At 65.2% G+C, this 55,436-nt stretch carries 49 protein-coding genes; 16 read left to right on the top strand and 33 right to left on the bottom strand.

Annotated features, from left to right (window positions below; translation table 11 throughout):
• Nucleotides 1–171: 171 nt before the first annotated feature.
• Nucleotides 172–471: a hypothetical protein gene (locus AC5P8J_RS19390; RefSeq protein WP_197576056.1), complete on the bottom strand. Its 300-nt coding sequence runs from the start codon at nucleotides 469–471 to the stop codon at nucleotides 172–174.
• Nucleotides 472–693: 222 nt separating this feature from the next.
• Between AC5P8J_RS19390 and AC5P8J_RS19385 the strand changes: the two genes are divergently transcribed.
• Entirely contained in the window at nucleotides 694–3,813 is a 3,120-nt protein-coding gene (locus tag AC5P8J_RS19385; protein WP_495217067.1) for a discoidin domain-containing protein, read from the top strand.
• 59 nt (nucleotides 3,814–3,872) lie between these two features.
• Here AC5P8J_RS19385 and AC5P8J_RS19380 read toward each other — a convergent pair whose 3' ends face one another.
• The 9 genes from AC5P8J_RS19380 to AC5P8J_RS19340 all read right to left on the bottom strand — a co-directional run bounded on the left by AC5P8J_RS19380 (nucleotide 3,873) and on the right by AC5P8J_RS19340 (nucleotide 14,530).
• Nucleotides 3,873–4,850, bottom strand: a complete 978-nt coding sequence (locus tag AC5P8J_RS19380) for an ABC transporter substrate-binding protein (RefSeq protein WP_495213895.1) — start codon at nucleotides 4,848–4,850, stop codon at nucleotides 3,873–3,875.
• Between the two features lie 16 nt (nucleotides 4,851–4,866).
• Nucleotides 4,867–6,612 (bottom strand): amino acid ABC transporter permease/ATP-binding protein, encoded by a 1,746-nt coding sequence (locus tag AC5P8J_RS19375; protein ID WP_495217065.1) that lies wholly within the window; start codon nucleotides 6,610–6,612, stop codon nucleotides 4,867–4,869.
• Complete coding sequence (locus AC5P8J_RS19370; protein ID WP_021202883.1) at nucleotides 6,609–7,160, bottom strand: GNAT family N-acetyltransferase; 552 nt, start codon at nucleotides 7,158–7,160, stop codon at nucleotides 6,609–6,611. The genes AC5P8J_RS19375 and AC5P8J_RS19370 overlap by 4 nt, the downstream gene beginning before the upstream one ends.
• Nucleotides 7,157–8,377, bottom strand: coding sequence for a M20 aminoacylase family protein (locus tag AC5P8J_RS19365; RefSeq protein ID WP_180832271.1), 1,221 nt, complete (start codon nucleotides 8,375–8,377; stop codon nucleotides 7,157–7,159). The genes AC5P8J_RS19370 and AC5P8J_RS19365 overlap by 4 nt, the downstream gene beginning before the upstream one ends.
• A 4-nt stretch (nucleotides 8,378–8,381) precedes the next feature.
• Nucleotides 8,382–9,725: an LLM class flavin-dependent oxidoreductase gene (locus AC5P8J_RS19360; RefSeq protein ID WP_227854321.1), complete on the bottom strand. Its 1,344-nt coding sequence runs from the start codon at nucleotides 9,723–9,725 to the stop codon at nucleotides 8,382–8,384.
• 18 nt (nucleotides 9,726–9,743) lie between these two features.
• Nucleotides 9,744–10,721, bottom strand: coding sequence for an MsnO8 family LLM class oxidoreductase (locus AC5P8J_RS19355; RefSeq protein ID WP_495213892.1), 978 nt, complete (start codon nucleotides 10,719–10,721; stop codon nucleotides 9,744–9,746).
• Between the two features lie 14 nt (nucleotides 10,722–10,735).
• A complete protein-coding gene (locus AC5P8J_RS19350; protein WP_005409341.1) occupies nucleotides 10,736–11,098 on the bottom strand; it encodes a DUF3088 family protein in 363 nt (120 codons plus the stop codon).
• A gap of 157 nt (nucleotides 11,099–11,255) precedes the next feature.
• Nucleotides 11,256–11,837 (bottom strand): FMN reductase, encoded by a 582-nt coding sequence (msuE, locus tag AC5P8J_RS19345; RefSeq protein ID WP_024956916.1) that lies wholly within the window; start codon nucleotides 11,835–11,837, stop codon nucleotides 11,256–11,258.
• 116 nt (nucleotides 11,838–11,953) lie between these two features.
• Nucleotides 11,954–14,530 carry a TonB-dependent receptor plug domain-containing protein gene (locus tag AC5P8J_RS19340; RefSeq protein WP_494540116.1) on the bottom strand — a complete coding sequence of 859 codons (2,577 nt, stop codon included), beginning with the start codon at nucleotides 14,528–14,530 and terminating at the stop codon, nucleotides 11,954–11,956.
• A 337-nt stretch (nucleotides 14,531–14,867) separates the two neighbouring features.
• Here AC5P8J_RS19340 and ftrA point away from each other — a divergent pair, with 337 nt between their 5' ends.
• The 3 genes from ftrA to AC5P8J_RS19325 all read left to right on the top strand — a co-directional run bounded on the left by ftrA (nucleotide 14,868) and on the right by AC5P8J_RS19325 (nucleotide 16,973).
• The gene (gene ftrA, locus AC5P8J_RS19335) at nucleotides 14,868–15,869 is read left to right on the top strand and encodes a transcriptional regulator FtrA (RefSeq protein WP_495213889.1); all 1,002 of its coding nucleotides are present in this window, start codon (nucleotides 14,868–14,870) and stop codon (nucleotides 15,867–15,869) included.
• A 95-nt stretch (nucleotides 15,870–15,964) separates the two neighbouring features.
• On the top strand, nucleotides 15,965–16,408 hold the full coding sequence (locus AC5P8J_RS19330; RefSeq protein ID WP_495213888.1) for a BLUF domain-containing protein: 444 nt from the start codon (nucleotides 15,965–15,967) through the stop codon (nucleotides 16,406–16,408).
• A 97-nt stretch (nucleotides 16,409–16,505) separates the two neighbouring features.
• A complete protein-coding gene (locus AC5P8J_RS19325; RefSeq protein WP_180832281.1) occupies nucleotides 16,506–16,973 on the top strand; it encodes a chemotaxis protein CheW in 468 nt (155 codons plus the stop codon).
• Nucleotides 16,974–16,984: 11 nt separating this feature from the next.
• Here AC5P8J_RS19325 and AC5P8J_RS19320 read toward each other — a convergent pair whose 3' ends face one another.
• Together AC5P8J_RS19320 and AC5P8J_RS19315 are read right to left on the bottom strand one after the other, a co-directional pair.
• Nucleotides 16,985–17,485, bottom strand: a complete 501-nt coding sequence (locus AC5P8J_RS19320; RefSeq protein WP_111103098.1) for a hypothetical protein — start codon at nucleotides 17,483–17,485, stop codon at nucleotides 16,985–16,987.
• Nucleotides 17,486–17,577: 92 nt separating this feature from the next.
• Nucleotides 17,578–18,165, bottom strand: a complete 588-nt coding sequence (locus AC5P8J_RS19315; protein ID WP_164133597.1) for a TetR/AcrR family transcriptional regulator — start codon at nucleotides 18,163–18,165, stop codon at nucleotides 17,578–17,580.
• A 233-nt stretch (nucleotides 18,166–18,398) separates the two neighbouring features.
• On the opposite strand from AC5P8J_RS19315, the gene AC5P8J_RS19310 reads away from it, so the two are divergent.
• The 7 genes from AC5P8J_RS19310 to AC5P8J_RS19280 all read left to right on the top strand — a co-directional run bounded on the left by AC5P8J_RS19310 (nucleotide 18,399) and on the right by AC5P8J_RS19280 (nucleotide 22,290).
• Entirely contained in the window at nucleotides 18,399–18,854 is a 456-nt protein-coding gene (locus tag AC5P8J_RS19310) for an SRPBCC family protein (protein ID WP_111103105.1), read from the top strand.
• A gap of 11 nt (nucleotides 18,855–18,865) precedes the next feature.
• Entirely contained in the window at nucleotides 18,866–19,180 is a 315-nt protein-coding gene (locus AC5P8J_RS19305; RefSeq protein ID WP_049410880.1) for an ArsR/SmtB family transcription factor, read from the top strand.
• A 2-nt stretch (nucleotides 19,181–19,182) separates the two neighbouring features.
• Nucleotides 19,183–19,641 carry an SRPBCC family protein gene (locus AC5P8J_RS19300; protein ID WP_191862863.1) on the top strand — a complete coding sequence of 153 codons (459 nt, stop codon included), beginning with the start codon at nucleotides 19,183–19,185 and terminating at the stop codon, nucleotides 19,639–19,641.
• 134 nt (nucleotides 19,642–19,775) lie between these two features.
• Nucleotides 19,776–20,195, top strand: coding sequence for a helix-turn-helix domain-containing protein (locus AC5P8J_RS19295; protein WP_134732355.1), 420 nt, complete (start codon nucleotides 19,776–19,778; stop codon nucleotides 20,193–20,195).
• The gene (locus tag AC5P8J_RS19290; RefSeq protein ID WP_224329240.1) at nucleotides 20,192–21,058 is read left to right on the top strand and encodes an alpha/beta fold hydrolase; all 867 of its coding nucleotides are present in this window, start codon (nucleotides 20,192–20,194) and stop codon (nucleotides 21,056–21,058) included. Before AC5P8J_RS19295 ends, AC5P8J_RS19290 begins: the two co-directional genes overlap by 4 nt.
• Nucleotides 21,051–21,428 carry a DUF4180 domain-containing protein gene (locus AC5P8J_RS19285; RefSeq protein ID WP_054171546.1) on the top strand — a complete coding sequence of 126 codons (378 nt, stop codon included), beginning with the start codon at nucleotides 21,051–21,053 and terminating at the stop codon, nucleotides 21,426–21,428. The genes AC5P8J_RS19290 and AC5P8J_RS19285 overlap by 8 nt, the downstream gene beginning before the upstream one ends.
• A 97-nt stretch (nucleotides 21,429–21,525) precedes the next feature.
• Nucleotides 21,526–22,290: a COG4705 family protein gene (locus AC5P8J_RS19280; protein ID WP_126561141.1), complete on the top strand. Its 765-nt coding sequence runs from the start codon at nucleotides 21,526–21,528 to the stop codon at nucleotides 22,288–22,290.
• Here the strand turns inward: AC5P8J_RS19280 and AC5P8J_RS19275 are convergent.
• From AC5P8J_RS19275 to AC5P8J_RS19260, 4 genes are all read right to left on the bottom strand, one after another.
• The gene (locus AC5P8J_RS19275; RefSeq protein WP_495217062.1) at nucleotides 22,287–23,069 is read right to left on the bottom strand and encodes a 3-hydroxybutyrate dehydrogenase; all 783 of its coding nucleotides are present in this window, start codon (nucleotides 23,067–23,069) and stop codon (nucleotides 22,287–22,289) included. The genes AC5P8J_RS19280 and AC5P8J_RS19275 overlap by 4 nt on opposite strands.
• 85 nt (nucleotides 23,070–23,154) lie before the next feature.
• On the bottom strand, nucleotides 23,155–23,634 hold the full coding sequence (locus AC5P8J_RS19270) for a hypothetical protein (protein ID WP_224329239.1): 480 nt from the start codon (nucleotides 23,632–23,634) through the stop codon (nucleotides 23,155–23,157).
• A 79-nt stretch (nucleotides 23,635–23,713) separates the two neighbouring features.
• Nucleotides 23,714–24,445: a hypothetical protein gene (locus AC5P8J_RS19265; RefSeq protein ID WP_495217060.1), complete on the bottom strand. Its 732-nt coding sequence runs from the start codon at nucleotides 24,443–24,445 to the stop codon at nucleotides 23,714–23,716.
• A 98-nt stretch (nucleotides 24,446–24,543) separates the two neighbouring features.
• On the bottom strand, nucleotides 24,544–25,383 hold the full coding sequence (locus AC5P8J_RS19260) for a type 1 glutamine amidotransferase domain-containing protein (protein ID WP_495217058.1): 840 nt from the start codon (nucleotides 25,381–25,383) through the stop codon (nucleotides 24,544–24,546).
• Between the two features lie 97 nt (nucleotides 25,384–25,480).
• Here AC5P8J_RS19260 and AC5P8J_RS19255 point away from each other — a divergent pair, with 97 nt between their 5' ends.
• Nucleotides 25,481–26,398: a LysR family transcriptional regulator gene (locus AC5P8J_RS19255; RefSeq protein WP_495217057.1), complete on the top strand. Its 918-nt coding sequence runs from the start codon at nucleotides 25,481–25,483 to the stop codon at nucleotides 26,396–26,398.
• A gap of 544 nt (nucleotides 26,399–26,942) precedes the next feature.
• Nucleotides 26,943–27,299, top strand: a complete 357-nt coding sequence (locus AC5P8J_RS19250) for a hypothetical protein (protein WP_495217056.1) — start codon at nucleotides 26,943–26,945, stop codon at nucleotides 27,297–27,299.
• A 446-nt stretch (nucleotides 27,300–27,745) separates the two neighbouring features.
• On the opposite strand, the gene AC5P8J_RS19245 is transcribed toward AC5P8J_RS19250, so the two are convergent.
• The 16 genes from AC5P8J_RS19245 to ndk all read right to left on the bottom strand — a co-directional run bounded on the left by AC5P8J_RS19245 (nucleotide 27,746) and on the right by ndk (nucleotide 50,136).
• Entirely contained in the window at nucleotides 27,746–30,835 is a 3,090-nt protein-coding gene (locus tag AC5P8J_RS19245; protein ID WP_495217055.1) for a type I restriction endonuclease subunit R, read from the bottom strand.
• On the bottom strand, nucleotides 30,736–31,782 hold the full coding sequence (locus tag AC5P8J_RS19240; protein WP_495217054.1) for a restriction endonuclease subunit S: 1,047 nt from the start codon (nucleotides 31,780–31,782) through the stop codon (nucleotides 30,736–30,738). Before AC5P8J_RS19240 ends, AC5P8J_RS19245 begins: the two co-directional genes overlap by 100 nt.
• A 124-nt stretch (nucleotides 31,783–31,906) precedes the next feature.
• Nucleotides 31,907–33,433 (bottom strand): type I restriction-modification system subunit M, encoded by a 1,527-nt coding sequence (locus AC5P8J_RS19235; RefSeq protein WP_495217052.1) that lies wholly within the window; start codon nucleotides 33,431–33,433, stop codon nucleotides 31,907–31,909.
• Nucleotides 33,430–34,926, bottom strand: a complete 1,497-nt coding sequence (locus AC5P8J_RS19230; protein WP_495217051.1) for a type I restriction-modification system subunit M — start codon at nucleotides 34,924–34,926, stop codon at nucleotides 33,430–33,432. Before AC5P8J_RS19230 ends, AC5P8J_RS19235 begins: the two co-directional genes overlap by 4 nt.
• Nucleotides 34,927–35,389: 463 nt before the next feature.
• Entirely contained in the window at nucleotides 35,390–36,955 is a 1,566-nt protein-coding gene (gene guaA, locus AC5P8J_RS19225) for a glutamine-hydrolyzing GMP synthase (protein ID WP_197584633.1), read from the bottom strand.
• A 103-nt stretch (nucleotides 36,956–37,058) separates the two neighbouring features.
• Nucleotides 37,059–38,516 carry an IMP dehydrogenase gene (guaB, locus tag AC5P8J_RS19220; protein WP_005409308.1) on the bottom strand — a complete coding sequence of 486 codons (1,458 nt, stop codon included), beginning with the start codon at nucleotides 38,514–38,516 and terminating at the stop codon, nucleotides 37,059–37,061.
• Nucleotides 38,517–38,889: 373 nt separating this feature from the next.
• The gene (gene folD, locus AC5P8J_RS19215) at nucleotides 38,890–39,768 is read right to left on the bottom strand and encodes a bifunctional methylenetetrahydrofolate dehydrogenase/methenyltetrahydrofolate cyclohydrolase FolD (protein WP_164133639.1); all 879 of its coding nucleotides are present in this window, start codon (nucleotides 39,766–39,768) and stop codon (nucleotides 38,890–38,892) included.
• Nucleotides 39,769–40,059: 291 nt separating this feature from the next.
• On the bottom strand, nucleotides 40,060–41,889 hold the full coding sequence (locus tag AC5P8J_RS19210) for a monovalent cation:proton antiporter-2 (CPA2) family protein (protein ID WP_495217049.1): 1,830 nt from the start codon (nucleotides 41,887–41,889) through the stop codon (nucleotides 40,060–40,062).
• Nucleotides 41,890–42,194: 305 nt separating this feature from the next.
• On the bottom strand, nucleotides 42,195–43,331 hold the full coding sequence (gene moeB, locus AC5P8J_RS19205) for a molybdopterin-synthase adenylyltransferase MoeB (RefSeq protein ID WP_111099311.1): 1,137 nt from the start codon (nucleotides 43,329–43,331) through the stop codon (nucleotides 42,195–42,197).
• Between the two features lie 175 nt (nucleotides 43,332–43,506).
• Entirely contained in the window at nucleotides 43,507–44,904 is a 1,398-nt protein-coding gene (der, locus tag AC5P8J_RS19200; RefSeq protein ID WP_019661312.1) for a ribosome biogenesis GTPase Der, read from the bottom strand.
• Nucleotides 44,905–44,919: 15 nt separating this feature from the next.
• On the bottom strand, nucleotides 44,920–46,128 hold the full coding sequence (bamB, locus tag AC5P8J_RS19195) for an outer membrane protein assembly factor BamB (RefSeq protein ID WP_019661311.1): 1,209 nt from the start codon (nucleotides 46,126–46,128) through the stop codon (nucleotides 44,920–44,922).
• Nucleotides 46,128–46,766 carry a YfgM family protein gene (locus AC5P8J_RS19190; RefSeq protein ID WP_019661310.1) on the bottom strand — a complete coding sequence of 213 codons (639 nt, stop codon included), beginning with the start codon at nucleotides 46,764–46,766 and terminating at the stop codon, nucleotides 46,128–46,130. The genes bamB and AC5P8J_RS19190 overlap by 1 nt, the downstream gene beginning before the upstream one ends.
• Nucleotides 46,767–46,831: 65 nt before the next feature.
• A complete protein-coding gene (locus AC5P8J_RS19185; protein ID WP_494540123.1) occupies nucleotides 46,832–47,704 on the bottom strand; it encodes a RodZ domain-containing protein in 873 nt (290 codons plus the stop codon).
• A gap of 18 nt (nucleotides 47,705–47,722) precedes the next feature.
• Nucleotides 47,723–48,508, bottom strand: coding sequence for a type IV pilus biogenesis/stability protein PilW (gene pilW, locus AC5P8J_RS19180; protein WP_111103163.1), 786 nt, complete (start codon nucleotides 48,506–48,508; stop codon nucleotides 47,723–47,725).
• Nucleotides 48,495–49,700 carry a dual-specificity RNA methyltransferase RlmN gene (gene rlmN / locus AC5P8J_RS19175; protein ID WP_111103165.1) on the bottom strand — a complete coding sequence of 402 codons (1,206 nt, stop codon included), beginning with the start codon at nucleotides 49,698–49,700 and terminating at the stop codon, nucleotides 48,495–48,497. The genes pilW and rlmN overlap by 14 nt, the downstream gene beginning before the upstream one ends.
• A 10-nt stretch (nucleotides 49,701–49,710) precedes the next feature.
• A complete protein-coding gene (ndk, locus tag AC5P8J_RS19170; protein WP_005409295.1) occupies nucleotides 49,711–50,136 on the bottom strand; it encodes a nucleoside-diphosphate kinase in 426 nt (141 codons plus the stop codon).
• A 346-nt stretch (nucleotides 50,137–50,482) separates the two neighbouring features.
• Between ndk and AC5P8J_RS19165 the strand changes: the two genes are divergently transcribed.
• From AC5P8J_RS19165 to AC5P8J_RS19155, 3 genes are all read left to right on the top strand, one after another.
• Entirely contained in the window at nucleotides 50,483–51,136 is a 654-nt protein-coding gene (locus AC5P8J_RS19165; protein ID WP_019661306.1) for a TetR/AcrR family transcriptional regulator, read from the top strand.
• Between the two features lie 39 nt (nucleotides 51,137–51,175).
• Entirely contained in the window at nucleotides 51,176–53,548 is a 2,373-nt protein-coding gene (locus AC5P8J_RS19160; RefSeq protein ID WP_021202919.1) for a 3-hydroxyacyl-CoA dehydrogenase/enoyl-CoA hydratase family protein, read from the top strand.
• Between the two features lie 74 nt (nucleotides 53,549–53,622).
• Complete coding sequence (locus tag AC5P8J_RS19155) at nucleotides 53,623–54,831, top strand: acetyl-CoA C-acyltransferase (protein WP_021202920.1); 1,209 nt, start codon at nucleotides 53,623–53,625, stop codon at nucleotides 54,829–54,831.
• Between the two features lie 437 nt (nucleotides 54,832–55,268).
• Here AC5P8J_RS19155 and AC5P8J_RS19150 read toward each other — a convergent pair.
• The coding region (locus AC5P8J_RS19150; protein WP_495217068.1) for an IS3 family transposase at nucleotides 55,269–55,436 on the bottom strand (168 nt) is incomplete at its 5' end.

The raw sequence follows: 55,436 nt of genomic DNA, 5'->3' as shown, positions 1-55,436 counted from the left end.
ATCCTTTATCGACGTTAAGGTGCGGGATGGGGATCGCTCGGCTCGTCTGTCGGCTGCTATCCGCAGATATCATGTTGACGGTCCCTCCACCCTGGCTCCTACATACCGCGTAGGAGCCGGGAGGAACATACAAGCCATGCTGGGCTGCTTCTGAAACGTGTTCAGTGGAAGTCAAGCAGGCTCAGCTCTGGCGAAACTGCAGGTAGAGACGCTGGCAGCATCGCTGACATCAGAATGCACCGCTATCAACTCGGCTTCCGGGAGCGCCTTCTGGACCTGCGCGCATGTGTCACGCGCGACATCGTTTGCGGCCGTTCCCTCTCGCCAGAATCGCAACGCCAAGATGCCCGGCAAACCGCTGCCCAGCAATGCATCGTCACATCCCGACTCTGCAAGACATCGCTCAAATGCACTGAGATCTTCTCCGGTATCGGGCACCCGATACATCAGCGTGAAGCTGAATTCCACCATCAATCCATTTCAGACCTGAGGTCGCTATCAATCAGCGTATGACCTAGCCTGCAGGCGTCCAGAGCCACATGCGTCAGTCCCATCGATGAATCGTGACTCAAGCCCACGAAGGAGGCGACCGGGGATCATCCGCAACCTATTGCAGCGCGTCATGTAACCGATTACATACCTTGCTAGCGTAGCGCTCGCCCGATACCTGCCGAACCTGCGAGGCTGTACGTAATGACATTGCGCGCCGAACGCTCCAAGGTCTCCCGCTCAGCCATTCCGTGGCGAGCTGCCGCCACCCTGCTGTTGGCCGCCCTCGCCGCTGCCGCACAGGCACAGACCCTCCCCCCGCGCAGCCAATGGCAGGCCAGCAGTTCCTCGCAGCAGGTGCCGGCGATGGCGATCGGCCACCTGATCGACGGCGATCCGAAGACCGTCACCGGCGGCGCCTTCAGCCCCGGCCACTGGTTCCAGATCGACCTGGGCGCGCCCACCCAGCTGGCGGGCGCCCGCCTCACCTGGGATGTCTCCAACCCGGAAGGCTATTCACTGCAGACCTCAATGGATGGCATGCAGTGGCAGACCGCGTACACGATGGCCGATTCACTGGGCGATGTGGAAACGCTGTACTTCGCGCCGCGGCAGGCGCGCTATCTACGACTGGCCAGTCCGCAGCGCACCTCCGACTGGGGCGTGTCGATCTTCGAGCTGGAGCCGCTGGACAGCACGCTCAGCGCACGCATCGCCGATGTCGATGCAACACAGGCAGCCGCGCTCTGGCAAGGCGGCGGCACCGTTGCGGTTCCGGCCGGAAAAGGTGGATCCCATGCGCTCGAGATCACGCTGCCGCAGGCTCAATCCACGGCTGGCCTGGTGGTCGACTGGGCCGATGGCGCGCGCGGCGCTGCGCGACTGCAGGCGCAGGATGCACAGGGCCGCTGGCAGGACGTCGCACACGATGCACAGGCGGCCAATCATCGGCAAAGCTGGCTGGCTGCTGACACGGCACAACCCCTGCGTGCGTTCCGGCTGAGCGTGGACGGCCCCGCACCGCAGGTCGCGCGACTGCGCCTGCTCGGGCCAAAGGCGGTAATGACGCCGATGAAGCGATACCAGATCACCGCCAGCGGCGCTCAGCGCGCGTTGTTCCCGGCATCGCTGCAGATGCAGCAGACCTACTGGACCGCCGTCGGTGTGCACGCAGGACGACAGAAATCGATCTTCGACGAATACGGCAATCTGGAAGCCTTCAAGGGCGCGCCGCTGGTGCAGCCGATCTGGCGTGGCGCTGACGGGCGTGCCGCTGGCGCGGCAGGACAGCCGATACAGCACGCGTTGCGGGATGGCTGGAAACCGATGCCCTCCGCTACGTGGTCACCGCAGCCCGGCCTGGAGGTGCGCAGCGAGGTATTCGCCATCGAGCGCGACGGCCAGCCGGTAACGTTCTTGCGGCATCGCCTGCACAACACGGGCAGCGCCAGGATCGAAGGCACGCTCAGCCTGGTCGTGCGCCCGATGCAGATGAATCCGCCGTGGCAGAACGGCGGGCTGTCACCGATCCGCGATGTGGCGATCGATGGACAGGCCGTGCGCGTCAATGGACGCACGCTGCTGCAGTCGCTCACGCCGGTGGCTGCGTCCGGCGCGGCGCCGTTCGGCAAGGATGGCGCAACGGAAATCACCGCGACCCTCGCTGCCGGCCAGCTGCCCTCCACGCAACAGGCGCGCGACGACGAGGGTCTTGCCTCGGCTGCGTTGAACTACCGCGTATCACTGGCACCGGGGGCCAGCGATGCCATCGTGGTCGCGTTCCCGCTGGGTACTACCGCCGCCGATACCAAGGGCGCACTGCCCGAAGCGCCCGCGCTCGATCTAGCCACGCTGCCCCGCGAATCCAATGCGGCGTTCGATTCCCTGGCCGCGCAGGCCTCCGCGGACTGGCAGGCACGGCTGGGCCAGGTCGGCCTGCGCCTGCCCGATCCCTCACTGGTCGACATGCTGCGTGCGCAGGCCGCCTACATGCTGATCAACCAGACCGGCCCGGCGATGCAGCCCGGCCCGCGCAACTACAACCGCTCTTTCATCCGCGACGGCATGGCCACCTCGGCGGTGCTGCTGCGCATGGGCGAAGCACGCGTCGCGCGCGACTACCTGGCCTGGTACAGCGAACACGGGGTGCATGCCAACGGCCTGGTCTCGCCGATCCTCAACGACGATGGCAGCGTCAATACCGGCTTCGGCTCGGACATCGAGTACGACAGCCAGGGCCAGTACGTGACGCTGGTGGCCGATGTCGCGCGCCTCGATGGCGGACCCGAATCGGTACGTGCCTATCTGCCGAAAGTGAAGGCAGCGCTGCGCTTCCTGCAGGAACTGCGCGAACGCACGCTGGCGCCCGGCTACAAGGCCGACCAACCAGCGCCGGAGCGCTTCGCGGGCATTCTTGCGCCGTCGATCAGCCATGAGGGTTATCCGTCTCCCACCCACAGCTACTGGGACGACTATTGGGGCCTGAAGGGCTGGCACGACGGCGCGTGGCTGGCCGAATCGCTCGGCGACCACGAGACCGCAGCGTGGGCACGCGAACAGTACAAACTGCTTTACGACGCGCTGCATGCCTCGATCCGGGCGACGATGGCGTGGAAGGGCATCGACTTCATTCCCTCCTCGGCCGACCTGGGCGATGGCGATCCCACCGGCGTATCGATCGCACTGGACCCGACCGGCGCACAGAGCGTGCTGCCCGCCGAGGCGCTGCGGACCACCTTCGCGCGCTATCTGGACGATGTGCGCAAGCGCAGCCAGCCTGGTGCGTTGTACGCGTACACCCCGTACGAGATCCGCAACGTGCTGAGCTATGTGCACCTCGGCCAGCCACAGGTGGCCGATGAGCTGCTGCAGGGGCTTCTGCATGATCGGCGCCCGCTTGAGTGGCAGGTGCTGGCCGAAGTAGTGCATTCACGGCTGCGCTTCCCGCGCTACCTGGGCGACATGCCGCACACCTGGATCGGCGCCGAATACGGCCGCACGCTGTTCGGCATGCTGATGCGCGAAGACGATGATGCGTTGTCGCTGCTGCCAGGTACGCCACCTTCGTGGGTGGCGGGGGGTGGATTGGCGGTGGAACGCCTGCCGACCGCGTACGGCACGTTGCAGATGCAGGCGCGGCAGCGCGACGGCATGCTGACGGTCACGCTGGGCAAGGGGTTGCGCAGCGGGACGGCAGTGAAGGTCTGGTGGCCGGCGCGCACCATGCCGAAGACGGTGCGTGTGGATGGGAGTAGCGTTTCCGACTTCGACGCCGAGGGCGTGCGCTTGGCGAAACCGTTCCGGACACTGGAGGCGCGTTGGTAGAGCAGCCGAGCATCGCTCGGCTCTACAAAGACGGAAGTAGCGCCGGGCCACGCCCGGCGTCATTGCAGCGTCGGCAACCCCGGCGGATTGGTCTGCGACTGCGGCACCGCTTCCTCGGCCACATTCCATCGCTTCAGCGCCTGCGCATAGGTGCCGCTGCCGATCTGGGTGTTCAGCGCCTGCGTCACCGCGTCGGCCAGGCCGCTGCCCTTGCGCGTGGTCACCGAGATCGCTGCGGCATTCGGCCATCCCCCTGGGAACAGGCCCACACGCCGCACCTTGCCGTCGCGCGCCGAATAGGCGCCGGTAGCATTGGGCTCGAACGAGACATCGGCGCGGCCGGTGATCACCGCCAATCGGCCGACCACCGCGTCATCGAAGTACTGGTATTCCACGGGCTTCAATCCCGCCGCGATGTTCTGCTGGTCCCACTGGCGCAGGATCTGGTCCTGGTTGGTGCTGGCACCGACCACCACCTTCAGCCCGGCCACATCGGCGGGCTTTTCGATTTTCTGGATGGGCCCGTCGCTGCGCGTGTAGATGCCCAGCAGGTCGTAACGGTAGCTGGAGAAATCGAACTTCTTCTTGCGTTCCTCGGTGACCGTCACGTTCGACAGCACCGCATCGTACTTGCCTGACTCCAGCCCCAGCGGCCAGTCGGCCCAGGCCACCGGCACGATCACCAGCTTCAGGCCCAAAGCATCCGCGATCAGCCGCGCGATGTCCGGTTCGATGCCGACCACGTCCTTGCTGTCGGCGCCGTAGTCGGCCAGCGGTAGCTGCCCCGGGTGGGTCGCCACGGTGAATGCGCCCGGCGTGACGAAGCGGTAGCCCGCAGGAATCAAGGCCTGCGCCTTCGGGTCGAGCGTGCCCTTCAGCACGGCGGTGTTGGTGCCGGCCAGGCTGGCCGCGGCCACAGCGGCAGCCTCCGGGGCCTGGCGCGCGCGCGAGTAGACGATGCCGGCGATGCCGATGACCAGCACGCCCACGATCAACAGGGTGCTGCGCGAGGGGCGACGCGGTACTGCAGGGCTCATGATGTTCCTTCCGGGGTTACAGGGTCTTGGCCAGGAAATCGGCGGTGCGTTGCTGGCGCGGGCGCTCGAACAGGGCCTCGGGCGTGCCCTGCTCGATCACCCGCCCCTGGTCCATCATCACCACGTGGTCGGCCACGCGGCGGGCGAAGCTCAGCTCATGGGTGACGATCACCAGCGTGGTACCCGAACGGGCCAGTTCCTCGATCACGCTCAGCACCTCCGCCACCAGTTCCGGGTCCAGCGCCGACGTGGGTTCGTCAAACAGCAGCACCTTCGGCTGCAGCGCCAGCGCGCGGGCAATCGCGATGCGCTGCTGCTGGCCACCGGACAGCTGGCGCGGGAACGCACCGGCCTTGTCGGCCAGGCCGACCCGCTCCAGCAGCGTGCGCGCCTGCCGCTCGGCCTGCGCACGCGGCACGCCGCGCACCGCGATTGGCGCCTCGATGATGTTCTCCAATGCGGTCAGGTGCGGGAACAGGTTGAAGCCCTGGAACACCATGCCCACCTCGGCACGCCGACGGCGGATCTCGCGCTCGGGAAGTTCGTACAACGTGTCACCCTCGCGGCGGTAACCGATCAGCTGGCCGCCGACGGTCACGTAACCACTGTCCGCGCGTTCCAGGTGGTTGATCAACCGCAGCAGCGTGGATTTCCCGGCACCGGACGGGCCGATCAGCACCGTCACGCTGCCGGCGCGCAGGTCCAGGTTCACGTCTTCCAGCACCGGCTGATCGCCGAACACCTTGCCTACGCCGTGCAGCGACACCGCCGCGCCCTGGCCCGCTTCGACCTGGGTGGCGATGCGCGGGCGGTTGGCCACGCGCGGCGCAGCATCACTGGATGTCCGCACCGGTGACGACACCCGCGACACCGAGCGCTCGCGCTGCAGCTGGCCGCGCGCGAAGCGCTGTTCCACGCGCCGCTGCAGCAGCGACAACACGGTCAGGATCACCAGGTACCAGACCGTGGCCACCATCAGCAGCGGCACCACTTCCAGGTTGCGCCGATAGATCACCTGCACGGTGTAGAACAGCTCCGGCAGCGCCAGCACGTAGAGCACCGAGGTGCTCTTGGCCAGGCCGATCACATCGTTGAACGCGGCCGGCAGGATCGAGCGCATTGCCTGCGGCAGGATGATGCGGCGCACCTGGCGGCCCCGCGGCAGGCCAAGCGCGGCCGAGGCCTCGTACTGGCCGTGGTCGACCGAAAGAATGCCACCGCGGATCACCTCCGCCGAGAACGCCGCCTGGTTCAGGGTCAGGCCCAGCACCGCGGCGGTGAACACACCGATCAGCTGCGTGGTCGGGTACGAGAACAGGCTGATGCCGGTGAACGGCACGCCCAGTTCGATGGTGCTGTACAGGTAGCCCAGGTTGTTCAGCAACAACAACAGCACCAGCAACGGGATCGAACGGAACAACCACACATAGCCCCACGACACCGCCGACAGCAGCGGCGAACCAGAGACGCGTGCCAGCGCGAGCAGCGTACCCAGCGCGAAACCGAGGCCGGTGCCAAGCGCGGTCAGCAGCAGCGTGCGACCCAGGCCTTCCAACACCGGGCGTGCGAAGAACCACTCGGCGAAGGTGCCCCAACCCCAGCGCGGATTGCCCAGCACGGACTGCAGCCCGATCAGGATCAGCGCCAGTGCCAGCACCGTGCCGAAGACCTGCAGCGGATGCCGGGCCGGCACGATCTTCAGTGCCGGTCCGGGCGCCGGACGAGCGGCGATGCCCTCCAGCGCGGTCGACGGTGTGCTCATGCGTGGGCTCCGTGCAGCAGTGCCTGTGCAGCGGTAACGACAGGCGTCGTCGCCCGCAGGTGCTTTTCGAACGGCAGATGCGCAACGGTTTCCGGGTCGGCCTCCAGATCGAACAACGCGGTGTAGCCGTGGCTCAGGTACAGGCCAACAGCTTCCGGCTGGCGGAAGCCGGTCGTCAGGAACACCCTCCGGTACCCTTGCCGCGCCGCCTGCTCTTCCAGCTCCTGCAGCACGCGCCGCGCAATGCCCTGGCGACGCAGCCCGGGCAGTGTCCAGATGCGCTTGAATTCGGCGGTATCCGGATCGCGGTGCGGCATGAACGCACCGCCGGAAATCGCCACCCCGTCGCGCAGCAGCAGCACGAAGGCGCCCACCGGGGCCGCAAAGGCCTGCGCCGGGTAGCGCTGCAGCTCCTCGCGGGCGCTGCCGCCGATGCGGCGACGCACGTCGGCGTAGCGACTGTCGTACTCCTGCTCCAGGCCATCGAACAGGGGCCGCGCCAGCGGATCATCCACCGAGGTATAGAGGAAGCGTTCGTCGTGGCTCATGTCGCGTCCTTCACCAGGTAATCTTCGGCCAGTCGCGCCCACAGGCTGGCGGCGGGGGCAATGGCCGCGTCGTTGAACACATAGCGCGGGCTGTGCAGCGGTGCACTGTCACCGTTGCCGACGAACACGAAACTGCCCGGCCGCGCCTGCAGCAGGAAGGCGAAATCCTCGCTGGCCGTGCGCGGTGCGAAGTCGGGCACCACCTGTGCGGCGCCGAAGCCCTGCACGGCCACCTCGCGGATGTAGGCGGTCTGCTGCGGATGGTTGATCACACTGGGGAAGCCGCGCGGGAATTCGATCTCGGCGCGCGCACCGAACGCGGCGGCGGTCTGTTCGGCAATCTCGGTGACCCGGCGCCGCAGGGTATCGCGCACCTCCGGTAGATAGGCGCGCACGGTCAGCTTCAGCTCGACCACGTCCGGAATCACGTTGGCGGCCTGCCCGCCGTGGATCGAACCGACGGTCACCACCCCCATCTGCCGCGGATCGACATTGCGCGACACCACGCTCTGCAGCGCGGTGACGATGTGCGCCGCCGCCAGGATCGGGTCGACGCTGCCCTGCGGTTCGGCACCATGTCCGCCCTTGCCGATCACCTTCAGCCGCGCCCAGTCCACCGATGCCATCGCCGGACCATCGACGAAGCCGAAGTGGCCGACCGGTACGCCGGGCCAGTTGTGCAGCCCATAGATCGCATCCACCGGGAAGCGCTCGAACAGGCCGTCGGCAATCATCTTCGATGCACCCGAGCCGGTTTCCTCGGCTGGCTGGAACACCAACTGCAAGGTCCCGTCGATATTGCCGTGATGGGCCAGGTAATGCGCCGCAGACAGCAGGATGGCGGTGTGACCATCATGACCGCAGGCATGCATCAGGCCGTCGGTCTGGCTGGCGTAGGCCAGCCCCGAGTCTTCGTGGATCGGCAAGGCATCGATGTCCGCACGCAGCCCCAGCCGACGGCCGCCCTGCCCACGCTGCAACGTGCCGACCACGCCGGTGCCGCCGAGACCGGTGGTCACCTCATAGCCCCATTGCTGCAGCAACTCGGCCACACGGGCGCTGGTGCGGTGCTCCTCGAAGGCCAGCTCCGGGTGGCGGTGCAGGTCATGGCGGATCGCGATGGCGGCCTCGGCGCGTGCTGCAATTTCCGGCAGCACGCCGATGGACGCGGAATCCAGCCGGGCATGGCCCGGCGCTACCGAGTTCTCTCCGCTCATCGCCCTACCCCGCCTTCCGCGCCGGCTCGGCGTCGGTCGAATAGCGGCTGGCCTTGTACGGCAGGCCCAGATGCTCGCGCAGGGTCTGTCCTTCCAGCTCGCGCTGGTGGTAGCCGCGCGCCTGCAGGATCGGCAGCACCTGGGTCACGAAATCGTCCAGGCCTTCGCGCTGCGCGGCGAATCCAAGAATGAAACCGTCGCTGGCACCGGCGTCGAACCAGCGGATCAGCTCATCGGCCACGTGCTCCGGCGTGCCGATGAAGTTTGGTCGCGGGCTCACCGCTTCCAACGCCACCTGGCGCAGGCTCAGGCCCTTCTCACGCGCATCCTGCTTGATGCGGTCGGTGGTGGAACGGAACGAATTGCTGCCGATGTCACCCAGCTCCGGGAACGGTGCATCCGGGTCGTACTGGCTGAAGTCGTGGTGATCGAAGAAGCGCCCCAGGTACGCCAGTGCATCCTCCAGCGTGGCCAACGCGGCAATCGCCTGGTACTTGGCCTCGGCCTCCTCGGCAGTGCGGCCGACGATGGGGCCGATGCCCGGGAAGATCTTCACGTCATTGCCGCTGCGGCCGTGGGCGATCGCCGAGTTCTTCACCTTCTGGGTGAACGCGCGGGTTTCTTCCAGCGACGGCGAATGGGTGAACACCGCATCGGCGTACTTCCCGGCCAGCGCGATGCCATCATCGGAAGAACCCGCCTGGAAAATCACCGGCTGGCCCTGTGGCGAGCGCTGGATGTTGAGCGGGCCTTCCACCTGGAAGAAGCGGCCCTTGTGGTCGAGGCGGCGGAATTTCTCCGGTGCGAAGAAGGTGCCGCTGTCGCGCTCACGCACGAAGGCGTCGTCATCCCACGAATCCCACAGCCCCTGTACCACCTCCAGATATTCGTCGGCGATCTGGTAGCGCAGCGCATGCTCCGGGTGCGGCCGGCCATAGTTGCGACCCGAACCTTCCAACGGCGAGGTCACCACGTTCCAGCCAGCACGACCACCACTGAGCAGATCCAGCGAAGCGAACTGGCGGGCGACAGTGAACGGGTCGCTGTACGAGGTCGACAGCGTGCCCGCCAGGCCGATCTTCTTCGTTGCCGTGGCCAGCGCCGAGAGCAGCGAGATCGGCTCGAAGCGGTTGAGGAAGTGCGGGATGGACTTTTCGTTGATGTACAGGCCGTCGGCAACGAAGCCGAAGGCGATGCCGTTTTCCTCGGCAGTGCGCGCGATGTCGATGTAGAACTGCAGGTTGACGCTGGCATCGGCCGGGTTGGACGGATGCTTCCAGGCATGCATGTGGCTGCCGGGGCCCTGCAGCATGATGCCGAACGGAATGTGGCGCGGGGTGGTGCTCATGGGAATCGCTCCTGCAGGTCAGGCCACCGCCGCGCGCGGCGCGGGCGACAGCAGTTCAAGGGATGTCAGGCGTGCGTCGAGGTCGGCCACCGGCGCATCGAGGATGAACTCGCCCACGCCGAAACGCCGGTGCAACGCATCCAGTTCGCCGCGCACGTGCTGCGCATCACCGGACAGCACGCTGGGGCGCGTCTCCTCGATGCGGAAGTCGGCCACCCCCACCTGGTGCGCGTACTCGGCAGCTGCCTCGGCGCTGGGCAGGTTCACCGCCTGCCCGGGACCGAGGTGCAGCTTGTAGACGCGCAGCGCACCGATATGGCGCGAAGCGGCTTCCGCAGTCGGTGCGGCGAAGGCCACCGTGGCCAGCAGCGGCGGCTGCGAGGCGACGCTGCGGTAGGCGTCGAACGCGGCCTCGATGTGCTTCGGGTCACCGTCGAAGTGCGCGGCGTAGACGAAGCGCCAGCCCAGCTCGGCCGCCTGCCGTGCACTCTGCGGGCTGGCACCGAGCAGGAAGCGCTCCGGCGCCTGCTGCGGAATCGGCCGCGCCAGCACATCGGCTTCGGCGCCGGACAGATAGCCCTCAAGATCGCGCAGTTGCTGGTCGAAGTCGGCGAACCCCGGGCGCCCGGCCGCCAGCGCGGCAGTCGACGCTGGCAGGCCGCCCGGTGCCTTGCCCACGCCCAGATCCACGCGCCCTGGCGCCAACGCTGCCAGCAGGTTGAAGTTCTCCGCCACCTTGTACGGCGCGTAGTGGCGCAGCATCACCCCGCCGCTGCCGACACGGATGCGCCGGGTCTGCGCCAGCACCCACGCCGCAAGCACCTCCGGTGCGGGACTCGCCAACGTCGGCGCGGCGTGGTGCTCGGCAAACCAGTAGCGGTGATAGCCCAGCTGTTCGGCGCGCTGTGCCAGCTGCAGGCTGTTGCGCAGCGCCTGCTCCGGCGAGGCGCCTTCGGCCACCGGGCTCTTGTCCAACACGCTGATCTGATAGCTCATGGTCGCGTCCTCGCTCAGGGATGGGCCACGGGGATGCCGAGCAACCCGTTCAGCGCGGCCAGGATCGGCTCGGCACCGGAGATGTACTGGCGGTCCTGGTGCACGCCACTCGCGAGGTCACTGCGCACGCCCTGCGGCAGCACCAGCTTCGGCAGCGACTGGTCCTGCTCGCCGATCTCGGCGATCACCTCCCGGCGCGGCCGTGCGAAACCGATGCGGCGCACGTCCAGCTGCGCGTCCAGGCCGTCGATGCTCGACAGCGCACCTTCCAGCAACAGGCTGTGCCGGCAGAAGAAACGCTGGCCGGGAATCTGTCCGTCCTCGAACTCACGGTCGAGCAGGAACAGGATGGGCTTGTCGGTTGCGTCCAGACTCACGGGGTCGTCCTCATCGGGGGGCGGCAATGCGATGCCGCTTCGATATCGATGCTAGAGATGACGGCGGTCGGCACGGCGATGCCAGGCGACAATCGGCGGTCAGATCCGGCCATGCAGATGCGCCTTGGCCATAAGCAAAGCGCCGCCGGTTATGCCGTCAGGCGATCCTTCGCAGCGGCGCCGGTACCGCCAGCGCCTGCGAAGCCAGATGCCCTGCCGCGCGCTCGGCCGCCAGTGCGATGCGCGCCTGCAAGGCTGCACTGTTGATCTGCTCGCCATCGAAGTCGGCAGGCGTGGCATACACCCCGATCGGCAGCGTGTGCGCCTGCAGGAAACTGAACAACGGCCGCAACTGGTGGTCGATCACCAACGCATGGCGCTCGCTGCCGCCGGTCGCTGCCAGCAATACCGGCGTATCCACCAGCGCTTCCAGCCCGATGAAATCGACCAGGTGCTTGAACAACCCGGGATAGGAACCGCGATACACCGGCGCCGCCACCACCAGCAGCCCGGCCGCCTCGATTGCCTGCAGTGCCTGCTCTACGGCTGGCTCCGCTTCATCGCGCGACAGCGACTGCCCCAGCGAACGCGCGATCGGCGCCAGCTCCACCAGCTCCACGCTGGCATGCACCCGCTGCTGCAACGACGCCAACAAGTGCCGCACCAGCAGCAACGTGCGCGACGTCGCCGAGCTGGTCGGTGACCCCACCACTGCCACCACCTTCAATGCAGAAGACATGAACTGCTCCTCGATGATGCCGAACTGCCGCCGGCCGCCTTTCGCCTTGTGTAGAGCCGAGCCATGCTCGGCTGCTTTCGCCTTTGCGGAGTCGAGCCATGCTCGACTGCTCCAGATCAGAACCGGTAATTGATCCGCCCGTACCAGAACGCCCCGATGCGGCTCAGCACGTCGCCCGAATCCCAGGTCGTCTCGATGCTCGCCACATCGGTGGCACTGCGCGCGTACTCCGGCACCTTGCGGGTGCGCTTGTCGAACACGTTGTTGATCCCCAGCGCCGCACTCCAGCCCGCACCCAGTTCCACGCCACCGGAGAGATTGGTCACCAGCACCGGCGGCTGCTTGTACTCCACGCCGTTGTTCAGGCGCTTGATCGGTCCGTAGTAGGTGAAGTCGACGTTCGAGCGCCAGCGCCCGTTCTGCCAGCCCAACCCCGCCACCTGCGTGTAGCTGGGCGTACGGAAGCGCAGCGCGTACTCGCTGCTCTTGGTCAACAGGTTGATGTTCGGCAGCCCCTGCAGCGCCGCCGGAATGTCGCTGACCTTCTGGATGGTGGTGCGCCCCACGTTGGCCGCATAGCTCCAGCGCAGCTTGCCCCACACGGTTTCCTGGTTGGCCTCCAGGGTCAGCTCGACACCGCGTGTGCGGGTATTGCCCACGTTGGTGAAGTAGCTGGCATAGAACGCATCACCCGGCAGGATGCTGATGCCGGCCGAGCCCAGCAGCGCATCGATGGTGTTCTTCTGCGCCGTACTCAGCACCGTGCCGCTGTTGTCGGTGATGCGCGCTGGATCCTGCGCGTTGTAGCCGATCTGGCTGGACTGGCCGAGCTGGCCACGGATGTCGATCTGGTACGCATCCACGGCCAGGTGGAACGCCGGGCTCGGGTCCCAGGTCACGCCCAGGCTGTAGTTGGTGGCTTTCTCGGGCTTCAGCGGCGTCGCACCCAGCGCAACCGCCGCCGGCGAAGACACCTGCGCCACCAGCGTGGTGCCGCAGGGGCAGCTGCCCGTGGCCTGGTAGTACTGCGCGCCCAGGCTGGGTGCATGGAAACCGTTGCTGACCGTGGCGCGCACGCCCAGCGCGTCGGTGAAGTCGAAGCGCGTGGTCAGGCGGCCGGTGGAGACACTGCCGAAGTCGGAGTGATCTTCCCAGCGCGCGGCCGCATCCAGATACCAGCGCGAGGTGATGTTGGTGGCCGCGCCCACATAGACCGCCTTGCTGTTGCGGGTAGCCTTCACCGCGTCCGCAGTGGAATAGCCGACGAAGGCCGCAGCACCAAAGCCGGTATACGACTCCCACTGCCCCGCCCCACGTTCGTACTGTTCGTGCTGGTACTCGGCACCTGCGCTCACTTCCAGCGGCGAGGCGAACGCAGCCACCTCGAAGCCACGGCGCAGGTCGAGGTTGGCGATACCCTGCTGGTAGTCCAGCTTGCCGTCGTAGAAGTCGGTAGGCGAACCGGGGTATGGCAGCGAGTAGTTCACCGAGTTGCGGGTATACGTGCGCACCGTGCTGCGGTTGCCGGTCAGGCTGGCGTCGTAGTCCCAGCCTGCGATCTGGCCTTTCACGCCTGCGGTGCCGGTGTACTGTTTCTCCTTGGTTTCCAGTACCGGCAGGAAGCCATCCGGGAACACGCTCAGCACGCCGGGTGCCTTATAGGTGGTGAAGATGGTCGCCGGCAGACGGAAGTTCTGGATCGCCTGCGCGGTGCGGTCACTGGCCGTAGCGTTAGCGTAGAACTGCGCGCTTTCGCCCAGGCCATGGCCCACGTTCACCGCGAAGGCCTTCAGCGCATACGACGGCGAGCTGAGGATGATGTTGGCCTCGGCATTGCGGTTGGCCTCGGCCGGGTTCGGCGATGCGCCGGCCGGCAATCGATTGTTCGGTCGCAGCGCGACCAGATTGCCGTTGGCATCTACCGCCGGATAGCTCAGATAGTCATCGATGTAGCGGCGGCTACGGATCGCGTGGTGCTGCCGCGTTGTCTCACCGGACAGGTTGACGAAGCCATCGGCGCCCCACGGCAGGCCCACGTTGGCGCGCACGCTGGTTCGCGATCCATCACCGTCGATGCTCTGCCCGCTTTCCACGGCGAACTCGCCACCGTGTGCCTGCGATTTCAGGATCACGTTGACCACGCCGGTGATCGCGTCCGAGCCATAGATGGCCGACGCACCATCGCGCAGCACTTCCACATGGTCGATGGCCGACACCGGAATCAGCGCCAGGTCGGCCCAGGCGTGGCCTGGGAAGCCGCCGCCGTTGGCACCGCTCACATAGGCACTGGCATTGCGGCGCTTTCCGTTCACCAGCACCAGCGTGTAGCCGGGCGACAGGTTGCGCAGCTGGTAGCCACGGATCAGGCTCTCCTGGTCGCTCTGGTAGCCACCAATCTGGCTGAGCGACGGCAGTGCGCGCTGCAGTGCTTCCAGCAGGTTGGCCTGGCCGGTGGCGGTGAGGTCTTCGGCGGAGATCACGTCGATCGGCGTGGAACTGTTCTTCACCGTACGCGTACTGGTGCGCGAGCCGGTCACCACCACGGCATCCAGCGTGGACGCGGCCACGTTGGCCGTCGCGGCGGCGGCAGCAGGATCCGCATCGGCTTCAGCCGCATGGCTGGGCGAAGCGGCGAGGATGGCTGTGATCAGGGCAGCGAGAGTGCTCAGGACAGGGGCGTGGGCGGCAGGCATGGGGGCTCGTGGGGGTGGGCCGGAAACACGCTTCCATTCAAGGGCCTGTTCACCCACCGCGACAGGCGCGATCGCGTCACCCAACCGTCATATCCGGCCAGCCACATGACTGCTGGTAATGAGGTTAGGCAGCCGCAACGGTGCGCGGCTGCTTGTAGAGCCGAGCCCACGCTCGCCTGCTCCTCGCGACGGCGTCAGATGCATCCCCCTGCCGGTATTGAGCCGAGCGTGGGCTCGGCTCTACAAGAGGGGAGCGACTGCTCCATATGCCTGGTCGGCATCACCTCATGCCCGCGCACCACTCAGCGCCATGCATCTGCACCCGTAGCATCAAGCCATGCCCAGCCCACCCGCCGACCCCGCTGCGCCGCTCGTTGCCATCGTCGCCTGCCACGGCCAGGGGCTGTTCGAATTCGGCTGTGCGGTGGGCCTGTTCGCGCCGATAAGACCCGAGCTCGGCGTGGCCTGGTATCGCACCCAGCTGTGCGCGGGTGAACCCGGTGCGCTGCGCATGCTTGGCGGAACGCAGGTGCAGCTTCCCTACGACCTCAGCACAGTTGATGACGCCGACATCATCGTCATTCCCGGTTGGCGCGAGCCCAGCGAGCGCCCGCCACAGGCGCTGCTTGATGCACTCATCCGTGCCCACGGCCGTGGCGCGCGCATCGCTTCGATCTGCTCCGGTGCCTTCGTGCTGGCGTGGGCCGGGCTGCTCGATGGCCGCCAGGCCACAACCCACTGGCGCCTCACCGAAGCGCTGGCGCGCGACTTCCCACGCATCGATGTGCGCGAGGACGTGCTGTACGTCGATACCGGCAGCATCATCACCTCGGCTGGCTCGGCCACCGGCATGGACATGATGTTGCACATGGTGCGCAAGGACTACGGCGCGCGCGTGGCCAACCTGGTGGCCGAGCGGCTGGTACTGGCGCCATGGCGTGATGCCGGGCGCAGCCAGCGCGTCAGCCGCGCCATTCCCCATGGCGAGCCCACGCGCTTGGCAAAGCTGATGGAATGGATGCGCCGCAACCTGCGCGAGCCCCACTCACTGGGCAGCCTCGCCGAGCAGGCCGCGCTCAGCCAGCGCACCCTGCAGCGGCAGTTCCTGGAAGCCACCGGCCTGTCACCCATCGACTGGCTGATCCGCGAGCGCGTGGCATTCGCCCGCGAGCTGCTGGAAACCACTGACCGGCCGCTGCAGTGGATTGCCGAGCAGGCCGGCTTTGGTTCGCAGGAGTCGTTCCGCCGGCACTTCCGCGGCCAGGTGGACGCCAGTCCTACCGAATACCGCAGCCAGCATCGCGGCGGAATTGGCGCGGATCGGCTGGTGGGCTGCTGATCCAACGCGTCACTCCCAGGTGATGTGTGAGGAAAGGCTCACGGCAGGCTACGGCGCCCCACGTATAGTGACGGGCGTCACAAGAAGCCCCTTCCATGCTCCACGCATTTGCCTACTCCAGCCACATGTCGGCTGGGCTTTCCGATGAAATCCTCCGGCAGATCGTCTCCTGCTCTGCCACGTTCAACCGTCGCGTGGACGTCACCGGAGCGCTGCTCGTCGACGGTCAGCGGTTTTTCCAGTACGTCGAAGGTCCTCCCGACGGCCTGGAGGCGGTCAAGCGCCGCATCCATGACAGTCGCTCGCATGCTGCCGTCGTTCCGGTACTGGACATGGCCATCGGCGCGCGCGCGGTTCCGTACTGGGCCATGACCCGCATCGACACCGGGCAGATCATGGTGTCCGGCCTGGTCAATGCACGATGGGACGAATTCGGCCATTCCGTTCCGGGCATGGATCAGCTCGTCGGCCTGCTGCGTCCGCACTTTCCGCGCATCGGCCCGCTCAGTGCGCACCATGCGCCCGTCGGATCCAGCTGAACCGCCGCCTTGCGCGCGTAGTCCCACGCGGCCGCGTGCTCCCTGCAGACGTCATCATTCAAGCCGCGTTACCCATCGTTCCTGCCAGATCCACAGCATGCCTGTACCCGCTCAACCTTCAACGCAAACACGTGCCTCGCCCGCCGAGTTGTTCGAGGTCGTCGTCCTTCGTGCAGGCACGGCCCTGTTCGCGATCGACGTCCAGGCTGCCGTGGAAATACGCGGCCCCGAGACCTTCGGCCCTGCAGATCAGCATGGCAGGCGGAACCTGGAGGTACGAGGGCAGCCATTGCCGGTGGCCGACCTGCGCAGGCTCAGCGGTCAACCGGCATTCGGTGGCGGCAGCCCTGCCGTGCTCTTGATCAACGCCGGTAGCGCAACCCTGGCGCTGGCGGTGGATGAAGTGCTGGAGATCGAGACGCCGGACGCAACGCCAGACGTATCCGCGCCTGCCGAGGGTCGGGTGTTCAACTTCTGCAGCCGGCATGTTCGGGTGGATGCCACACGTTCGGCTGCGCTGATCGAACCGCAGTCGTTGCTGGCTGAAATGGCCATGCGGGACTGAGGTGCCTCTGCTCAAGGGCGCCTGCGAACCGGTTGAGACCGCATGCGCCAGCACTGCGCGGCAAAGCCCAGCACAAACACCGCAGCCAATCCCAGCAGCGTGTGCAGCACCACCGGCGCCATCGGCGCCGCAGCAATTGGATGCGCTGCCGGCAACCGTGTCAGCGTTTCATTCACGCCCGGCACCAGCGACAGCAGGAAGCTGAAAGACAGCGCAAATGTCGACACGTAAGGTGCGGCGCCACCCAGCCAGCGCAGCCGGGCCGCCAGCACGCCGCCGAACGCCACCAGCAGCACGATCACTCCGAATGCGTGGCCCGGGTTGATCCCGCCCGTACTGGAGACGGTGAACGACGTTGCCACCGACAGCACCAGCCCAAGCAGGTACAGCTTGCCGGAGCGTGTCGCGGGGTCGATCGCGCGATGGCGAATGAAGGCATACAGGCCGGCGAACACCGGTACAAGGCTGACGGCCGTGTGGATCACGCCCAGCGTGGACAGAGAGTGCGACATGGAACATCTCCAAGGGTTGATTGAACCTACTAGTAGGTAGACTTCTGAATCAAAGAAAAGGCCTACGTTGCCGCAGGCCCAGCACACATCAATCAGGCAGCCGCGCTCACCCGCGCGATGGCCAGCCGTGCCAGCGCAGCAAACGTCGCCGCATCGCCGAAACCGCGCGCGGCCAGCATCGCGCCATGCACCGATGACATGAACGCCTTGGCCTCATCGGCCACCGAACCCTGCAGGCGCAGTTGACCCAGCGCCGCGCCCTTTTCCAACGTGAGCGCCAACCAGCCACTCAAATCATCGAAATGCCCGCGTACTTCTTCGGCAATCTCCGCAGGGATCATCGGCGCCTCTGCCGCCAGCATCGCGCAGATGCAGAACGAAGACGTGCCACCGGCAATACAGCTCGACCAGTAGTCCACATAGGCGTTGAGCTCCCGCAGCGGGTCGTCCAGCTGCCGGTCCAGCAGCGCCAAGCCTTCGCGCGCCTCGGCCCGGTACAGTTCAACCACCGTGCGCACCAGGTCCGCCTTGCTGGGGAAATGGTGATGGATGCTGGCCTTGCTGATGTTCACCCGCGCCGACACGTCGGCGTAGCTGAAACCGTTGTAGCCACCAGCCTCCAGCAGCGAACGGGCGTGGGCCAGGATCTCCTGGGCCTTGGGCGAGAGCGGCTCTTTCATGCTGTCAACCTACTAGTAGGTTGACGGCCTGTCAACTATCCGCGGCCGGGTGGGCAGCATCTGGTAGTGCCGGCCGCTGGCCGGCAACTGCACGCACCCAACTCCACCGGGATGCCGGCCAGCGGCCGGCACTACCGCATCCGGGCGTTCGTGACCGGTTTTGACATGCAGGTATTTACCTGCATATAGTCCACTCAAGGGCGGCACCTGCCGGCCCATGCGAGGAACCTGCAATGGTGGATATCGCACACCGGGTCGGCATCAAGGCCCCCGCAAGCCAGGTGTATCAAGCACTGGCCACCCCTGAAGGTGTCGCCGCCTGGTGGGCCGAAGACGCCCATGGCGACTACAACGTCGGCGGCACGATAAAGGTCCGTTTCACCAATAACGGCCAGGAAATCGGCGCCATGGAAATGCAGCTGGAACAGCTCGTTCCTGGCGAACTGGTGCTCTGGCAGTTCCTGGCCGGCCCCGCCGAATGGATCGGCACGCATGCGCGCTTCGCGCTGAAACAGGAAGGCGACTACTGCATCGTGCTGTTCACCCACGAAGGCTGGAAGGAACGCGTCGAGTTCACCTCCCACTGCAGCACCAAGTGGGCGGTGTTCCTGATGAGCCTCAAAGCCCTGCTGGAAACCGGCAAGGGCCAGCCCAACCCGCACGACGTCAGGATCGACAACTGGAACTGAAGACGCCCCGCATGAATGCAGACAAGGTGTTCAAGGCCCTGGCCGACCCCACGCGCAGAACGCTGCTGGACCTGCTCTGCGAAAACAACGGCCAGACCCTGGGCCAGCTCTGCGAGCACCTGGACATGGCCCGGCAATCGGTCACCCAGCACCTGGGCCTGCTGGAAGACGCCAACCTGATCAGCACCGTGCGCCGTGGCCGCGAGAAGCTGCACTTCATCAACCCGGTGCCGCTGCATGAGGTCTATGAGCGCTGGGTACGCAAGTTCGAGCAGCAGCGCCTGAGCCTGCTGCATGACCTGAAACGCGAACTGGAAGGAGAATGACGATGTCCGCAGAGACCACCCGCTTCATCCACGTGATCTATATCGCCTCCACGCCACAGAAGGTGTTCGAGGCCATCACCCGCCCCGAGATCGCCAGCCGCTACTGGGGCCATGAAAACGTCTCGGACTGGAAGCCCGGCTCGCGCTGGCAGCATGTGCGCGCCAACGAAACGCGCTCGGTCGAACTGGTCGGCGAAGTGGTGGAAAGCACCCCGCCCTCGCGGCTGGTCATCACCTGGGCCGCCGCCTCGCAGGCCGACGACCCGGACGCCTACAGCCGGGTTACCTTCGACATCGTGCCCTACCAGGACATGGTGCGGCTGACGGTTACCCATGAGGAGCTGGAACCGGGCAGCGGCATGGATACCGGCATCCGCCAGGGCTGGCCGATCGTGCTGTCGAGCCTGAAGTCGCTGCTGGAGACGGGCAAGGGGCTGGATGTGTTTGCCAAGCCAGCGTAGCCGTCGGGAGGGTTGGCCCGCGCGAGCGGCACCGGGCAGATGGCCCCCTGTCGCCGCCGCCGCGCAATTCCCAATCGCTCCCGCAAATTGCATTTCATGGAACAATAGGGAGCGCATGGTTCTCGAGTTCCGATATGTCCCCCGCGTTGCTAACCGTCGATCAGGCTGCCCAGCAGCTCAGCCTGCACCCCAAAACCGTCCTGCGGCATATCCGTAGCGGCCAACTGCGCGCGACCCGCATCGGCAAGTCCTATCGCATCACCGCCGAAGACCTCGACGTGTTCACCGGCACCGTGCGTCAGCCCTCCACTGCGCGCCCACAGCTGACCACGGTGGTGGATATTCCCGGATGCGGTGCGGCACGTGCCGCCGACCTGGTGCGTGCCCTGCATGCGCGCGTCACCGGCCGCGAGGCCGACGATGAGCCGCTGCGCATGGAGACGATCTATTCGCCTGAGCACGATGTGCTCAAGCTGATCGTGATCGGTGGCCTGGCAGGTTCCACGGCGCTGCTGGTCAGCCTGCAGCGTCTGCTGCAGGACCGCAGCGCATGAAGCGGCAGCGCCCCGGCATTCCCACGCAGCACGTACTTGCCGCCTATCGCCAGGTGCTTTCGGACTGGCCGGTACCCCACGAATCGCACCATCTCGCCACCCGCGCCGGTTCGACATATGTGGTCAGCTGCGGCCCGGAACACGGCCCTGCCCTGGTGCTGCTGCATGGCACCCTCAGCAATGCCGCCAGCTGGATGTTCGATGCCGAACGTTGGAGCGAGTACTACCGCGTGCATGCCGTCGACATCATTGGCGAACCGGGCCTCAGCGAAGGCACGCAACCTGCGCTGGACAGCGACGCGCATGCGCAATGGCTGGATGATGTCCTCGACGCACTTGGCGTGGAAAGCGCAGCATTCGTGGGCCTGTCGTTCGGCGGCTTCCTGGCACTGGACTACGCGCTGCGAAGGCCTGCCCGGGTCAACGCACTGGTCCTGGTCAGCCCCTCGGGTATCGGGCGCCAGCGTGCATTCCTGCTCAAGGCGCTGCCACTGTTGCTGCTTGGCCGATGGGGACGCGAGCGCCTTCGCCGTGCGGTCATGGGTCCCGCGCCACTGCATGCACCTGCACGTGCGCAGCCGCTGCTCGACCTGTTGGCATTGATCCGTGCCGAGGTTCGGCCACGTCCGCTGCGCATTCCCCGCATCAGCGACGAGCGCCTGGCTACCTTGCAGCCGCCGGCAGCCCTTGTCATGGGCGCGCGTGATGCCCTCATCGACACCCCTGCCGCCGCCGAACGCATGAAACGGCTCGTCCCGACGGCGGACGTCACCCTGCTCGCAGACGCCTATCACTACATCCCCGGCCTGCGCGAAGACATCCTCGCCAGGCTGCGTCAACTGCAGAACCTCCAGCATGAATGATTCCATTGAACACATCGGCACCACCCGCCTCCTGCGCATCGAGCCGCAGGGCCCCGCACTCGATGCCAACGGCCTGCGCGATCTGGTCGGCGATGCCCTCGGGCATCAGGCCGAGTGGATTGCCGTGCCGGTGCAGCGCCTTTCGGCAGACTTCTTCGAGCTTCGCTCCGGCATGGCCGGTCAGTGGCTGCAGATGCTGGTGAACTACCGCCTACACTTCGCCGTGCTGGGCGATGTCAGCGACTACCGCGCACAGAGCGAATCGCTGGACGCGTGGATCATTGAGTGCAACCGCGGCCACAACGGCTGCTTCGTTGCCGACTGGGATGCCCTGCTGGCTCGCCTTTCGGCCCCCGCCAGCGCGGGCTGAACGCCAACCCCACGCTCACCCTCACCGAACCCGGTTCCGACCGCACTCCGACGCCGCCCGCCACAGCATCGCCCACAGGCTCACCTGGCGACACTCGATGCGTGCTTCAGACGCAGATTCCCTGCACAGCAAAGTGGCGGCGGTCACCCTCGGCTTCTGGGTGATGAAGATCGCCGCCACCACGCTCGGCGAGACCGCCGGCGACCTGCTGTCGATGACGCTCAACCTGGGCTACCTGGCCAGCTCGGCCATCCTGCTGGCGATCTTCGCCGGCCTGCTGGGCATGCAGTTGTCGGCACGGCGCTTCCATCCTGTGCTGTTCTGGTCGGTGGTGCTGGCCACCAGCACCGCCGGCACCACCATGTCGGACCTGATCGACCGCACGCTCGGCCTGGGCTACGCCACCGGCGCCAGCCTGCTGGCCGGTTGCCTGGCGCTGGTGTTGCTGGCCTGGCGCATGTCGGAGAAGTCGATCTCGGTCAGCAACATCGCATCGCGCCGCGCCGAAGGCTTCTACTGGACCGCCGTGCTGTTCTCCAACACGCTGGGCACCGCGCTGGGCGACTTCCTCGCCGACGATTCGGGGCTGGGCTTCACCGGCGGCGCACTGCTGATCGGCAGCCTCATCGCGCTCACCGCACTGGCCAGCCGCATCAAGGGCATCAACCGGGTCATTCTGTTCTGGATCGCCTTCGTGCTCACCCGCCCGTTCGGCGCCACCTTCGGCGACCTGCTCACCAAGCCGCTGGAAAAGGGCGGCCTGGGCTTCGGCACGGTCGGCTCGTCGCTGGTGCTGTTCACCATTCTCGCCACGTTGGTGGCGCTGCCGATGTTGCAGCGCAAAGCGCAGCCGGCAAACTAGCGCGCCGTCCAGCCCCCATCCAGCGGCAGCGCCGTACCGGTAATCTGCGCCGCAGCGTCCGAGGCCAGGAACACCACCATCTCGCCCAACTGCTCGGGCGTCACGAACTGCAGCGAAGGCTGCTTCTCGGCCAGCAGCGCGCGAGCGGCGGACTCCTGATCCGTGCCTTCCTTCTCCGCCAACGCGGTGATCTGCTGCTCGACCAGCGCCGTTCGCACCCAGCCCGGGCAGATGGCATTGGCGGTGATGCCGGTGCCCGCATTCTCCAGCGCGGTCACCTTGGTGAAGCCCACCACGCCATGCTTGGCCGCCACATAGGCCGACTTGTTCACCGAGCCCACCAACCCGTGCACCGACGCGATGTTGATGATGCGGCCGGCGCCCTGCTGCTTCATGTGCGGCAACGCCGCCGCCGTTGCATGGAACACGGCTGATAGATTCAGCGCCAGGATCGCATCCCACTTCTCGACGGGGAATTCCTCGATCGAGGCGGTGTGCTGGATGCCGGCATTGTTCACCAGGATGTCGATGCGGCCCATCGTCGCGACAGCGCGGTCGATCATTCCGCGCACCGCCTCACCACGGGACAGGTCGGCACCGTCATGTGCCACCCGTATGCCGAACTCGGCTTGCAGTTTGGAACGGATGCGTTCGATCTCCGCCGCATCGCCGAAGCCATTCAGCACGATGTCGGCACCTTGCCGCGCCAGCGCGGTGGCAATACCAAGACCGATACCGCTGGTGGAACCGGTGACCACCGCAACCTTTCCACTGAACATGGGCGAGCTTCCGTCGGGTGTAGGAAGCCAGTGTAGCTCCTAGGGCCATCCCCTTTTGAATGGCGCAGCGGATGTCGGCCCGCGGTTAGAAGATGACGCTCGCTCGCTCAACGGTCGCCAGCGGATTGGCCTTCCGCACCGCCTCCAGGAACAGCAGGAAGTCGCGGTTGAACAGCGACAGGTTGTTGGTGAACGTCACGCACTTTCTGCCCGATGCTTTGCTGAAGCACACCTGCCAGACATAGCGCGCATAGATGACGTCGGACGTTCGTGTGACTGAGGTGATCTGCGAGAGCGGAACCGCCGTAGGTACCGGGCCCCGCCGCAGGTAGAAGGATTCTGTATCAAAGAAGTAGTGCTCCCGATCCTCTTTCCCATCCACCATCACCAAGGTCATGGACGTGCCGGAAATCCGGCGAGGGGAATTCAATCGCAGCCCTGATCCAAACGCAGAACGCGCGTGCGCTGACATTCGCCGAAGGGTGAACCAGAGGATCACCAACGGAAGTGCCGCGAGGACAATGATGCCTACTGTCTTCAAAACAGTTTCCAGCGTGCTGGGCATACAGATCTCCAGGATGAACGTTCAGGCGATGCCCAAGTAGATCCACGCCATGCGTGGATGACTCTCCCTCAACGCCCCATCACTTCCAATGATCCGGCCCCAGGAACGGCAGGCTCAACACAAACACCGGAACCGCCACAGGGATCAACGCCGCGCCGAGCACCTTGCCCGCCGCCGAACCCACACCCGGCTTGTCCTCCCTCTCCGGCAGGATCCGATGCGCCCGCGCATTGATCGGCTGTGCCAGCTTCCCCTTCTCCGCCAGCGCCGCAGCATCCGGCAACTTCACCCGCTCACCGTCGCCCTCGAACAGCGCGCTGTAATAGCTGCCGCCCTTCTTGGAAAGATTGCAGGCCCGGTCAAACGCCAGCGCGTAGCGGGTCCGGTCCATCGGCAGGTAGTAGCGCGCACGCTCCTCCACGGCCTTGGCCTCACGCGGGGGGACCTCAATCCGCTCCAGCTTGAACTGCGCGGCCTGTTGCGCCGTCACCTGCTCCGGCCGCAGCAGCAGCGCATAGCTGCCGTGCACCTTGGCCTTGTTGGCCGAGTCGCGCCAATCCTCATGGAAGTACATCTGCGCGCAGGCCACCGCCTCGCGCAGCGGGCTGTCCATCAGCGCCCGGTACTCGCGGAACGGCGCGGCATTGAAACGCATCGGCTCGTCATAGCGCGGCAGCAGGTACAGCTGGCCGTCGTCGGCGACGAACGCACTGGTGATCTCGCGGCTTGAGGCGTGCTCTTCCGGGCCACTGGCACAGCCGGACAGCAGGCCAAGGCACAGGGCGGAGAGAATGAAAAAAGACGTTCGCATGTCGTGTTGTAGGGCTTCCGTGGAAAACCGGCCCCGCCCGGAAGGACGAGGCCAGTCCGCCATGGTGCCACGGCACCGCACGCGATGCAGGCCCCGCCCTACTTCAACCGCTCCACCAACCGCTGCCCCACCTCCAGCGCCGAAGCCGGGTTCTGCCCGGTAATCAGCTCGCGGTCCACCACCACATGCCCGGTCCATGGCGCGGCATTGCTGCTGAACGTCGCGCCCGCCCGCTGCAGCGCGGTCTGCGGGTAGAACTTCATCTCACCGCCGCCCAACAGCGGCTTGGCCTGCTCTTCTTCCTGGTTGCTGATCACCGTCATCTGGTAGCCGCTGTAGATCCACTTCGGCGTGGCCGGCATCGCACCGGCTTCCAGCTTCGCCACGAAACCCGCCGCATCCGGCAGCGTGGACAGCAGCGCGATCGGCCCGTGGCAAACCAGCGCGGTGGTCTTGTTGCGCTGGTGGAAGTCAGCCAGCAGCCGGCCCAGCGCCGGGCTCTTCAGCAGGTCCTGCATCGGCGCGTGGCCACCGGGAATGTAGACCGCATCGAAACGCGCGTAACCCTGCTGCTCGATGCGCGCCAGGCTGACCACCGGCGAGGCCGTCGGCGAGGTCAGCGCCAGTTTCTCCAGCAGGTCCTTGTGCAGCGCCAGCTGTGCCGCATCGTTGCCGAAGTACGCCGGGGTCACCGAGGACGCATCCACCGTCGGCGCCCGCCCCTGCGGCGTGGCGAAGGTCACCTCGTGGCCCGCGTCCAGCAGCAGCTTGACCGGCTGCATCAGCTCGTTGAGATAGAAGCCGGTGGACAGCACCTTGCCGTCCTTCAGGTCCAGGTGGTTTTCGTCGGACAGCACCACCAGCACGTTGGCGGCCTGCGCGCCGCTGGCGGCCAGGGTCAGGGCCAGCGCTGCGGCCAGCCGGGTCATCAGGTACATGGGATAGCTCCTATCGGGGAATGGCCACCACTTTATTCATCGCCCCAGCGGCGATAAATTGACCCCATCGCAAAACATCTGTTCCCCGGAGAGCCAAATGAGCCGCAAGTTCGACTACCTGGGCGATGTGGAGGTGTTCCTGGCGGTGGTCGAGCACGGCTCGTTCACGGCTGGCGCGGTGGCGCTGTCCACCACGCCCTCGGTGCTCAGCCGCGCGGTCACCCGGCTGGAAGCGCGGCTGGGCCGGCAGCTGCTGCAGCGGACCACCCGCCGCGTGGGCCTGACCGACGCCGGGCGGCTCTATCTGGAACAGGTGCGCACCGCCTTCGGCCTGCTGGACGACGCCGAGCGCGACGTACTGGCCCAGGACGGTGCGCTGGCCGGCCGCGTGCGCCTGAGCGTGCCCACCACCTATGGCCACTACCGGCTGCCGCCCGTGCTGGCGCGCTTTGCGCAGCAGTACCCGCAGGTGCAGGTGGAACTGAACATCACCAACCGCAACGTGGACCTGGTGGCCGAAGGCTTCGACCTGGCCATCCGCCTGGGCCAGCTGCCGGACAGCGGGCTGGTGGGGCGGAAGCTTGAGGATGCGCCGCTGTTGCTGGTGGCCGCGCCGGACTATCTGCAGCGCCGGGGTACGCCGCAGACGCTGGACGACCTGCAGCAGCACCTGTGCCTGCCGTTTGTGATGCCGCGCACCGGGCGGCTGGCCCCGTGGATCTTCCGCGACGGTGGACGCGACGTGGACTGGCTGCCGCGTTCGTCCATCGAGACCTCCGACGATGTGCTGGGCGTGGTGTCGCTGGCCGAACAGGGCATCGGCATCTGCCAGAGCTATGCGTTCATCGTGCGCGAGCGGTTGCTGCGTGGGCAGTTGGTGGAAGTGCTGCCGCAGCTGCGGGGAAGATCGCGGCCGTTCTCGGTGATCTATGCGCCGCATCGGCGACAGTCGGCGGCGGCAAGGGCGATGATTGAGTTGTTGGTGGGGAATGCGGGTGAGGATCGCGCTGGCTGAAGCCCCAAGGCTCGCTGGCGTTGTCGGGATTGAACCGATTTTCGGGGTGTGCGGCTGGTCGCGCGCCGTTGCTTGGCAAGGCTCACTAAGAACTGTTGCAAAGAAGGCTGTCGCCCTATTCGCTTGTGGCGTGGGCGATTGCGCCACTTTGATTCGCCATCAGCAGAGTAGCTGCGCGAATGCGTCTGCTCGCGTCGCGTGCTGCATGAATGGTGCGTGCAACAATAGTTCTTCGCTCTCGGATTCCGCGATTCCTTCGCGAATTTCTATTGGCATTCGAAGCGGCTGCGTAAACACCATGACGTGCCACCGACAACGGGTGGCAGCGGGCGTCCAAACCCGAGACAGATAGTTGTTTACGCTTGCCCGTCGGCACCGTCCTTAACCGGTGCCGGCGGGCAATCCGTCGGCCTTTATGGCGGGCGGTGCGTGGGGGTCTTCGGACCCGCCGGTTATTGACAACTGTCTGTCCCGGTTTGGAACCCGCACCGTCCGCCACCTCTTCGCGGTGGCGCTGTTAAGCACAGCCACGGAAGCCGACGCCATGCACGAATCCGACACCTTCTCTTCGTACACCGTTGTTGAACCCATCAACGACGACACTCCCCTGCCCGACCTGAACTCCCTGCTCGGCATCCTCAAGCGCATTCGCGGCTGCGAGGGCGCTGATGGTCATCCCTGGCCAGAAACCGATGTGTCATCCGGCCGACGCGTGAGCCTGGCCAGGAGCGAGCGCGCGATGGTGGGAGCGCTGACGGTGCTGGAACTGCTGCACGCGGCAGACCGCTGCCGCGTCGCAGCGGACCCTGAGCGTCATTTGGATGAGGGGGTTGTGGATGGGCTGTTTCTGGCTTGCCGGGGGCTGGTTGAGTGGGCTTGTCACGAAGTGAGGCCAGAGTAACTCCCAACTGCACGAACACACATGCCGTAATGGTAGCCGAGGTGCCGCCGCGTGTTGCCGGGCACCTGTGCTGCGACTCTCGCCCAGGGTCCGCTATCGGAGAACTAGAGGTCAGTATGTGTCCCTCTGGGCGGAGCGCAGATCCCAGCCAGTTTCACGCCCCAAAGCCCCTGCCTGCCTCTGCCTGCGTAATCGCTATCGATGAGCAGCTAGGATTATTGAGGACATCAAAGCCGCCGATATCAGCCTCCATATCCCCTATCCCCAGCGGCCGAACATCCCCGCATAACGCATACTGGCTGCAAGTCGCTGTAGCTAATCCTAGCCAAAACTCAGTAGGCATCACCTAATCAACCAAATTGCTACGCACCTGTACTAGCAGATCTTTCTGGCAGCCAGCCCAACTAGTGATGTCAGCAAGATTTCACTCGAAGCATCCGTGAACGTTAGTAATACTGCTTGATATAGCTATACGCTTTCTCGAACAGCTCTTCATCCACATGCAACTTGTACTTGAAGAGAGCCTTTCGTAGCGCTTTCTTGACCTCACGCTCGCCTGCTTGCGTGCTCTGCCAGCCCGGAAAGCGAACGAGCCGCACGATCTCGTCAATATCCGAGACAACGCGCTCGACGATGATGGGCGTCTCAGAAGTCTTGATCTCGTTGAAAAGCTCAGTAAGCGCAGCCTTACCACGATCCTCGTGCTCTTCGGGCTGAAGATCCTTCTCCGCTTGCAGCGTCTCCTTGGCGATCTCCAGCAACTGCTTCAGAAACTCCACGCTGTTGATCTGTCCGGATTCGAAACGGTCCTTCAGCGCATCAAGCCGTTCGGACAGCTTCTTGAACTTGGGGTTGCCGCCATGTCCGCGCAGCCGGCGCTTGAGCTTGATCTCGATCTCCCTGGCCTTCTTCGGGTCTGGGTTCGACAGCACCGCTTCCAGCAGATCAGCGTCCAGCACCAGGGTGTCGAGGTCATCCCGCACCGCGTCCACATGCACGTTCTGGTGGATCAGCTCGATGGTCTTGGCGCCCAGCGAGTGCCAGATCAGCTTGCCGTGGCCACTCGAGGGCTGCACCGATTGGTACACCTGCGACAACCACTTGTAGTCCTTCTCGAAGGAACCCAGAACGGTGTCCGGTGACAGCGCCTCCCAGATCTTGTTGAGTACGCTGTATTCAGCAGCAAAGTTGTCTCGCACCTCGTTGTTGGGCAGGCACTGCTGCGCGGCGATCAGGCCTTCATAGCCCTGCAAGCTGCGATCACAGCCAGCGAAGAAGGCCAGGCATTTCTGCATGGCTTCGGGCAGCTTGTCCTTCAATTCCTGGATGTTGCTGACCACCTGCTTCACGCTCTGGTCGTCGAATTCCAGCGCTGCTGCGACATCATCGAAGATGCCGAGGTAGTCCACGATCAGTCCGTGGGTCTTCTGCTCGGAGTAGGTGCGATTCACCCGGCAGATGGCCTGCAGCAGCGTGTGGTCGCGCAGCGGCTTGTCCAGATACATGGCCTGAAGGATCGGCGCATCGAAGCCGGTCAGCAATTTGGCCGTGACGATGATCAGCTTCAGCGGATCGGCCGGGTCGCGGAAGCGGTCCAGCAGCCGTTCTTCGTCATCGCGTGAACGGTCGTAGGCCGCGTACTCTGGATGCTCCTTCTTGTCGGACGCCCGCACCGACATCACGATGTCTGTAGCCTCGGGCGGCAGCAGCTTGTCCAGCTCGGCCTTGAACAGCAGGCAGGACTCTCGGTCGAAGGTAACGATCTGACCCTTGAAGCCGTTGGGCTCCACCTTGGTCTTGAAATGCTCGACGATGTCCTCGCACACCTTGTGGATGCGCTCGGGCGTCTTGACCAGCACGGCCATCTTGGCGGCGGTCTTGGCGAGGTTGTCCTTGTCCAGATCCGACAGGCCGCCGGTCAGGTCTTTGTAAGCGGCATCCAGCGCCGCCTTATCGATGTGCAGGTCAATCAGCCGGGGCTCGAAGTGCAGCTTCAGCGTGGCGCCGTCGCGGATCGACTCCTCGAAGCCGTACCGGCTCATGTAGCCCTTCTCGTCCTCGTCGGCACCAAAGGCATAGAAGGTGTTGCGGTCGGCACGGTTGATCGGTGTGCCGGTCAGGCCGAACAGAAACGCATTGGGCAGGGCCTCACGCATCTTGCGGCCCAGATCACCTTCTTGGGTGCGGTGGGCTTCGTCCACCAGCGCGATGATGTTGCTGCGGTCGTTCAGACTGCCCGCAGCCTCACCAAACTTGAATATCGTGGTGATGATGATCTTGCGCACGTCCTGCGCCAGCAGCTGTTGCAGCTTCTCGCGGCTGTCCGCCTTTTCCAAATTGGGAATGTCCGCCCCGGTGAAAGTGCCCGTGATCTGGCTGTCGAGATCGACACGGTCCACCACGATCAGTACCGTGGGATTTTTCAAGCCGGCATGCATGCGCAGCTTCTGCGCGGCAAACACCATCAGCAGCGACTTGCCCGAACCCTGGAAGTGCCAAATTAGCCCTTTCCTGGGGTAACCCATCAGCACGCGCTCGACGATCTTGTTGGCCGCTTCAAACTGCTGGTAGCGGCAGATGATCTTGATGCGCTGCTTTTTCTTGTTGGTGGCGAACAGGGTGAAGCTGCCGAGGATGTCCAGCACCACATGCGGGCGCAGCATGCTCTCGGCAGACAGCTTGAGCGATTTCAGCGGATGGTGCTGACCATCATCCCCATCACCATCCAGATGCCACGGGCCCCAGTCCTTAACCGGCAGACCAATGGAACCGTAGCGATAGGCCTTGCCCTCGGTGGCCACCGAGAACACGTTGCAAACGAACAGCTCCGGCACGAACTTCTCGTAGTCGTCGTGCACCTGCACCGCGCCATCCACCCAGCTGATGCATTTCTTGACTGGCGTCTTGGCCTCGATCAGCACCAGCGGCAACCCGTTGACCAACAACACCAGATCGGCCCGGCGCTCCGTAGGGCCAGCACGGTAGGTGTACTGCTGGGTGACGACGTACTGGTTCTGCGCGAGGTCGTCCAGGTCGATCAGTCGCACCGGCACATGCTCGTTGTTATGGCCGAAGGGCATCGAGCGCTCGCCACGCATCCACGCCGTCATTTCTTCGTTCGCGCGAATCAAACCATCTGAACGCACCGAGAGCACGATGGCGCGCAGCTTGTAGAGCACTTCATCGGCGCGGTCAGGTTGAGCGGCAATCTCGGGGTTAAGGCGAATAAGCGCATCGCGCAGCCAGGGTTCAACCAGCACTTCCTGAATCTGTCGTGGCACCTCAGTCGGGGCGGCGTAACGCCAGCCGATGCCCTTAAGGCTGGGGCCATAGCTGGCTTGAGGTTCCTGGGCAGTGTTGGCTGGGAGAGCCTTGATCGACCCGGCAAGCAGGTCGCGGACGTAAGCTTCGACGGTATTTGATTCGTTAAAAAAGCTCACTCTGCGTCCCTCGCGATTTCTGCCAGCAACTGCTTCTTCATCTTCTCTGCGGAAGAGCGGCGTGCCATTGCTGCTCCTCCCGAGGACTTCAAGCACGCAATCTCGTCCAGCAGCTGCTTCTGCACCTCCAAGGGCGGCAACGGCAAACGAACACGGAGTAAATTACTGGCGTTCACGTTGGCCTGGCTTATCGCTTTGGTCGCATATGCAAGAACTTGTCGACGCCCGAAATCAGAGTTCAGGTAAAGCGTGAGGAACTTCGGTTCCAGCATTTCGGAAACAGTCTTGATCCGCACAAGGTACGAAGCAAAGACGTGATCGCCCTCGAGCTCGTACACCCCTGTTCGGCCAACCAGCTCATAGCTGTTTGTTCGGTTGAAAAGCACATCACCATTTTCAAGCCGATAGGTTTCGAAGTCCTTCTCGCTGAGGTCTACATACTTGATGTCATTCTCGACGCAGAGCCCATCTTCGATATTCATCATTCGCAGCATCGGATACTGACCGTCCGATCCGGCATTGATTGAGAGGCCGTACTGGGCCCCCTGAACAACTGAGCCAAGGTCGACAATCGGCCAATCTCGACTCAGTACATTAGCAAGCATTGCGCCAGCAAGCCGACCGGTAAACTCGCTTAGTTCCTGAAGAGAATCACTAACTCGCTCGACTGCTCGAAGCAGATTAACAAGCCGTCTCTGTTCGTTCAGAGGCGCAAGGGGAAACTCAAACCTCGCCAGATCAGAGAAGTTAATGTAGGGATTGACTGAGCCTTTAGAGTTCTTAACTGAGAAATCACTGAATGCATCCGTCTGCATCAGGAACGGCAGGAACTCCGGCAAGAGCTCATCGGGGCTCACGGGTTCAAGCACGAAGGTCGTATTGGCGCAGATTCCCTCGAAATTGGCCACCGCCACCTTGCGCAAATAGGTTCGGCGTGATCCATAGAGGACTTGACCCGGTTTGAATCGCATATGGAAAGCGGGCCCCAAGTAGCCTGAGCCAATCTCGCCCCAGCGGCGGAGACGGAGGTCATCGGTGTCCATGTGGTCACCTGCGACGTAACGCTCTAGGCCGGAGCTTAGTGGATCCACCCTTTCCTTGCATTGGCGCACTACATCACCAAATTTCACCCGACGCCAGCCTGGCTTCAGGATTCTCTTGCTCTTGTCAGGCACGCTCGATGTTCTCCGTAATCAGTCCATCCAGCGTTTCGACTAGCGAATCCATCCGTTCCCAGAAGGTCTGGCCATCGGCTAGCCATTGGCCCCAGACGGAGCGCAGCGATATCGCGTCGCCATTGCTATCGGTGGCGATGGCTCCGGTAGTGCGCTTCACATACAGCGGGATCGACAGGTTACCTGCATTGGCACCGATTTCAGCCAGGGTGGCGACCTTGGCGAAACCGGGCACGTCCGCAAAGGTCTTGTAGGCGGTCAGAATGCGCTGCTGGTGCTCGGGCTTCAGGAAGCTCTGCGCCCGTTCGCGGGCTACCTCATTCACCGCGTCAATTAGTATCACCTTGCCCTTGCGAGGCGCGACCTTCTTGCGGTTGCAGATGACGATGCACGACTCCATCGGGGAGTTGTAGAACAAGTTGGGCCCCAAACCAATGACGGCCTCGACCCAGTCCTGTTCGACCATTCTGGTGCGCATGGCCTGTTCTTCGTTGCGGAACAGCACACCGTGGGGCCAGAGCACCGCACACCGCCCCTTGGCTGACAGGCTTGCCAGGATGTGCTGCTGGAAGGCGTAATCGGCCCGACCCTGCGGCGGTGTACCCAGGGTGTTGCGGCCCCACCTGTCACTGCTCCAGGCCTCGCGGTTCCACTGCTTGATGGAGTACGGGGGGTTGGCCAGGATCACGTCGAACTGGCGCAGGCGATCGCCTTCGATGTGTTTGGGTTCGGCCAGGGTGTCTCCCCGAATGATCTCGAAGTCCTCCACGCCATGCAGGAACAGATTCATGCGAGCGATGGATGAGGTAATGAGGTTGCGCTCCTGCCCGTAGAGCTTGAGCGTGCGGTACTCGCCGCCCGAACGCTTCACTTCGTCCAGCGCCGAGATCAACATGCCACCGGTACCGCAGGTGGGGTCGTAGATCGACTCGCCTGCCTGTGGCGCCAGGAGTTGCGTCATCAGATGCACAACCGTGCGGTTGGTGTAAAACTCGGCCGCTGTGTGGCCGGAATCGTCCGCGAACTTCTTGATCAGATATTCGTAGGCGTTGCCCAACTCGTCCTCGGGGACGTTGGCCACCGACAACGTCTGGGTGGAGAAGTGCTCGATAAGGTTCTTCAGCGTTTCATCTGGCAGGCGCTCGCGGTTGGTCCATGGCGCATCGCCGAAAATACCATCGAGCAGATCCGGGTTGGCGGTCTCGATAGCGCGCATGGCTTTCTGAATGGCTACGCCTACGCTCTTGGGTGCCTGGCGGACTACGTTCCAGTGAGCGCCGTGGGGAATCTGGAAGCGATGGTTCTCCGCGAACTGGGCATAGGAGAGGTCACCCCTCGAGTTAGTCAGGGCCGCCTGGTATTCCTCTTCCCACACGTCCGATACGCGCTTGTAAAACAGCAGTGGGAAGATGAACTGCTTATAGTCACCCGCGTCGATGAGGCCGCGAAGCAGGACGGCTGCGCCCCACAAGTAGCTTTCGAGTTCTTGTTGGCTGATGCGTTCACTTGATTGCCTCATTTCAGCCATCCCCCTTTAGTAATGACCTGAGCGAGCAGCTCTTCGGCCTCACGGCAGCGGATGAGCGCGTCCTTGAATGCCGCGATAGCTTCGGGCAGTGGCGGGATGTCTTCTTGCACGGGTGGCAGTACATAGCGCGAGATGTTGAGCGTCCAGCCCTCGGCCTTGATCTCGTCAAGCCTGACCACGCGGACCGCATCCTGCACATCGGCAAAGCCGCGATACCAGCTGAGGATCTGGGCGGCATGCTCTAGCTCCAGATAGTTTTGCGCTCGGCCACGGCGGAACAGGCGTGACGCATCGGCGATCAACACCTTCTTCTTGTGCTTGGCCGGCTTGCGTTTACGCAGAACCAGGATGCACGCGGCCAGGCTAGTGCCGTAAAACAGGTTGGGCGCCAACCCGATTACGGCCTCGACCAGATCCATCTCCAGCAGTTTCTGGCGGATGCTGCCTTCCACACCTTTTCGGAACAGGGCTCCCTGGGGCAACACCACGGCCATCCGGCCGCTGACATCAGCCATTGACTTGACCATGTGCTGCACCCAGGCAAAGTCACCGCTGGATGAAGGCGGCAGGCCGGCAAAGTTGCGGCCGAAGGGATCGTTCAGCCACAAGTCCTCACCCCACTTTTCCAGCGAGAACGGGGGATTGGCGATCACGCAGTCAAACGTGGCCAACCCATCAACCTCAAAGAAGGCCGGGTTACGCAGCGTGTCGCCGCGTACCACCTGGAAATCCTCGATTCCGTGAAGGAACAGGTTCATCCGCGCGATGGATGAGGTGGTGAGGTTTTTCTCTTGCCCGTACAGCTTTCCCCACAGCCGCTTAACGTCGCCATGCTGTTCCTTCACGTGTTGCACGGCGGCAAGCAGCATGCCGCCAGTGCCACACGCTGGGTCGTAGATGGTCTCCGCCTCTTTGGGATCGAGCATGTCGATCATCAACCGCACGACACTGCGTGGGGTGTAGAACTCGCCAGCCTTCTTGTTGGTGGCGTCGGCAAACTTCTTGATGAGGTATTCGTAGGCGTCGCCAAGCAAATCCGAATTGACGTTCCTGTTCCCGAACGGCAGCTTGGAGAAGTGCTCAATCAGGTCCTTGAGCAAGGCATCAGACAGCCGATCCTTGTTCGACCACTGAGCATCGCCGAACACGCCGTAAAGCGTGTCTGGGTTAGCCTTCTCAATCTCGCGCATCGCGCGCTGAAGGGCCGTGCCGACATTGCTGGCCTTGGTGCGAACGTCGTTCCAGTGACAGTCTTCCGGGATCTGGAAGCGGTGCGACTCGGGAAACCAGGCCAGTTGCTCGTCGCCGGTCTCATCAACAATCTCCTGGTACTCCTCGTCCCAGACGTCGCAGATGCGCTTGAAGAACAGCAGCGGGAAGATGTAGGTCTTGAAGTCAGCCGCATCCACCGGGCCGCGCAGAATATTGGCGGATTCCCAGAGGTGGCCTTCGATTTGGCTGAGGGTGATTTGCTGGTCGCTCACAAAGCGCCTTTCTTATGATGTGCACATCGGCGTGACAGCTGGCTCAAAGCAACAATGCGCCTGACAATTTTCTCGGAAGTACATGAGTCTCTGACAGCGGAGACAAGAGAATCTTCCAAGAACGCACGCCCCCCAAGCAACTGAAGCACCTAATTCCATCCTGCCTGAAAACGCACCTCCGGAGGAGAAGCGACAAGCAAATTAGCGAGCAAGATGAACCAAGTATGCCCATAGAATGAGTGCATTTCACCCGGACGCTGCGCTTCTTTGCTTCGATCACGATGAAAATTGGGTTGGCGGTGCGCTTGAGCAAGCGACTCTCGGATTCAGGGTCATTTACCCCATACTCCAGCCCTGTGAGACGAGTCGTTCAATGCGTTGAGGTAGCAAAGCAATCTTTGCCAATGAAGACGGACTCGCCCCCGCTAACAAGGGCGTCTCTCGGCGCCCTCGTTCTCTCAACTCATTCCCACTCAATAGTAGCCGGCGGCTTCCCCGAGATGTCATAAACAACCCTCGACACCCCCCGCAACTCATTGATGATCCGGTTGCTCACCGTCCCCAGGAACTCATACGGCAGATGCGCCCAATGCGCGGTCATGAAGTCGATCGTCTCCACGGCCCGCAGCGCAATCACCCACTCATACGCGCGCGCATCGCCCACCACGCCCACCGACTTCACCGGCAGGAACACGGCAAACGCCTGGCTGGTCTTGTCGTACAGGTCCGCCTTGCGCAGCTCATCAATGAAGATGGCATCGGCCTTGGCCAGCAGCTCGGCGTACTCGCGCTTCACTTCGCCCAGGATACGCACGCCCAGGCCCGGGCCCGGGAACGGATGGCGGTAGACCATGGTGCGGGGCAGGCCCAGCTCAACGCCCAGGCGACGCACTTCGTCCTTGAACAGCTCGCGCAGCGGCTCCACCAAGCCCAGCTTCATGTGCTCCGGCAGGCCGCCCACGTTGTGGTGGCTCTTGATCACATGGGCCTTGCCGGTCTTGCTGCCGGCGGACTCGATCACGTCCGGGTAGATGGTGCCCTGCGCCAGCCACTTGGCGTTCTTCAGCTTGTTCGATTCTTCATCGAAGATCTCAACGAACAGGTTGCCGATGATCTTGCGCTTGGCTTCCGGGTCGCTCACGCCTGCCAGTGCGGCGAAGTAACGGTCGGCGGCATTCACGCGCACCACCTTCACACCCATGTGCTCGGCAAACATCGCCATCACCTGGTCGCCTTCCTGCCAGCGCAGCAGGCCGGTATCCACGAACACGCAGGTCAGCTTGTCGCCGATGGCCTTGTGCAGCAGCGCGGCCACCACGGACGAATCGACGCCGCCGGACAGGCCCAGGATCACTTCGTCATCGCCCACCTGTTCGCGCACGCGGGCGATCTGGTCATCGATGATGTTGGCGGCGGTCCACAGGGTCTGGCAGCCGCACACATCCACCACGAAGCGGCGCAGCAGCGCCTGGCCCTGCAGGGTGTGGGTCACTTCCGGGTGGAACTGCACGCCGTACCAGCGCTTTTCTTCGTTGGCCATGGCGGCCACCGGAATGCGGTCGGTGGTGGCGGTGATGGTGAAGCCCGGCGGCGCGACAGAGACGTGGTCGCCGTGGCTCATCCAGACATTCAGCTTCGGCTCGCCGCCGTGGTCGCTCAGGCCCTTGAACAGTGCATCGGGGTTGATCACGTTCACTTCGGCGTGGCCGAACTCGCGCTGGTCAGCGGCTTCGGTGGCACCGCCCAGCTGCGCGGCCAGGGTCTGCATGCCGTAGCAGATGCCGAAGATCGGCAGGCCGCTGTCGAACACTTCCTGCGGCGCGGCCGGCGCCCCCGGCAGCGTGGTCGACTCCGGGCCACCGGACAGGATGATGCCCTTGGCGCCAAACGCGGCAATCTCGGCCGGGTTGTGGTCCCACGCCCAGATTTCGCAGTAGACGCCCAGCTCGCGGATGCGGCGGGCGATCAGCTGCGTGTACTGCGCGCCGAAATCGAGGATGAGGATCTTGTCGTTATGGATGTTGGTCATGGCGCCCCGGCAATGCAGTAGGGAAAACGAAATCAGATTTACGGCGGCAGATGGAGAAAGAGGAACGGGAAGTGCTTCCCCGTTCCTCTTTGCTCGGCCCGCGTCAGGCGCGGTAGTTCGGCGGCTCTTTGGTGATCGTCACGTCGTGGACGTGGCTCTCACGCTGGCCGGCGCCGCTGATCTTCACGAACTTGGGCTTGCTGCGCATGTCTTCGATGGTGGCGCAGCCCACGTAGCCCATGGTGGCGCGCAGGCCGCCCATCAGCTGGTGGATGATGCCGCCCACCGGGCCGCGGTACGGCACGCGGCCTTCGATGCCTTCCGGCACCAGCTTGTCGGCGGTGGCGGCGTCCTGGAAGTAGCGGTCCTTCGACCCCTTCTCCATGGCAGCCAGCGAACCCATGCCGCGGTAGCTCTTGTACGAACGGCCCTGGTACAGCTCGGTCTCGCCCGGCGATTCCTCGGTACCGGCCAGCAGGCCGCCGACCATGATGGTCGAGGCACCGGCGGCCAGCGCCTTGCCGATGTCGCCCGAGTAACGGATGCCACCGTCGGCGATCAGCGGGATGCGGTCCTGCAGCGCTTCGGCCACCAGATCAATGGCGGTGACCTGCGGCACGCCGACGCCGGCGACGACGCGGGTGGTGCAGATCGAGCCCGGGCCGATGCCGACCTTGACCGCGTCCGCGCCGCTGTCCAGCAGCGCCAGTGCGGCTTCGCCGGTGCAGATGTTGCCACCGATGACCTGCACGTTCGGGAAGTTCTTCTTGACCCAGCTGACGCGGTCCAGCACGCCCTGCGAGTGGCCGTGCGCGGTATCAACCACGATCACGTCCACGCCGGCGGCGACCAGCGCTTCCACGCGGCGATCGGTATCGCCACCCACGCCGACGGCGGCGCCGACCAGCAGGCGGGTCGACAGATCCTTGGCAGCGTTCGGGAAGTCGGTGTTCTTCTGGATGTCCTTGACGGTGATCAGGCCACGCAGTTCGAACGAATCATTGACCACCAGCACCTTTTCGATGCGGTTGCGGTGCAGCAGCTGCAGCACTTCGTCAGACGCGGCGCCTTCCTTGACCGTGATCAGGCGATCCTTCTTGGTCATGATGTGGCGGACCGGGTCGTCCAGCTCGGTCTCGAAGCGCATGTCGCGATGGGTCACGATGCCGGCCAGCAGGCCGTCGCTGCCCACCACCGGCACGCCGGAGATGTTGTGCGCCTGGGTCAGGGCCAGCACGTCGCGGATGGTGGTTTCCGGGCCGACGGTGATCGGGTCGCGGATGACACCGGCCTCGAACTTCTTGACCTTGGCCACTTCCGCGGCCTGCTGTTCCAGGCTGAGATTCTTGTGGATGATGCCCATGCCGCCGAGCTGGGCCATGGCGATGGCCAGGCGGGCTTCGGTGACGGTGTCCATGGCGGCGGACAGGATCGGAAGCTTCAGCTTCAGGTCTCGGGTCAACCGCGTTTCGAGGTTGACGTCCTTGGGCAGGATGGTCGAGTGGGCGGGGACGAGCGAGACGTCGTCGTAAGTGAGTGCTTCAGCCTGGATGCGCAGCATCGGCATACCCGAGATGTGGGGAAGCGCGACATTTTACCCTGTTTTCGCGCCGCGTGGCAGGGGGTAGATGCGACGCAGTGTCGCGCGGGCGGCGATCGGTTCAGGAGGGCTTGGAACCGGCTCTCAGGGCCTGGAACCTGCCCTTGGTGGATGCGGACCGTTGGTCCGCATTACCTTGATACACCTGTGCACCGGCATTGTGCCGACCAACGGTCCGCACCCACCTTGACCTTGAGAGGATCACCTGGGCCAGCCCTGGGGCATCTTTGATAGGTGCGGACCGTTGGTCCGCACTACCCTTCAGACACCTGTGCCCCAGCATTGTGCCGACCAACGGTCGGCACCCACCAACAGCAGATAGCCCCAATTGGGGTCAGCTCAGCGCTTCCGCGGCTTCCAGGGTGTTCTGCATCAACGTAGCCACGGTCATCGGGCCGACACCGCCCGGCACCGGGGTGATCCAGCTGGCCCGCTGGGCCGCCGCTTCAAACCCGACATCACCCACCAGCCGGCCGTCATCCAACCGGTTGATGCCCACGTCGATCACCACCGCGCCCGGCTTCACCCACTCACCCGGCACGATGCCGGGCCGGCCCACCGCCACCACCAGGATGTCGGCGTTGCGCACGGCCTGTTCCAGCACGTCCTTGGGGGTGAACTTGTGGCAGCTGGTCACGGTGCAGCCGGCAATCAGCAGCTCCAGGCCCATCGGGCGGCCGACATGGTTGCTCACGCCCACGATGGTGGCGTTGCGGCCACGCACCGGCTGGTCGGTGTGGCCCAGCAGCGTGGTGATGCCGCGCGGGGTGCACGGGCGCAGGCCGAACTCGCGCAGGGCCAGGTGGCCGACGTTTTCCGGGTGGAAGCCGTCCACGTCCTTGCGCGGGTCGATGCGCTGGATCAGCCGGCGCGCGTCGGGGATGCCCGGCAGCGGCAGCTGGATCAGGATGCCATTGATCTTCGGATCGGCGTTGAGCTGGTCGATCAGGTCGAGCAGCTCGGCCTCGGTGGTACCGGCCGGCAGATCGTAGTCATGCGCCTCGATGCCGACCTTCTCGGCGGCACGGCGCTTGTTGCGCACGTACACGGTCGAAGCCGGGTCGCCACCCACCAGCACCACGGCCAGGCCCGGGCGGCTGCCGCCGGCGGCCACGCGGGCGTCGACGCGCACCTTCAGGCTGTCGAGCAGGTCCTCGGCGATACGGCGGCCATCAAGGATGCGGGCAGGATGCTGGGGGGCGGAATCGTTCATTGGGGGCAGGCGTGGGGCGGCGGGGACGCTATTGTCCCCGATTCAGGCCCCCTCGCCCACCGCCGCGCCACCGATCGGGAGCTGCTGGCGTTGGGAACCGCTGTCGGTAGAGTCGACTGTTAGTCGACTGCTCTTCGTTCAGATGATCAAAATCCCCGCGCTGCGCGCGATAGTCGACTAACAGTCGACTCTACCCGGTTCCCTTTACCCGCCCGGTTCCGTTCACCCATCCCCCCGATTGTGCCCGCCCGCTGAATTTGCCCGGCCCGGTTGCCCGTCGGGCAACACAGGTCATTCCTCTTCCGGCACATCCTGCGGGTTCAGCGTCTTGCTCTCGCGCTTCGGTGCGGTGAACGGCGTCGGCGTCGGCACGCCCTGGCCGGAGTTGCCGAACACCATCTTGGCGCCGGCATTCAGACCACCACCAGCAATTTCCAACTCGAAACGCTCGGCATCGCGGCGACGGATCTGCTCGGCAATCTCCACCGCATCGTCCTCATCCGCACCCAGTTCCACCAGCGCGGCCTGGCCGAACAGCACCGCCGATTCAAACGTCTCGCGGATCTGGAAATCGACACCGGCATGGATCAGCCGCAGCGAATGCTCGCGGTCGAACGAGCGCACCATCAGCTTGGCCTGCGGGAACTCGTGCGACACCAGCTCAACAATGCGATCAGCCGCCTCGGCCTTGTCCACGCACACCGCAATCGCACGTGCGGTGGCCGCGCCCGAGGCATGCAGCACGTCCAGTCGCGTACCGTCGCCGTAATAGATCTTGAAGCCGAACCGCGCGGCGCTCTGGATCATCTCCACATCGTTGTCGATGATGGTCACGTCCACATCGCGCGCCAGCAGCGACTGGCTGGCAACCTGGCCGAAGCGGCCGAAGCCGATCAGCAGCACGCTGCCGGACAGGCCCTCGGCCTCGTCCACGCCGTCCATGTTTACCGTCGGCTTCGGCGCGATGCGCTTGTAGAGCAGCACCACCAGCGGGGTCAGCGCCATCGACAACACCACCACCGCGGTGAAGTTGGCATTGATCTCCAGGTTGATCACGCCGGCCGATGCCGCGGCGGAGAACAGCACGAAGGCGAACTCGCCGCCCTGTGCCATCAGCACGCCACGGTCCAGCGCCTGCGCGTGGTCGCTGCCCATGATGCGCGCGACCACGTAGATGCACAGCGCCTTGGCTGCCATCAGCGCCAGCACCAGGCCGAGGATCAGCTGCCAGTTGCCAGCCACCACGCCCAGGTCCAGCGCCATGCCCACGCTGAGGAAGAACAGGCCGAGCAGGATGCCGCGGAACGGTTCGATGTCCGCTTCGATCTGGTGGCGGAAGGTCGACTCGCTCAGCAGCACGCCGGCCAGGAACGCGCCCATCGCCATCGACAGGCCGGACAACTGCATCAGCAGCGCCGCACCCAGCACCACCAGCAGCGCGGCGGCAGTCATCACCTCGCGCGCCTTCGATTCGGCCAGCACGCGGAACAACGGGTTGAGCAGGAAGCGGCCGACCAGCACCAGGCCGACGATGGCGCCGACACCGATGGCCACCGACAGCCAGCGCGAACCCTCGCCGTCGGCACTGCCCGCACTGGGGCCCATCCAGGCTACCAGCGCCAGCAACGGCACGATCAGCAGGTCTTCGAACAACAGGATGGAGACGATCTTCTGCCCCGACGGCAGCGCGATGTCACCGCGCTCGGCCAGCAGCTGCATCACCACTGCGGTGGAGGTGAGCACGAAGCCGGTGGCACCGATGAAGGCCACCTGCCACGGCAGGCCGAACAGCTTGGCGATGCTGGTCAGCACCAGCGCACAGGTGACGATCTGCAGCGTGCCCAGCCCGAAGATCTCCTTGCGCAGGCTCCACAGGTGCGAGGGCCGCATTTCCAGGCCGATCACGAACAGGAACATCACCACGCCGAGTTCGGCGGTATGCAGGATCGCCTGCGGGTCGGAGAACCAGCCCAGCCCGAACGGTCCGATCGCCAGGCCGGCAGCGAAGTAGCCCAGCACCGAGCCCAGGCCGGCCCGGCGGAACAAAGGCACCATCACCACCGCCGCGCCCAACAGGGCGACGACCTTGACCAACTCGCTGGTCGCTGCTTCTACCGCCATGCGGTGTTTTCCCCAAGATCAGAATCGGGTTCAACAATAGAGCAATGCCGATGACGGCAATAGCACGCATGTTGCGCCGGATTGTCTTGGAGGTGGAACGATGATGGGCGCCCGCCCCGGCATCATCCCGAAACCGTTGCAAGTCGCTGTAGAGCCGAGCCCACGCTCGGCTGCTCTTCGTGCCGAGGCCAGAAGCAGCCGAGCATGGGCTCGGCTCTACAGTAGATCCACGCCATGCGTGGATGACGCACAGCCGCCGCGCCCCGGTAGATCCACGCCATGCGTGGATGAATCTCCGGCCAGCCTCACCCATCCCGGCAGAACGCGGCGTAATCGATATACCCCGGGAACGGCACGCCCGGCGCACACACCGGGCAATGCGGGTCCGGCCGGATGCCGGTCTCGCGGAAGCGCATGCCCAACGCGTCGAAGCGCAGCAGCCGCCCCACCAGCGGCTCGCCAATACCCAGCAGCAGCTTCAGCACTTCGGTGGCCTGCAGGACGCCGGCCAACCCGGGCAGCACGCCCAGCACCCCGGCCTCGGAACAGTTCGGCGCGAACTCCGGCGGCGGCGGTTCCGGGAACAGGCAGCGATAGCACGGCGCCACGCCGCGCTGGCGACCGGCATCAAACACGCTGACCTGGCCGTCGAAGCGCTCGATGGCGGCATATACCAGCGGCTTGGCGTGCTTGATGCAGGCGTCGTTGAGCAGGTAGCGCAGCGGGAAGTTGTCCGACCCATCCAGCACCACGTCCACGCCCTCCAGCAGCGCATCCACGTTCTCGGAGGTGACCCGCTCGGGCACGGCCTCGACCTCAATCGACGGGTTCAGCGCCAGCAGCCGCTCGCGCGCCGAATCGACCTTGAGCTGGCCCACGCTGGCTTCGGTATGCACGATCTGCCGGTGCAGGTTGCTGCGCTCCACGCGGTCGTGGTCAGCAAAGCGCAGGTGCCCTACCCCCGCCGCGGCCAGATAGAAGCCCGCCGGCGCACCCAGCCCGCCCGCGCCCAGCACCAGCACACGCGCCTGCTGCAGCCGGCGCTGACCTGCCTCGCCGACTTGCGGCAGCAGCAGATGCCGCGAATAGCGATCAAAGAAATCGCGGTCGGCGGCACTGGCCAGCGGCTGCACCAGCGGCAGCGACTGCTCGCGCCAGGCCACGGTACCGCCGGTCACGGAAGCGACGTGGGTGTAGCCGGCCTGCAGCAGGAACTGCGCAGCATCGGCCGAGCGCTTGCCGCTCTGGCAGATCAGCAGGATCTCCTGGTCGCGCTGCGGCAGATGCGCGGCCGGGTCGGCCTGCAGTTCGCCCTTGGCCACGCCACGCGCGCCCTCGGCCATGCCGCCGGCCCGTTCGTGCGCCTCGCGCACATCGATCAGCACCGCGCCATGGGCCAGGCGCTCGCGTGCCTGCGCGGGGGAAAGCTCTTGGATGCTCATGGCCGCATTATCACGCACGTGGCGGCAGGCCGCCTTGACCGATACCTGCAAACATGGGGTAGTGCCGGCCGCTGGCCGGCATGGCCATGAACGCACCGGACGACGCGAGGTTGCCGGCCAGCGGCCGGCACTACCACAGACAAGAAAGGCGGCCCTGGGGCCGCCTTTCTCTGAATCACTTGCCCTTGACGTGCTTCATCAAGCGCCGCTTGGACTTGATCTGCCGCTCGGTGAGGACGTTCTTCTTGCCCTCGTACGGGTTGGTACCCTCGCGGAAGATGAAGCTCACTGGCGTGCCGATCAGCTTGAAGCGCTTGCGGAAGAAGTTCTCCAGGTAGCGCTTGTACGACTCCTGCAGCTCCTTCAGGCGGGTGCCGTGCACGATGAAGGTCGGCGGGTTGGAACCGGCCGGGTGCACGTAGCGCAGCTTGGAGACGTGGCCGCGGATGGTCGGCGGCGGGTTGGTCTCGTAGGCCACTTCCAAGGCCTTGTTCACTTCGCTGGTGGTGAAGGTCTTGTTGGCCGATTCGTGCGCACGGTGCACCGCGCGGAACAGCTCGCGCAGGCCCGAGCCATGCTTGGCCGAAATGCGCACCGATTCGGCCCACGGCACGAAGCCCAGCTTCAGCGACAGCATGGTCTCGGCCTGCTCGCGCTGGTACTCGGTCAGGCCATCCCACTTGTTGATGGCGATCACCAACGCGCGGCCGGCGTCGAGCACGGCACCGAGCACGGTGGCGTCCTGGTCGGTCACGCCTTCGGTGGCGTCGAGCATCAGCACGGCCACCTGGCACTGCTCGATCGACTGCATGGTCTTGACCACCGAGAACTTCTCGACGACCTCGTCCACGCGCGAGCGACGGCGCAGGCCGGCGGTATCGATCAGGCGGTACTCGCGACCGTCGCGCTCCAGGTCCACTGCGATCGAGTCGCGGGTGGTGCCCGGCACGTCGGAGGCGATCATGCGCTCCTCGCCGAGGATGCGGTTGACCAGGGTCGACTTGCCCACGTTCGGGCGGCCGACGAAGGCGATGCGGATGCGGTTCGGATCGTTGTCCAGCTCTTCGCCGCTACCTTCTTCCGGCAGGCGCTGGATCACTTCGTCCAGCAGGTCGTCCAGGCCCTGGCGATGCGCGGCCGAGACGGTCAGCATTTCGCCGAAACCGTAGCGGGCGAACTCGGAGCGGACGCTGTCCTCGTCGGTGCCGTCGATCTTGTTGATAAGCAGCAACGTCGGGCGCGACAGCTTGCGCAGCCACGCCAGGATCTCGTCGTCCAGCGCCGAGGTGCCCTCGCGGGCATCGACGACGAACAGGATCAGGTCCGCTTCGGCAGCCGCCGCACGCGCCTGGCGGGTGGTGGCACCGGCCAGGCCTTCGTCCTCACCGGCAATACCGCCGGTATCCACGACGAGGAAATGATTGTCCTCGTCGAGGCGGCAGACGCCGTAGTTGCGATCACGGGTGACGCCGGGCTGGTCATGGACCAGGGCGTCACGGGTGCGGGTCAACGCATTGAAAATGGTCGACTTGCCGACATTCGGCCGTCCAACCAGGGCGACCAAAGGCAGCATCGCGAGTACTCCGTATTAATTTGCCAACCGGAAGGCGGTCAGCTTGCCATCCACGTTCTGCACCAGCAGCACCCCGTCTGCGACGACCGGCTGGGCCAGCAGGGCGTCACCGCCACTCTTTGCCCGTGCCGCCATCGCACCATCGGAGGCCTGCAGCCAGTGCACGTATCCCTTGTAGTCGCCGACCACGACGTAGTCGCCATGCAGCGCCGGGCCGGTCAGCGAGCGACGGGCCAGTGCCGTCTGCGACCACATGGCTGCGCCGCTGGCCTTGTCCAGGCCGAACACGCCGCCCTTGTTGTCGGTCACGAACACATTGCCCGACGACACCGCCACGCCACCCGCACCGCCGTGGTCGCGCGCCCACAGCGGGCGACCGGTCGGGCCTTCAATGGCCATCGTCTGGTTCTTGAAGCTGCTCACGAACAGGGTGTTGCCATCCAGCACCGGCGCGCCGTCCACATCGGCCATGCGCTCCAGCTCGGTACGGCCTTCACCGTTGCCCACGTTCTGTTCCCACAGGGTGCGGCCATCCTGCTGGGCCAGGGCGGCAACCGCGCCCTCGTCCTTGCCGATGAACAGCACGCCCGGGCCGGTCACCACCGGTGCGTTGCCACGCACGGTCAGCGCCGGCAGCTCGCTCGGGTTGAACCACTTCTGGGTGCCGTTGCCGGCATCGAACGCAGTGATACGGCCGTCGTTGCTGCGCACGTAGACCGCGCCCTGGGCGATGGCCGGCGCGGCGATGACTTCACCCGGAACACGGGCGCGCCACTTTTCGCTGCCGTCGTTGATGTCCAGCGCGATGACCTGGCCATCGAGCGTGCCGATCACGACCAGGTTCTCACCGACACCCGGGCCACCGGACAGGCGCAGCTTGGCCTTCTTCTTTTCCTTCTGCGGCTCCCAGGTCCAGACCTTCTTGCCGGTCTGCAGGTCGATGGCGTGCACGCCACCGGTGATCGCCGCAGCGAACACGTGGCCGTTGGCCACGGCCGGGCCCTGGCGCACGCCGATGCGGCGCTCGCCCTTGCCGAGGTTGACCGACCAGGCCTTGTTGACCTTCAGGGTCGGCTCGAACTTGACCAGCTCAGCCGGTTCCTGTGCCTTCTTCGCGGCCGCGTCCTTGCCGGCGAACCAGCCCTTCATGGTGCTGCAGCCGGTCAGGGCCATGCCCATCAGGAGCACGGTGGCGACGCGGGTGATCATGACCTTCTGACTCATCAAACCGACTCCGCAGGGGCGGCGACGGTGCCGCCGGCGTCCATAACCTTGGTTTCCAGCAGGCGCCGCTGCGGCGCTGCCACGTCCAGCGTCTTCAGCGCCTTCTCGTACTGTGCGCGGGCCTCATCGCGCTTGCCCTGCGCCATCAGCGCATCGCCATGGATTTCCAGGCTGCTGCTGTCGGTGGCGCTGCCCAGCAGCTTGATCGCCTCGTCGCTCTTGCCGGTGGCCACCAGCAGGCGGGCCACGCGCTGGTCGACCACGCGCTGCAGGTCACCTTCAACCTTCACGCCGCGCAGGGTAGCCAGGGCTTCTTCGTTCTTGCCGGCATCGACCTGGGCCTTGGCCAGCTGCAGCGCCGCCAGGTCGCCGTAGATGCTGGACGGGCCGGCTTCGAGCGCCTTGACCGCCTTGGCGGCGTCGTCGAGCTTGTTCTGCTGCAGGCCAACGAGCGCCTTCTGGTACTCGACATTGGCCGAGGCCAGCTTGCCGCCCTGATCCTTCTGGTACCACTGCCAGCCGGCAATGGCACCGATGGCGATGACCACGCCACCGAGGATGCTGGCGCCATTCTTCCGCAGCCAGCTGCGGACGCGTTCACTTTGTTCGTGCTCGTCGAGCAGATCGTCGATCGCCATGCGTACTCTCGCCCCGCCCATCGGGAGGGACCATTGGAATTAATCGAAGGTGGTGAAACCGCGCCTCAGTGCGAAACCGGGACTACGGAGCCTTCAGAGGATACCTGAAAGCGTGCCACGTTGGCTCGCTGGTAGGGGGTCAGATCGACGATAGCGCCGTTCTGCTGAACCTGGACCGCCGAGGCGTTGCCCAGGGTCACCCGGGTCACCTGGCCCGGCGTGAAGCTGCGGCTCTCGCCGGATTTGATCAGCGCCTTCTCGACAGTGCTGCCGTCCGGGCCGCCGATATCGACCCAGCTGTCGCCACTGAACTGCATGTCCAGCGTATTGGCGGCAGCGGCCGGTGCCGGGGCTGGACGCGGCACCGGGGCCAGCGAGGCCACGTACGGAGTGGCGGCCGGCTTGCTGGCCGGAGCGCTCGCCACGTCCGCCACCGCGGCCGGCTCGACGCCGGCGGCAGAGGGGGTGACCGGCACGGCGGCCGGAATCGCGTCCAGCGAGGCGGTGTTCGGCGACGGCGTCGCACTGCCATCGAAATGACCACGGGTGGCGAACCACACCGGCACTGCCAGCACCGCGGTGATGCCGACGTACAGCACGCGACGGCCGAGATTCTCGGCAATGCGGCGCGCACGCGGGGTATGGGTATGGCTGACCAGGGTAGGCGGCACCACCGGGCCGACCTGGGCCTGCTCCAGCAGCTCTCCCACGTCCACGTCCAGAAGCCGCGCATAGCTGCGCAGCTGGCCGCGCACGAACACCGGCGCGCCAAGCTTCTGCCATTGTTCTTCTTCCAGCGACCTGACCACCTGGACCGGCATGCGCAGGCGCGAGCCGACATCTTCGAGGGTCAGTCCGGCCGCCTCGCGGGCGTGGCGCAGGCGGGTGCCGCAGCCGGCCGCAGTCTCGAGAGCGCTCACAGTCTGGTCATCAATCACAATGCATCAACCCTGGAGTTAGGAGCCCGCTTCCTGCGGAAATTCCTGTCGAATCCGCTGAAGATAGCGATCAGATGCCGCCCGATCACCCAGCCGCGCTTCGATTTGAGACGCAAGTTGTAACACGGAACGCGTTGCGGGTGCAGCCGCAATCCTACGTTCGGCGAAGGCCCGGGCCTCCATGAAGCGGCCCTGGCGGAAGCTGAGCTGCGCCATCGCCTCCAGCGCGACCGGGTTTCCCGGCAGCACCGACAGCGCCGCGCGCAGGTCGCCTTCGGCACGTTCAAGTTGGCCAGCGTCCAGTGCACAGCTGCCCGCATTGGCCTGGGATTCGGCCGGTGTGGCGTAGCCCGGCGCCTGCAGCGCTCGATCGAACCACGCCAGCGACTCGGCCGGCCGCCCCTGCTGGCACAGCCACGCCCCGTAATTGTTGAGGATGTCACCGCGCTGCGGCGCCTGTTCGGCCGCCCTGCGGAAGCTCTCGCCCGCTTGCTGGCTCCGGCCACGGCGCTCATCGATGCCGGCCAGCAGCACCAGCGCATCCGGCGAGTCGGGCGCCAGCTTCAGCGCCTCGCGCGCCTTGCGTTCGGCCGCATCCAGGTTGCCGACCTGCATGTCACGGGCAGCCAGCGCCAGCAGATCCTGCAGGCGCACCTGGCGCCGCACGCTGTCCGGATCTCGCACCGAATAGACCGGCGCTTCGCTGGGGCCCAGCTTGGCCTTGGGTTGGGATTTGCAGCCGCCGACCGCAACGGCCAGCACGCCTGTGAGAAGCGCCAGCCAGAGGCGGTCAGGCCGCGGCATCGCTCCCCTTCCCCGCCTGCAGCGTCTTGTTGAACTCCGCCTGGCGGCGGGTGCGGTCCATCACCTGGCCCTTGAGCTGGCCACAGGCGGCGTCGATGTCGTCGCCACGGGTGCGGCGGACCATCGTCAGCACGTTGCTGTCGAGCAGGATCTTCTGGAAGGCGCGGATGTTGGCCTCCTCGGAACGCTCGTAGCGGGTGCCCGGGAACGGATTGAACGGGATCAGGTTGACCTTGCCCGAATCCTTGGCCTGCACCGCGTTGTCGAACTGGCGCATCAGGCGGGCCAGCTCGCGGGCATGCTCGGGCTTGTCGTTGACGCCCTTCATCAGGGTGTATTCAAAGGTGACCGATTCGCGGCGCTTGTTGGCGCGCAGGTAGCGTGCGCACGAGGCCATCAGCTCGGCGATCGGGTACTTCTTGTTGAGCGGCACCAGCGTCTCGCGCAGTGCGTCGTTCGGCGCATGCAGCGACACCGCCAGCGACACGTCGCTTTCGGCAGACAGGCGGTCGATCTGCGGCACCAGGCCGGAGGTCGACAGGGTCACTCGCTTGTTGGCCAGGCCGTAGCCCAGGTCGTCGCGCATCACGCTCATGGCGCGCACGACGTTGTCGAAATTCATCAGCGGCTCGCCCATGCCCATCATCACCACGTTGGTGAGGCGGCGCATCTGGTGCGGCACGTTGCCCAGGTGGCGTGCGGCAACCCACACCTGGCCGATGATCTCGGCGGTGGTCAGGTTACGGTTGAAGCCCTGGGTGGCGGTGGAGCAGAACGTGCAGTTCAGGCCGCAACCGACCTGCGAGGACACGCACAACGTGCCGCGGGTCTTGTCCGGGATGTACACGGTCTCGATGGCGTTCTTGCCATCCACGCCCATCGCCAGCAGCCACTTGTGGGTGCCGTCGGCGGAGGGCTTGTCGAACACGATGTTCGGAACCAGCACCTCGGCATGGGCCTGCAGCTTGGCGCGCAGGACCTTGCCGAGGTCGGTCATTTCATCGAAATCGGTGACGTAGCGATGGTGGATCCACTTCATCACCTGATGGGCACGGAACTTCTTCTCGCCGAGAACCTCGACGAAAAACTTCTCCAGGCCCGCGCGATCGAGGTCGAGCAGGTTCTGCTTGCCAGCCGTGGGTGCCGACTTCGGCAGCGGCTGGATGGCGGGGGACTGTACGACCTCGTTCACGGCATTACTCTCAGCGCGAGACGACTTCGGTGGCGGCGAAGAAGTAGGCGATCTCAATCGCGGCATTCTCGACCGAGTCCGAGCCGTGTGCGGCGTTGGCATCGATGGATTCGGCGAAGTCGGCGCGGATGGTGCCCGGCGCGGCTTCCTTCGGGTTGGTGGCGCCCAGCAGGTCGCGGTGGGCCAGGACGGCGTTCTCGCCTTCCAGGGCCTGGATCATCACCGGGCCGGAGATCATGAACTCGACCAGCGCGTTGAAGAACGGACGCTCGCGGTGCACGGCATAGAAGCCTTCGGCTTCACGGCGCGACAGCTGCTTGTACTTGGCGGCCACGACCTTCAGGCCGGCCTTCTCGAAGCGGGCGTAGATTTCGCCGATGACGTTCTTGGCAACGGCGTCCGGCTTGATGATCGAAAGGGTGCGCTCCAGCGCCATGGGATGTCTCCAATGGAATCGGGCCGCTGATGGCCCGAAGGGTAACATGAAAAAAACCCGCGTCGGGACGCGGGCTTAGCCTGATAAACGTAGGCGAATTGTAAAAGATAACGTGGCCGGGTGGTAGAGGGCCATGTGGCCCTGTTGTAGCGCCGAGCCCATGCTCCGCTGGCCTTTGGGCCGAAGAGCAGCCGAGCGCGGGCTCGGCTCTACAGGTTCAGGTCCACCCATTCACCCACCTGAGTGAAATCTGACCGGAGCGGCCGATTTTGCTGCACTGCAAAATGCCATACGGTACCGTCTGGTCCTAGTATCAAACAATCGTTTGATTAAGGTCTGCCCGCCGATGGCCAAACCCGCCCACTTCTCGACCAAGGACCGGATCCTCGGCGCGGCCGAGGAGCTGTTCGCCCAGCACGGCTTCGCCGGCACCTCGCTGCGCCAGGTGACCAGCCAGGCCGACGTCAACATTGCCGCGGTCAACTACCACTTCGGTTCCAAGGAAAATCTGGTCAATGAGGTCTTCCGCCGCCGCATGGACGAGATGACCGGCGCGCGCCTGGCGCAGCTGGAGCGGGCCCGCAGCGAACACCCCGGCGAACTGCGCCCGGTGCTGGCCGCCTTCGTCGAGCCGGCCCTGGCGCTGGCCCAGGACCGCCAGAACGGCGGCGCCTTCGTGCGCGTGATTGCCCGCGCCTACGCCGAGAAGAACGACAACCTGCGCAAGTTCCTGTCCGACCACTACGGCCACGTGCTGCGTGCGTTCGGCAAGGCCATCGGCGAGTGCGTGCCCGGCCTGAGCAAGGAGGAGCTGTACTGGCGCCTCGACTTCCTGGCTGGCTCGCTGACCTATGCGATGGCCGACTTCGGGCTGATCAAGCGTCCCGCCGGTGTCACCGAAGCGGCGCATCGTGCCCATGCCGCCCACGAACTGATCCATTTCGCCGAAGCCGGGTTCCGCGCCGCCGCACGCGCCAGCGCCCTGCCCGCTTCCCGTTGATTCCACCCAGTAACTGCTGACCAACAAAGGCCCTACACCATGTCCAATTCCCTGCTAGTCCGCCGCGCCGCCGTGCTGGGTGCCGGCGTCATGGGTGCCCAGATCGCCGCCCACCTCACCAACGCCGGCGTCGACACCGTGCTGTTCGACCTGCCTGCGAAGGAAGGTCCGGCCGATGGCATCGTGCTGAAGGCGATCGCCAACCTGGGCAAGCTGAGCCCGGCGCCGCTGGCCAGCAAGTCGCTGGCCGAAGCCATCACCCCGGCCAATTACGACTCCGGCCTGGAGCAGCTGAAGGACTGCGACCTGATCATCGAGGCCATCGCCGAGCGCATGGACTGGAAGCAGGACCTGTACAAGAAGATTGCGCCGTTCGTGGCCGACCACGCGGTGCTGGCCTCCAACACCTCGGGCCTGGGCATCAACAAGCTGGCCGACGTGCTGCCCGAACAGCTGCGCCACCGCTTCTGCGGCGTGCACTTCTTCAACCCGCCGCGCTACATGCACCTGGCCGAGCTGATCCCGGCCACCACCACCGACGCCGCCGTGCTGGAAGGCCTGGAAGAGTTCCTGGTCACCACCCTGGGCAAGGGCGTGGTGTACGCCAAGGACACCCCGAACTTCATCGGCAACCGCATCGGCGTGTTCTCGATCCTGTCCACCATCCACCACACCCAGCAGTTCGGCCTGGGCTTCGATGAAGTGGACGGCCTGACCGGTCCGCTGGTCGGCCGCCCGAAGTCGGCCACCTACCGCACCTCCGACGTGGTCGGCCTGGACACCATGGCCCACGTCATCAAGACCATGGGCGACACCCTGCCGAACGACCCGTGGCATGAATTCTTCAAGTCGCCGAAGTGGCTGGACGCGCTGATTTCCAAGGGCGCGCTGGGCCAGAAGACCGGCGCCGGCATCTTCCGCAAGGTCGGCAAGGACATCGTGGTACTGGATCTGGAGAAGCAGGACTACCGTCCGGCCGACCGCACCGCCGCACCGGAAGTGGTGGAGATCCTGAAGATCAAGAACCCGGCCGAGAAGTTCGCCAAGCTGCGCGAGAGCCAGCACCCGCAGGCGCAGTTCCTGTGGGCGACCTTCCGCGACCTGTTCCACTACAGCGCCTACCACCTGGCCGACATCGCCGAGACCGCGCGCGACGTCGATCTGGCCATCCGCTGGGGTTACGGCTGGTCGCTGGGCCCGTTCGAGACCTGGCAGGCTGCCGGCTGGAAGCAGGTGGCACAGTGGATCGCCGATGACATCGTGGCCGGCAAGAGCATGAGCAGCGCCCCGCTGCCGGATTGGGTGTTCGATGGCCGCGACGGCGTGCACGCCGCCGAAGGCAGCTACAGCCCGTCGCGCAACGCCAAGCTGCCGCGTTCGTCGCTGCCGGTGTACCAGCGCCAGCGCTTCCCGGATCCGCTGCTGGGCGAGCAGTTCGCTCCGGGCGAAACCGTGTTCGAGAACGACGGCCTGCGCATGTGGCACGACGGCGATGGCATCGCGGTGGTCAGTTTCAAGACCAAGATGAACACCGTCTCCGACCAGGTGCTGGACGGCCTGCAGGAATGCGTCAGCCGCGCCGAGAAGGACTTCCAGGGCCTGGTGATCTGGCAGCAGAAGGAACCCTTCTCCGCCGGCGCCGACCTGGCCGGTGCGCTCGGCCTGCTGCAGGCCGGCAAGGTCGACCAGTTCGAAGAAATGGTCGCCAACTTCCAGCGCACCAGCCAGCGCATCAAGTACTCCCTGGTGCCGGTGGTGGCCGCCGTGCGTGGCCTGGCCCTGGGCGGCGGCTGCGAGTTCCAGATGCACAGCGCCAAGACCGTTGCCTTCCTGGAAAGCTACATCGGCCTGGTCGAAGCCGGCGTCGGCCTGCTGCCGGCCGGTGGCGGCCTGAAGGAACTGGCCGTGCGTGCCTCGCAGGCCGCGGGCCCGGGCGGCGACGTGTTCGCCGAACTGAAGAAGACCTTCGAGACCGTGGCGATGGCCAAGGTGTCCAACTCGGCGGTCAACGCCAAGGAGCTGGGCCTGCTGCGCAGCACCGACAAGGTGGTGTTCAACAGCTACGAGGCCCTGCATATCGCCAAGGCCGAAGCACGCGCCCTGGCAGAAGCGGGCTACCGCCCGCCGCTGCCGGCACGCCGCATCCAGGTCGCCGGTGACGTGGGTATCGCCACCTTCAAGATGATGCTGGTCAACATGCTGGAAGGCCGCTTCATCAGCCCGTACGACTACGAGATCGCCGAGCGCATCGCCACCGTGCTGTGCGGCGGCAAGGTCGACCGCGGCACCCTGGTCGACGAAGAGTGGCTGCTGACCCTGGAGCGCAAGCACTTCGTCGAACTGGCCCAGCAGGAAAAGACCCAGGCCCGCATCGCGCACATGCTGAAGACCGGCAAGCCGCTGCGTAACTGATCGCCCATCCCTGCTTCCGGTGGGTGCCGACCGTTGGTCGGCACTCCGGCTAAAAAATTCAAGAGATCACTGCAATGACCAAGCAAATCCAGGACGCCTACATCGTCGCCGCCACCCGCACCCCGGTTGGCAAGGCGCCCAAGGGCATGTTCCGCAACACCCGCCCCGACGACATGCTTGCGCACGTGCTGCGCAGCGTCGTCGCGCAGGCCCCGGGCGTGGACGTCAACCGCATCGATGACGCGATCATCGGCTGCGCCATGCCCGAAGCCGAGCAGGGCATGAACGTGGCGCGCATCGGCGTGCTGCTGGCTGGCCTGCCAAACACCATCGCCGCGCAGACCGTGAACCGCTTCTGCTCCTCCGGCCTGCAGGCCGTGGCGCAGGCCGCCGACGCGATCCGCCTGGGCAACGCCGACCTGATGCTGGCCGGTGGCACCGAGTCGATGTCGATGGTGCCGATGATGGGCAACAAGATCGCCATGGCGCCGAGCGTGTTCGACAACGACCACGTGGCCATCGCCTACGGCATGGGCATCACTGCCGAGAAGGTCGCCGAAGAGTGGAAGGTCTCGCGTGAAGACCAGGACGCCTTCGCCCTCGCCTCGCACCAGAAGGCCATGGCCGCGATCCAGAACGGCGAGTTCAAGGACGAGATCAGCCCGTACGAGATCGTCTCGCACCTGCCGGACCTGGCCGACGGCCAACGCATCATCACCCGCAACAAGATCGCCGACACCGACGAAGGCCCGCGCCCGGATTCCTCGGCTGATGGCCTGGCCAAGCTGCGCCCGGTGTTCCGCAACGGCCAGTTCGGCGGCACCGTCACTGCTGGCAACTCGTCGCAGATGAGCGATGGCGCCGGTGCCGTGCTGCTGGCCTCGGAACAGGCGATCAAGGACTACGGCCTGACCCCGCTGGCCCGTTTCGTCAGCTTCTCGGTGGCCGGCGTGCGCCCGGAAGTGATGGGCATCGGCCCGATCGCCGCGATCCCGAAGGCACTGAAGCAGGCCGGCCTGACCCAGGACCAGCTGGATTGGATCGAGCTCAACGAAGCCTTCGCCGCGCAGTCGCTGGCGGTGATCCGCGATTGCGGCCTGGACCCGGCCAAGGTCAACCCGCTGGGCGGCGCGATTGCCTTGGGCCACCCGCTGGGTGCAACCGGCGCGATCCGTACCGCAACCCTGCTGCACGGCCTGCGTCGTCGCCAGCAGAAGTACGGCATGGTGACGATGTGCATCGGCACCGGCATGGGCGCGGCGGGTATTTTCGAGGCGCTGTAAGGTTCAAAGCGTTGCCGGCGGACGTTTCGGTTTGCTGGGGGGCCCGGGTGGGTGAGGCTGCCCGGGACACGCCGTAAACCCGTCCCTGGGGGCTCGATGGCGCCATCCATGGCGCCAACGGTCCCGGGCAGCCCTGCCAACCCGGCCCTTCCAGCCTCCCCGCGGCGGAGGGATGAGCAAAGGCAGGATCAAAGTCTGGGGTCAGAGCCCTTTGCTACGCAAAGGGATCCGACCCCGACTCGACGCTCGCGGAAACAAAAAAGGCAGCCATCGGCTGCCTTTTTGCTTTTGCTCTTGCCCTTGATTCCGCCCTTCCCGTCCGCGCCCGCAGGAAACCTGACAGGCGGGGCGGGTGGGCCTTTGGCAGGACCGTTCGCCGCATGGATGCGGCGACCGAGCCCCCATTGGTGAAGTGACCCCCGAGACTTGGACAGGGGTCAGGCGGCCGATTGGGCCTGTTGGGTCTGCTCCCGGTACTGTACCGGGCTCAGGCCCTTCAATTTCAATTTGATTCGCTCTTGGTTGTAGTACTGGATGTATTCCACCAGCCCCGCCTCCAGACTCTCGATGCTGTCAAAGCTGTTCAGGTAAAAGAACTCCGACTT

The sequence above is a fragment of the Stenotrophomonas sp. YJH_SMC_37 genome, assembly GCF_059370035.1.
Note: the sequence above shows the minus strand (reverse complement) of the source record. Positions and strands in the feature narration are given on the sequence as shown.

What these genes read in the sequence shown, in the direction of transcription:
- pilW (WP_111103163.1), bottom strand. Translation starts at nt 48,508, where the DNA reads ATGCCGCGGCCTGACCGCCTCTGGCTGGCGCTTCTCACAGGCGTGCTG.
- AC5P8J_RS19210 (WP_495217049.1), bottom strand. Translation starts at nt 41,889, where the DNA reads ATGGCGGTAGAAGCAGCGACCAGCGAGTTGGTCAAGGTCGTCGCCCTG.
- AC5P8J_RS19320 (WP_111103098.1), bottom strand. Translation starts at nt 17,485, where the DNA reads ATGTCGCACTCTCTGTCCACGCTGGGCGTGATCCACACGGCCGTCAGC.
- AC5P8J_RS19260 (WP_495217058.1), bottom strand. Translation starts at nt 25,383, where the DNA reads ATGTACCTGATGACCCGGCTGGCCGCAGCGCTGGCCCTGACCCTGGCC.
- ftrA (WP_495213889.1), top strand. Translation starts at nt 14,868, where the DNA reads ATGCCCAGCCCACCCGCCGACCCCGCTGCGCCGCTCGTTGCCATCGTC.
- AC5P8J_RS19285 (WP_054171546.1), top strand. Translation starts at nt 21,051, where the DNA reads ATGAATGATTCCATTGAACACATCGGCACCACCCGCCTCCTGCGCATC.
- AC5P8J_RS19380 (WP_495213895.1), bottom strand. Translation starts at nt 4,850, where the DNA reads ATGAGCCCTGCAGTACCGCGTCGCCCCTCGCGCAGCACCCTGTTGATC.
- der (WP_019661312.1), bottom strand. Translation starts at nt 44,904, where the DNA reads ATGCTGCCTTTGGTCGCCCTGGTTGGACGGCCGAATGTCGGCAAGTCG.
- ndk (WP_005409295.1), bottom strand. Translation starts at nt 50,136, where the DNA reads ATGGCGCTGGAGCGCACCCTTTCGATCATCAAGCCGGACGCCGTTGCC.
- AC5P8J_RS19255 (WP_495217057.1), top strand. Translation starts at nt 25,481, where the DNA reads ATGAGCCGCAAGTTCGACTACCTGGGCGATGTGGAGGTGTTCCTGGCG.
- guaA (WP_197584633.1), bottom strand. Translation starts at nt 36,955, where the DNA reads ATGACCAACATCCATAACGACAAGATCCTCATCCTCGATTTCGGCGCG.
- AC5P8J_RS19295 (WP_134732355.1), top strand. Translation starts at nt 19,776, where the DNA reads ATGTCCCCCGCGTTGCTAACCGTCGATCAGGCTGCCCAGCAGCTCAGC.
- AC5P8J_RS19315 (WP_164133597.1), bottom strand. Translation starts at nt 18,165, where the DNA reads ATGAAAGAGCCGCTCTCGCCCAAGGCCCAGGAGATCCTGGCCCACGCC.
- AC5P8J_RS19240 (WP_495217054.1), bottom strand. Translation starts at nt 31,782, where the DNA reads ATGGACACCGATGACCTCCGTCTCCGCCGCTGGGGCGAGATTGGCTCA.
- AC5P8J_RS19360 (WP_227854321.1), bottom strand. Translation starts at nt 9,725, where the DNA reads ATGAGCACCACCCCGCGCCACATTCCGTTCGGCATCATGCTGCAGGGC.
- AC5P8J_RS19265 (WP_495217060.1), bottom strand. Translation starts at nt 24,445, where the DNA reads ATGCGAACGTCTTTTTTCATTCTCTCCGCCCTGTGCCTTGGCCTGCTG.
- AC5P8J_RS19290 (WP_224329240.1), top strand. Translation starts at nt 20,192, where the DNA reads ATGAAGCGGCAGCGCCCCGGCATTCCCACGCAGCACGTACTTGCCGCC.
- msuE (WP_024956916.1), bottom strand. Translation starts at nt 11,837, where the DNA reads ATGTCTTCTGCATTGAAGGTGGTGGCAGTGGTGGGGTCACCGACCAGC.
- bamB (WP_019661311.1), bottom strand. Translation starts at nt 46,128, where the DNA reads ATGAGTCAGAAGGTCATGATCACCCGCGTCGCCACCGTGCTCCTGATG.
- AC5P8J_RS19375 (WP_495217065.1), bottom strand. Translation starts at nt 6,612, where the DNA reads ATGAGCACACCGTCGACCGCGCTGGAGGGCATCGCCGCTCGTCCGGCG.
- AC5P8J_RS19250 (WP_495217056.1), top strand. Translation starts at nt 26,943, where the DNA reads ATGCACGAATCCGACACCTTCTCTTCGTACACCGTTGTTGAACCCATC.
- AC5P8J_RS19390 (WP_197576056.1), bottom strand. Translation starts at nt 471, where the DNA reads ATGGTGGAATTCAGCTTCACGCTGATGTATCGGGTGCCCGATACCGGA.
- AC5P8J_RS19385 (WP_495217067.1), top strand. Translation starts at nt 694, where the DNA reads ATGACATTGCGCGCCGAACGCTCCAAGGTCTCCCGCTCAGCCATTCCG.
- moeB (WP_111099311.1), bottom strand. Translation starts at nt 43,331, where the DNA reads ATGAGCATCCAAGAGCTTTCCCCCGCGCAGGCACGCGAGCGCCTGGCC.
- AC5P8J_RS19355 (WP_495213892.1), bottom strand. Translation starts at nt 10,721, where the DNA reads ATGAGCTATCAGATCAGCGTGTTGGACAAGAGCCCGGTGGCCGAAGGC.
- AC5P8J_RS19310 (WP_111103105.1), top strand. Translation starts at nt 18,399, where the DNA reads ATGGTGGATATCGCACACCGGGTCGGCATCAAGGCCCCCGCAAGCCAG.
- AC5P8J_RS19330 (WP_495213888.1), top strand. Translation starts at nt 15,965, where the DNA reads ATGCTCCACGCATTTGCCTACTCCAGCCACATGTCGGCTGGGCTTTCC.
- AC5P8J_RS19270 (WP_224329239.1), bottom strand. Translation starts at nt 23,634, where the DNA reads ATGCCCAGCACGCTGGAAACTGTTTTGAAGACAGTAGGCATCATTGTC.
- AC5P8J_RS19325 (WP_180832281.1), top strand. Translation starts at nt 16,506, where the DNA reads ATGCCTGTACCCGCTCAACCTTCAACGCAAACACGTGCCTCGCCCGCC.
- AC5P8J_RS19280 (WP_126561141.1), top strand. Translation starts at nt 21,526, where the DNA reads ATGCGTGCTTCAGACGCAGATTCCCTGCACAGCAAAGTGGCGGCGGTC.
- folD (WP_164133639.1), bottom strand. Translation starts at nt 39,768, where the DNA reads ATGAACGATTCCGCCCCCCAGCATCCTGCCCGCATCCTTGATGGCCGC.
- AC5P8J_RS19365 (WP_180832271.1), bottom strand. Translation starts at nt 8,377, where the DNA reads ATGAGCGGAGAGAACTCGGTAGCGCCGGGCCATGCCCGGCTGGATTCC.
- AC5P8J_RS19235 (WP_495217052.1), bottom strand. Translation starts at nt 33,433, where the DNA reads ATGAGGCAATCAAGTGAACGCATCAGCCAACAAGAACTCGAAAGCTAC.
- AC5P8J_RS19300 (WP_191862863.1), top strand. Translation starts at nt 19,183, where the DNA reads ATGTCCGCAGAGACCACCCGCTTCATCCACGTGATCTATATCGCCTCC.
- AC5P8J_RS19275 (WP_495217062.1), bottom strand. Translation starts at nt 23,069, where the DNA reads ATGTTCAGTGGAAAGGTTGCGGTGGTCACCGGTTCCACCAGCGGTATC.
- guaB (WP_005409308.1), bottom strand. Translation starts at nt 38,516, where the DNA reads ATGCTGCGCATCCAGGCTGAAGCACTCACTTACGACGACGTCTCGCTC.
- AC5P8J_RS19370 (WP_021202883.1), bottom strand. Translation starts at nt 7,160, where the DNA reads ATGAGCCACGACGAACGCTTCCTCTATACCTCGGTGGATGATCCGCTG.
- AC5P8J_RS19305 (WP_049410880.1), top strand. Translation starts at nt 18,866, where the DNA reads ATGAATGCAGACAAGGTGTTCAAGGCCCTGGCCGACCCCACGCGCAGA.
- AC5P8J_RS19160 (WP_021202919.1), top strand. Translation starts at nt 51,176, where the DNA reads ATGTCCAATTCCCTGCTAGTCCGCCGCGCCGCCGTGCTGGGTGCCGGC.
- AC5P8J_RS19155 (WP_021202920.1), top strand. Translation starts at nt 53,623, where the DNA reads ATGACCAAGCAAATCCAGGACGCCTACATCGTCGCCGCCACCCGCACC.
- AC5P8J_RS19190 (WP_019661310.1), bottom strand. Translation starts at nt 46,766, where the DNA reads ATGGCGATCGACGATCTGCTCGACGAGCACGAACAAAGTGAACGCGTC.
- AC5P8J_RS19165 (WP_019661306.1), top strand. Translation starts at nt 50,483, where the DNA reads ATGGCCAAACCCGCCCACTTCTCGACCAAGGACCGGATCCTCGGCGCG.
- AC5P8J_RS19340 (WP_494540116.1), bottom strand. Translation starts at nt 14,530, where the DNA reads ATGCCTGCCGCCCACGCCCCTGTCCTGAGCACTCTCGCTGCCCTGATC.